This window comes from Hymenobacter arcticus (assembly GCF_054779975.1).
The window spans coordinates 403,268-460,938 of sequence record NZ_BAAGXF010000002.1 but is presented as its reverse complement, the minus strand read 5'-3'; the positions used below and the strand labels follow the sequence as shown (position 1 = coordinate 460,938).

Below are 57,671 nucleotides of genomic sequence, written 5' to 3'. Positions count from 1 at the left end.
GAGGCCGGCGCACAGGTCGGAGAGAATATCGCCAAACAGGTTGGTGGTCACAATTACATCAAACTGCTGGGGCTTGACTACCAGCTGCATGCACATGTTGTCGATGATGCGGTCGTCGTAAAACGTCACCTCTGGAAACTCGGCCGAGGCTTCCTTGCAGGCATCAATCATGAGCTTGCCGGCCTGCTTCAGGATGTTGCCCTTGTGGGCTAGCGTCACGTGCTTGCGGCCGTGCTTGGCGGCGTAGGCGAAGGCCGCGCGCGAAATTTTGCGGCAGCCCTCCACCGTATTGCGGCTGATGGAATCGGCAATACCCAGGCGCTCGTCCCACAGCTCTAGGCCCGAATACAGCCCTTCGGTATTCTCCCGAAACAGCACCAAATCAATGCCTTTAAACGGCGTGTTGATGCCCTCCGTGGTTTTGGCCGGGCGTACGTTCTGGTAGAGGTCGTACTTCTGGCGCAGGGTAATGTTTACGCTGCGAAAGCCCTTGCCTACCGGCGTGGTAATGGGGCCTTTGAGGCCCACGCGGGTACGCTCCAGCGAGTCAAACAGCGACTGGGGCAGCAAGGCACCCTCGCTTTCCAGCGTGGTGATGCCCGCGTTGTGCTCTTCCCATTGAACCGGCACCTGGGCAGCGGCGAAAATGTCGAGGACGGCGCGGGTGATTTCCGGGCCAATACCGTCGCCAGGCGTGAGGGTTACGAGGTGCATAGTGCAGAAAATTGATAAAGAAAACGATATTCGCAACTCAACGGCTTGTTATTTAGCATCTTACTAAATAACAAGCCGTTGGGCTCCAAGCCCTAGAGGGCTCGCCGCGAATTGATTTGACTAATAAGCTGGTCCACGTCGCCGAGCAGCTGCTCGGCTTTGCTCTTGGCGTCCTGAATAACGCGCTGACCTTCGCTCTTGGCCGAGGAGGGCGCGTTATCGCGGCCCGTCACGAGGCTTTCGGTGAGGTCGGCGAGCACGGAGCGGTATTTTTCCAGCTGGTAGCTGAGCCAGGAGCGGGTTTCGCGGCCGGTTTCGGGTGCGTAGAGCAAGGTAACGGCGGCCCCGGCGAGGGCACCGCCCGTGAAGCACAGCAGTCCGGTGGTTGTTTTGCTAGCCATGAGTGCAAGGATGTGAAAAAGAGAAGGTTAGGAAGAATGTAGGGTAAGCTTTAGCTTGCCAGACGTCTGGCAAGCTAAAGCTTACCCTACAGTACTACTGGTTGTCCAGCAGGCCGCGGCCCGACTTGCGGATATCGCCGCTGGCGGCCAGGTCCTGGGCCAGCTTGTCGAGCACCCCGTTTACGAATTGTTTGCTCTTGGGGGTGCTGTAAATCTTGCTGATTTCGATGTACTCGTTAATGGTAACCTTGACGGGGATGCCGCGGAAGAGCTGCATCTCGCATAGGGCCATCTTGAGGATGATTTTATCGAGCAAAGCTACCCGCTCCACGTCCCAATTGGGCGTCGAGTCGGAGATGAGCTTTTCCGATTTCGAGTCGTCGGTCAGGGTCTGGTTGTAGAGCGTTTCGGCAAAGTCGCGGTCGTCCTGCCAGTTGGCGCTCAGGTTCATCAACTCCTGCGTGGGCTCGGCACCGTGGGGCAGCATTTTCAGCGTTTTCAGCACCAGGTTGCGCACGATGGGCCGGTTTTCCTCCCAGTTCAGGTCGCTGCTTTCGAGCCAGCGCGGCAGGGCTTCACCCTTAAATACGAAGTCTTTGTAAAGGTGCCGCAGCAGCTCCATATCGGTTTCGTAGTCGGTTTCGACGAGGCCCGTGTTTTTGCCGGCCAGGTAGGCCTGCACGGTTGCGTCAGGCTTCATCTCCTTCTGCCAGGCCTCGCGCAGGGCGTCTATTTCCTCGCTATCATCCCACTGCAGCTTGTGCTTGATGGTGGTTTGCAGCAGTTGCTCGTTTTCCTTGAGCTTGACGAAAGCCGCATTCTCAAACAAGCGCGCTGTGTCGCTCACTTCGAAGCGCGGGCCGGTGAAGCGCCGGGTTTCGCGCTCGTTATCTTCCGTAATAATGGCCAGCAGCGCCTGCGGCATGTTGAGCAGGTGCAGGTACTGGTCGTGAATGCTCTCGGCTCCGTGCAGCAGCTGCCCGCCGTAGAAAGTGTTTTCCTTCTTCACCATTTGTTGGTAGTAGGCCACGGCGTTGCGCACGGCCTCGGCCACGTCCTGGTCGTCGGAGCCCGATTCGGGCATTTCGCCGGTGCGGTGCCACTCGCGCAGCTGGGCTTCGCCCATTTTGCGCTGGCCTTCGAGCAGGCGGCGGTCGGGCGTGACCTTGGCGCTGAGGTCGGGCTCAAAAGCCGCCGCAATGCGGTCCTGGGCCAGCAGCAAATCGGCGGCCACCGCTTGCTGGTAGGCATAAAGGGCCTGCATTACTTTAATACGGAGAAGACGGCGGTTGAGCATTTCGTTGGTTAGTGAGTATGTCTGCGTTATGAGCTAAGAAAACAGTTGTCATTGCGAGCACCGCGAAGCAATCGCATCGGCACGACACCCACCCGAATGGCGTAGGTGCGATTGCTTCGCGGTGCTCGCAATGACAACTGTTTTCTTACCTCATAATTTTAATAAGTCGATTTTACTTTGCCCACGGCTTCGATGCGCTCCTGGGCCTGGCGAATGGCAGCCGCCTGGGGGTGGCTGTTTTCCTGCTCGGCCCGGTCGAGCACTTGCAGGGTGTAGTCGTAGATTTTTTCGGTTTGGGCGAGGGCGCCCTGGCGGCTGGTACCCACTACTTCGGAATAAACATTGATGAGGCCACCCGCATTTATCAGAAAATCAGGGGCATACACAATGCCGCGGCGCACCAACTCGGGGCCGTGCTCGTTTTCGATGGCCAGCTGGTTGTTGGCGCAGCCCGCGATAACGCGGCACTTCAGGCGGCCGATGGTGTCGTCGTTGATGGTGGCCCCCAGCGCGCAGGGCGAGTAGATGTCCACATCCTGGTCATAAATCTCGTCCAGGCCCACGGCTACGGCGCCGAAGCGGCTGGCGGCTTCGTAAGCGCGCTCCTCGTAGTAGTCGGTGAGCACCAGCTGCGCACCCTCCTTCTGGAGGTATTCCAGCAGGTAGGTGCCCACGTGGCCCACGCCCTGCACGGCAATGCGCTTGCCAGCGAGGCTATCGGAGCCGAACGCTTTTTTGGCGGCGGCCTTCATACCCATGTAGGTACCGTAGGCGGTTACGGGCGAAGGGTCGCCGCTGCCGCCCATGCTCTCGGGCAGGCCGGCCACGTGCTTGGTTTCCATCCGGATGTATTCCATGTCCTTGGTGGTCATGTTCACATCTTCGGCCGTTATGTACTTGCCGTTCAGGTTGTTAACGAAGCGGCCAAACTTGCGCAGCAGGGCTTCGTTCTTCAGCTTCTTGGCGTCGCCGATGATGACGGCCTTGCCGCCGCCCAGGTTCAGGCCCGAAATAGCGGCTTTATAGGTCATGCCGCGGCTCAGGCGCAGCACGTCGTGCAGGGCCTCGGCCTCGTTGGCATAATGCCACATGCGAGTGCCCCCCAACGCCGGCCCGAGCACGGTGTTGTGGATGCCGATAATGGCCTTGAGGCCAGTTTCGTGGTCGTAGCAATGCACTACTTGCTCGTGCTGAAATTCGGCAACCTGCTCAAAAATGGGTGCGGGAGCCTGGGTGGGCGCGTCGAGTACCATAGGGGTAAAATGGGGAAATGGGTGGGAATGGGAGGGAAGAGTGGGGCGTAACTTTGTTTAAACAGCCGTAGCCAGCCTAAACAGCGTTGCGGCCACAAAAGTACCCGTTTTTTTTTGGTTGCGGGTCGGTTTTCCGGCCCTTGCCCCTCCCCCGCCCATGCCCACCCGCGCCTTAGCCGCCGTCAATCCGCATATTTTTCGCTACAAATGGCACTTCCTCGGCGGGGTGCTTTTTGTGATTCTGAGCACGCTGCTGACCATTTTTCCGGCCCAGCTGGTGCGTTACTCCTTCGACCTGGTAAATGAGGGCCTCGACCTCTACCACTTGTATGCGGGCACGCAGGCGCAAGTAGGCGTGTACCAGCTGTTTGGGCGCAACGTGCTGTTCTACGGCATGTTAATTATTGCGCTGGCGCTGCTGCGGGGCATTTTTCTGTTTTTCATGCGCCAGACGCTCATTGTGATGTCGCGGCTCGTCGAAAACGACCAGAAAAACCAGATTTACCAGCACTACCAGTCGCTGCCACTCAGCTTTTACCGCCGCCACAGCACCGGTGACCTCATGTCGCGCATTTCGGAAGACGTGGGCCGCGTGCGCATGTACCTGGGGCCGGGCATCATGTATTTCTTGCAGCTCGTGCTGCTGTTTGTACTCGTGGTGCCGCTCATGCTGCTGGTGAACGTGAAGCTGACGCTGCTCACGCTGCTGCCTCTGCCCATTTTGTCGGTTAGCATCTTCTTCGTCAACAACTTAATTGAGCGTAAGTCCGATGAAATCCAGAAGTCGCTGTCGGCCATGACCACCTTCACGCAGGAGGCCTTTTCGGGTATTCGGGTGCTCAAGTCGTTTGTGCGGCAGCAAGACTCGGCCGAGCAGTTTCAGGTAGCCACCAACGAGTACAAGGATAAATCCTTAAGCCTCAACTTTGTAAACTCGCTGTTCTTCCCGCTCATCATGTTTCTGGTGGGCATCAGCACCATCGTCACGGTTTGGATTGGCGGCCAGGAGGTTATCCGGGGCACCATTACCACGGGCAGCATCGCCGAGTTTATCATCTACGTCAACCTGCTGACCTGGCCCGTTACGGCGCTTGGCTGGACTTCCTCGCTGGTGCAGCGCGCCGAGGCGTCGCAGGCCCGCATCAACGAGTTTCTGGATGAGAAAACGGATATCGTTTCGCGCCAGAACATCAGCCAGGAAATCAGCGGCGACATCGTGTTCGACCACGTCACGTTCACGTACCCCGACACCGGTATCAAGGCCCTGCGCGACGTGAGCTTCCGCATCAGGCAGGGCCAAACGCTGGCCGTGATTGGCAACACCGGCTCGGGCAAAAGCACGATTGCCGCCCTGCTCTGCCGCCTCTACGACGTGACGAGCGGCGACATCAAAGTGGACGGCACCGACGTGCGCGACTACTCGCTGACCAGCCTGCGCGAGCAAATTGGCTACGTACCGCAGGACGTGTTCCTGTTTTCGGATAGCATCCGCAGTAACATCAACTTCGGCCTGGAAGAGCCCGACGAGGCCCGCATGACCCAAGCCGCCCGCGACGCCGATGTGTACGAGAACATCATCCGCTTTCCCGAGGGCTTCGATACCAAGGTGGGCGAGCGCGGCATCACGCTCTCGGGCGGCCAGAAGCAGCGCGTGAGCATGGCCCGCGCCCTGGTCAAAGAACCCAAAATCCTCATCCTCGACGACTCCCTCTCCGCCGTCGATACCAAGACGGAGAACGCCATCCTGGGCGCCCTCCAGCGCGTGATGGCCAACCGCACCAGCCTCATCATATCGCACCGCGTGAGCTCGGTGAAGCTGGCCGACGAAATCCTGGTGCTCGACGATGGCCAGATTGTGCAGCACGGCACCCACACCGCCCTCATGGCCCAGCCCGAGGGCCTCTACCGCGCCCTCTACGAGCGCCAGCTTCAGGTAGAAGCTACGGCTGAGTAACCGCCTTGCTTACCCATACTAGTAGAAAGACCCCGTGACGACTAGCGTCACGGGGTCTTTCTACTAGTATGGGTACTGGCTTTAGTTGCTGAGTTGCACGAGCCTAGTGCCGCGCTTTTCGCCGGCGGTGCAGCGTACCACGTAGGGGCCGGCGGGCAGCGAGGCCACGTTCATCACCACGGGCGTAGTACCTACCATCGACGTTTTGGTGAGCACGGGGCGGCCATCCTTGTCGTTGATTTCGAAGCGCGTGGGGCCGGGCGCGTCGCAGCGCACCGTGAGGGTGTGGGCAATGGGATTTTGGTCAGCCTTGATTTTCAGGGCATTAGGGTCGGGGGCGGGGGTTACAGGGGCCAGTGCCAGCGGCACCTGGGCAGCCTCTGCCTCAGCGGCCGGAGCCGGGGCTGGCGTGGCCGGCCGGGCGGCTGGCGTAGCAGTGCGGGCGGCCGGCGCAGCGGGCCGGCGAACGGTCGGCTTGGTAGTTTGGGCCAGCAGGCCGAGCGGGGCCAGCAGCAGGCCCGCCACTACGGTTCGTACTAATTTCATAAGTGCAATGCGAACTTGAGCATGTTGCTCAGCTGGTTTTACTTGGAATGGTAAAGGTACACTACCACGCAGCATGCCACTTCGCGGGGCCACCTACTATTTTTTAGGCGTTGCCTACTACACTGTTAGCTCTTTTTTCGGGCCAGATTACGAAATTATAGTGGGCCAGCGTTGCAGAAACCGCTTTTGTTTGCCTACCTTTGCAACTCCAAAAACCCTCGGGGTGTAGCGTAGCCTGGTATCGCGCCAGCATGGGGTGCTGGAGGTCGTAGGTTCGAATCCTGCCACTCCGACCGAGGGACAAGTTGCCCCCTAAAAAAAGCCCCCGACCTTCGGGTCGGGGGCTTTTTTTAGGGTATCTTTTTGAGTTTGGAAATTTCCGATAGCGGTGCCGTCCCCCCGGCCCCGCACTTTTCGGGGTGTAGCGCAGCCCGGTAGCGCGCTGTGTTCGGAACGCAGAGGTCGTAGGTTCGAATCCTGCCACCCCGACTGATTTTAAAAACTGGCTTCTCTGTATTGAGGAGCCGGTTTTTTTATGTTCTCTTAGGTAGCCGCGATACTATTTTTGCATCCTCAAGCGTATTGAGGCGCACATCTACTTCATTCTTCATGAAAATATTTTTTGCTACCGCAGCTCTTCTTGGGCTGGCGCAGGCAGGCTACGCCCAAACGGCCATCAAGGCCGGCACCATACAGCTTGGGGGCAACGTGGGCTACTTCCGCACCAGCCAGGACCGGCCCGCTTTTGGTAACGGCAACTTTCCTTTCAAGTCAACCTACACGCAAAGTCAGTTCTCGATAGCGCCCTCCGTGGGGTTTTTTGTAGCGGATAACCTGGCAGTTGGCATCAACGGAAGTTATCAGGTTAATCATCAGACTGATACGCAGTACGCGGGTAGCACAAATAAGACAAACCAATTACAAATTGGGGCTTTTGCGCAGTACTACCAGATGGTGAGCGACCAATTTGGCTTTACCGGCACCCTGGGGGCGGGGTATCAGCGGGCGCGCTCCCCCTACGGTTCCGATGACAACGCCAACGGCTTTTATGCCGGCTTGACACCAGGCCTCGTGTTCTTTCCCATCCCAAAGCTGGCGCTTGGTGCCTCTATCGGGGGACTCAACTACTCTTACCTCACGACGAAAATTACCGGCATTGGCAATGCGGATAAATACGAGTCGTCTACCTTTGGGGCCAATTTTGGCCTATCGCAGCTGCTTTTCAGTGGCACGTATTACTTTGGTCGCTAGCACGTTATACTAACAACACCCCAGAAAAAGCAAAACCCCAGCATCTGCCGGGGTTTTGCTTTTTCTGGGGCTCACCTACCCATGGCTCATCCGTTTCATTGAGGCTGAATTGCTTTAGGAAGAACGGCCGCTTACTCGGCGGCGGCCGGAAGCTCACGCCCGGCCCGCAAGCGGCCGCGTCTTGTTCAGGTAGGCCAACTATTTTTGAGAGAAACGGTGCCACTGCTAATCTGGTCGGCAGATAAGCTGAGCGTCATGGTCATGCCTACGTTCGAAGTCGAGCCATCAAAGTTTTTGTGGAGCCCCACGCAGTAAGCATCCTTGAATTTGATGGTTTTGCGGATGGCCCCCCGGTTGCTATCGGTGTACACCACGAGCTGCCCACCCAGCTTCTTGGTATCGTCGAGGGCCCAGTGGTGCAGCAGCTCGGTGGGGGCCGAGTCGAGCACTACTTCGAGCTGCCCGCCCTGCACCCGGGCCTCGGGGCGGCCAACGGCATCCGTACGCTGGCGCAGGCCCCAGCTAAAGCGGCGCACCGAATACGTGGATTCGTCGGCGAGAATGAGGTCGGCTTCAAACGACATAAAAGAGCAATTATCAGATTAACAGTATTTTACTCAGCTTACCAAGGCCGTTGCCTACGCTATCGCAGGGAGTTGTGAATGGGCGCTATTTCCTGCACGATGGCTTCGAGGGCGGCGTGCTGGCCCAGCAGCTGCGCCCGCTTAGCAGGGTCGGGGGTGGGCAGCTGCTGGTAGTCGGCCCAGTGGCCGTCGAGGTAGTGACCGATGGCTACCGTAACGGCGCTGGTATCCTCGGCGGTGAGGGGAGCGGGCGGCTGGGCCAGGCGCTCGGCCAGGCTTTGGCGCAGCTGCTGGGTTTGGCGTAGGGTGCGGGCGGCCCAGTCGTCGGGGGTGTGCTGGTCGGGGGCGTAGAGGCGCAGCAGCTCATCCAGCTCTGCAAGGGCGCGTTGCAGCAGGCGCAGGTAGGCGGGCAGGTACTCTACCATGACTTATGGGTGGCGCTAACGTCCTGAATATGGGTGGTAAAATCGGGGTGCCGGGTGAGATTATTCGGCAAAAAAAGCTGGGGTGCCCCACCGGGCAGCGAGTAGCCGTTGGCCTGCTTTTCAGGGTAGAGGCCCGATACGGGCTGGGCGGCCGTGGGGCCTTCCCAGGCGTGGAAAGCGGGCAGGCTGCCCGCCGTGGCGGGGTCGGGGGTGGGCACGGTCAGCTCATACACACGCTCAAAATTATTCCACTCCGGCATCACGGCGGTGCCGCCCACCACGTCGGCCAGGTGGGCCGGGGGCGTGCGCGTCCAGTAGCCGCCGGTTTGGCCGTAGGGGTCGGTGGCGGGGTCGCAGGCCACGCGGTATATTTTTTCGCCGGGTTGCAGCGCCGTCAGTTTGGCGCTGCCCGCAAAGGTGAGGGCGTTGCGGGCGGGCAGGTCGTAGGCCGCATCGGCCACCCCAAACGCGCTGGCCGGAATAGCGGCGTCGGGCAGCCCGTTTTGCTTATACAGCTGCGGGCTCACGCCCGGAATATTGGCGTAGTCATCGAGCACCACGCGCTGCTGGTAGAGGCCCTTATCGGCCAGCTGGAGGCGCTCTAACACCTGCTGGGGATTGGCAGAGGAGGTGAGGGCCTGCTGCAACTTACTGGCACTGAGGCCCGCCTGCACCCATTTGGCCAGCTGGGGGCGCACGGTGGCGGCGGCCCCCAGCGCGGGGGCCAGGCGGCTCATCCAGTCGGCGGCGGGGGTAGTGGCCGCCTTGGTGGCGCTGAAGGCGGCCTGGGCCGTGGCGGCAACTGCCGCTACGTTGCCCACCTGGGCGGGCAGGCCGTGGTCGCGGGCGGCGGGGGCCACGAAGGGCCGGTTGGGGCCACCCGCCGTGAGCACCAGCGCGGTGGTGGTGATGGTGAGGGCGCACTGGTAGGCCCCATCCTGGCCGCGGCCCGCCACAAAGGTTTCCTGGTAGCCCACGCACATACCGGCGGTGAAGCTCACCGTTTCCTGGGCCTGCTCGCCGGCAAAGAACGTGACGTGGCCGGCCAGCTCCTGGTGGGGCGTGTTGGCCCAGTTGAGCAGCTGGTCATCGTCGGGCACGTTGAGCACCAGGTGCAGCAGGCCGTGGCGCACGCGGGCCCGCACCCGGCCCCGCTCGTCGGCAGGCTGGTCGAAGCCATACTGGCACTGCGTAACCGGGTAGGTCTGGCCGGCCACTTCCAGCTCGGCGTAGAACGAAGACATGAAGACCTAAGGCTAAGGGAAAAGGAAAGACTGCTATACTACAAAGCTACACCCGGCCCGCCAGTTGGGGAAGCCGCGCACTTAACGCCATGCAACAGGTGACAGGCCCTGCCAACAGCCGGCCCAGCTTTACTAGTATATACTCAAGATAATCAGATACTTATGGTGCAAGCATCAAGTCGGAGCGCTGGCCGTGGCGCGTGACCTACAGGGTATCCGGATTGGCTTTTTTCTGCACAAAGTCGCCATCTTTCAGGTAGGGACCCAGCGAAATGTCCGGCCCAAGGGCAGCATTCTGAAAACCATCGAAGTCGAAGGTTTCGCGCCGGCCTTCGAGGGCGTAGAGGTATTTGCGCCGGTTGACGCTATACAGCGCAACCTGGCCCGCCAGCGCCGTCTGCTTTGCTACGGCCACGTAGGGCGGGCTCACGAGGTAACCGATTCCGCTAATCAACTTGGGCGCCAGCCACAGAAAAACCGCCGTTATGACCACGAGGGCGAGAAAGAATTTCCTACTTGCTAGTTGATTACCAAGCCACTAGCAGAATGATAGAACTTGGGTCTATCGGGAACTTCCGGATGACCTTTTAACGAAACCCCAGGCAGGTTTTACGCGTGGCCGCGGTTGCTCACTCAGCCGTGGGGCAGCGCCAGGCGCTGATTTAGGGCTTGTGCTGCACCGTGAGCACGTCGGAGTTGGCCGCTTTGCGCACGTAGTCGCTCTGCACTAATGCGCGCCCACTACCAACTCATTCTCCTCGCCCTGCGGCAGGCTGTCGCGGTCTACCGTGCTGGCGGCGGGCAAAAAACTGTGCGTAAATAAACGGGAGCTGGCTAGTAGTCATGCTGGTTGATGCCCCAGCCGTGGTACACGTGCCACTCGGGGTAGCGCGCGCCGCGGCCTCGCCCCGCGTGTGCCCAATAAAATTGATGCCGGCCGCCCCAAAGCCACTGCTGGCCCCCGCCGTTTCCAGGTCGAGGCCCACGGCATCGGGCAGCATGCCCGTCAGGTCAAACACGTAGTTACTGAGCCGGGGCACCCGGCCGGCGGGCAAGTGGTCGTGGAGGTTGAGCTGCTGCACCGGCCGGCCATCGCCAAAGGCAATGCCCAGGCGGGTACCCCTCTTACCCTGAATAACCCAGGTATTTTCGTGCACTACCGGCGGGGCAGGCACGGGCTACGGGTGGGCCACCCGGCCTAGCTTGGGCTTTGTTGCCGCTGGGCAGCGGCGCGGGCCACGGTTAATTAGGCGCTGGCGGTCAGTAGTTAAAGCAGCAGTAGCCGGCTGTTGCACGGGAAGACGAGTCAGCCTGGTGTACTTATGCATGGTGAATAGCGGAAGCCGTTGCCAGCGATGGGTTATCTTTGAATACTGTTTTACCTTTCTACCCAACTTTGTTGCCGATGGCCATTGCCGTAACCGCCCAAATCGCCATTGCCGGCGGCAAGCCCCTGGCCGACTACCACAGCATTTCCATTCAGCAAGAGCTATTTACCCACCACTCCTTCCAGGTGGTGGTGCCCTACGAAATGCTGGAAACGGCCCGCGGCGACGGCTTTTTTCACCAGGCCCACACTCAGTGCTGCGGCCAGCCGATTACCATCACGCTCACCCCAGTGGTGGTGAAAGACCCGCCGTTGCAGTTCAAAGGCATCATTACCAACATCGCCCTCTCCAACTCCGGCGATTTTGCCCACAGCTTCGTGCTCAGCGGCTACAGCCCCACCTATCTGCTCGAAGACGGCACCCAGCGCCGCACCTTCGTCAAGCAGGGGCTGAAGGATATTTTCACCCAGGTGCTCCAGCCCTACGCCCAGGACGTGCCCACCGCCCGCCCGCTGGCTCCCCAGCACCAGGAGGCCATCAAGTACGCCGTGCAGTACGGCGAGAGCCCCTTCGCCTTTCTGCGGCGGCTGGCCGACGAGTACGGCGAATGGTTTTACTACGACGGGCGCGGCCTGTGCCTGGGCCCGCCCCCCGAGCAGGCCGTGCTGCCCTTTGCCGTGCAGGGCACCGAGGGCTTTAGCCTGGCCTTCGACCTGCAGCCCACCCGCTTTACCCTGGCCCGCTACGACTACCTGGCCCACCAGCCCTACCAGGGCTCCTCTGAAAGCCAGCCCCTGAGCCAGCTCAACCCCCTGGCCGCCGCCGCCCTGCAGCAGTCCGAGCAGCTCTTCCGCCAGCCCGCGCGCCTGCTCGCCGGCCGCCACGTGCGCAGCCAGCAGCAGCTCGACACCACCATCAAGGAGTGGAAAGAAAACCAGCTCAGCAGCCTCGTCACCCTGCAGGGCACCGGCGAAAACCCCGCCTTCGCCGTGGGCCGCGTCATCGCCGTGCAGGGCGCCCAGGGCGGCCAGCCCCACGACTACGGCCGCTACCGCCTCACCCAGGTGCTGCACACCGTGCAGGCCGACCAGTACCAGAACAGCTTCGCGGCCCTGCCCGACGCCGCCAAGCACCCCCCCGCCAACCCCCAGGTGCTGGCCCCACCCGGCGTGCCCGAGCTGGCCGAAGTCCTCGACACGGCCGACCCCCAGCACCTGGGCCGCGTGCGCGTGCGCTACTACTGGCCCGTGCAGCAGCCCGCCGACGCCGAAACCGGCTGGCTGCGGGTGAGCACCCCCTACTCGGGCCACGGCAAGGGCCAGCTTTTCACCCCCGAGGTGGGCTCCCAGGTGCTGGTGGGCTACGAGCAGAGCCAGCCCGAGTTTCCCCTCGTGCTCGGCAACCTCTTCCACCCCCAAAACCCCCAGCAGGCCAAGTATTCCACCCCCCAAAACCACCTCAAGGGCCTGCAAACCGCCGGCGGCAACAAGGTGGTGCTCAACGACACCAAAGACGCGCAGACTATCCTGCTATCGAATTCCAACAACAAGGGTACGGCGGTGGAGGTCAGCTTCAAGGGCGATGGCAGCATCAGCATCAAGAGCAACGGGCCCGTGACTGTACTAGGGTCTACCATCACGCTGGAAGCCGGCGAGAAGGGCACTATCGACCTACATGCTAAGACTATCACGATGGTAGCCGAAGAGGAATTTTATATTAGCTCATCCTCCAAGAGCATTGCGTTAGCAGCACAGGAAGGCGTTAATCTGAAATCGAAAGCGCTGACTGGCGATTTTGGCAAAGAGATTATGATGACGGCAGGTAGTACAGTACGTATTGCTTCTCCCGATTCCGACGTTATCTGATATAGCCACTACCTATGGCCGAGCCCCTCGAATACGTTGTGAATGGTGCTTTACTGCAATGCAGTCAAGGCACCGTGCCTATGCCTTTCCAGACCTTACCCCGCACTACTAAGGTAGGGGGGCTGCTGGCCGGCAACGAGTTGGATGTTTTATCTATCATCAATGTCCCCTCTTTTATCATTTGCCAAAAGCTGACGCAGATGGCGGGCGGTACCCCTACCCCGTGCGTACCAGCCCCCACGCCCTGGCAGTATACCTACCCGGTGAGGGTGGGCGGGGGCAATGCGCTGCTGGTGCGCTCCTGCAGCACGTGCCCGACCGGGCAGGGCAAGATTGAGTTTTTAACTTCCGGGCAGCTGCCCATCCCACCGGGCGTCAGCCAGGATTTGGCCGACTTACAGGAGGCCTCGGAGGAAGCCCTGGCGGAGAGCAAGGAAGAACAAGCGCAGGCGGACCGCGAAAAGAATGCCGTGGGCGAAGCCGGCTTTTGGGAAGGCATGATTCCTATTTGGGGGTCAGGGCGCGACTTGATAAACGCGGTTCAGACCGGGGATAAGGTCGGCGTGGCGCTAAGTGCCGCTTTTTTGGTTTGGGATGTGGCTTCCGTAGTGGCGGGCGCGGTTAGCTTTGGTACGGCGACAGCCGCGATGATGGGTGCCAAAGCCGGCGTGCGCGCAGCTATAAAGGCCGGGGCCAAAGCGGCCCTGCGGGGGGGCGAAAAAAAGCTGGCTGCCGTGGTGGCCAGGTCTTCTGCACTGAAAACAGGCGTAAAAGCTGGCTTAAAATACTTTGGTGAAAATGGCCTCCGCAAGTGCGTTACCGCGTGCTTCGTGGCGGGCACTCCTATCGCGATGGAGCACGGCCTGAAGCCTATTGAAGAAGTATCTATTGGCGACGAGGTCTGGGCCTGGGATGAGCAAAGCGGCCGGCTGGCCTTAAAGCGTGTACTGCGCACAAAGCAGCAGGTGGCCGATGCTACTATCCGGTTACGAGTGGGTGCTGAGTACATTACGACCACTCCCGAGCATCCTTTTCGCACGGCCGATGGCTGGCAGCTAGCGGGCGATTTGCGAGTTGGCGACCAGGTGTTGCGTTCTGACAAGCAGCTTATGCCTGTGCTCGATATAACGCATCAACTTGACGAGGAATGTACTGTTTACAACTTTGAAGTAGCAGAATGGGCTACCTATTTAGTCAGCCGCTGGCTGCTGGTGGTGCACAATGCCCGCGTGTGCCTGCGGGGCCTCACCGACGAAGCCATAAAGGCCATTCGCGTAGGAATGCTGGAAGGGGGCTACCGGCCCAAATTTCGTAAGGGAGTAGTAGACGACGTATGGAAAAACGCCCAAGATGCAGATGGAAGGGTATTTTGCCCTAATTCCAAAAAGGAGTTATTCTGGGATAAAAGCAAGGTTGATGGTAAAGTAAAAAGTCGAACTGACCAGTGGCACATGGGCCACAAGACAGGTCATGAATACAAGGATTTAGCCAAGGACTACAAGAAGGGCAGAATATCATGGAAGAATCTACTGGATGAATATAACGACGTTAATCACTACCAGCCAGAGGACCCGATAGCAAACGTGAGTCACGCTTTCGAGGCTCACTGATAATAAACAACAAAATCAACTTGACTTCTATGGAACAAGACCTGTTTAATGCTGCATACAAAAACGATACAGCGGCAATTAAGACCTTAATTGAAAGGGGGAGTGACGTAAATCAAGCAGATGATGAGCATGTAACGGCCCTGTACGAAGCTGTAAGAAAGGGAAGCTATGAAGCGGCTGAATTACTGCTGCAAAACGGGGCAGACCCGGATAAGCACTACAACAAGGATGAATACACTGTCCTGCATATAGCCGTCGCCAACAACAGCAAGAGTTTAACAGCCTTGCTATTACGATATACAAAAAACGCAAATAGCCGTGACCGGTTCGGCAATCCGCCTTTATGGACTGCGATTCATCAAGCAAGTTTAGCTAGAAATAACGATAACGCTGAGGCTATTGAAATTGTAGAGCTACTCCTGCAAAACGGGGCAGACCCTTACAGTCCTAATAATATAGGGGAAATGGTAGTAGGGAAGAGCACTAACCCTATGGGTGAAAGCTTAAGCCCGTATGACAGTGCCCTCCGAAGCCACAAGTCTGACTTGGTAGCCCTCATTGAAAAGTACGTACCAAAACCCGCCTAATTCATGTACGACAACGCTGGTTACCGTCTGGAAACGTACCGAGAATACATCGAGAAAATCTTTTTACAGGAACCTGAACTTTATGCCTTACGTTCGATAGTTCCTGGATACCCTCGAATAGCCACATTTATTTATTATAATGTGCCTGAAAATAAGCATATTACGGGAATCACCTACGGCCTATCGGAGTACGATAATGCTGCTTGGATAGCAGGTAGACCTGAATTAATAATATCAGTGCGTTCTTCTGACGAAAGCTGGGGTCGAGCGGCAGGGCTTGCTGCCGCCCGTTTTCAAATGGATTCTGATTTCGCTTATGGGACTATCTTAGATTTTGAGCATCCCATCAGCTCTGATTCTGAAATGCAGGCATTCTTTCTTTTTGCACCATCCATCTTAGAGCCAGTTGATTACACAGAGGTAAAATTGGATTACTACACTGTAAATATTGTTGGATTATACCCGATTTATAAGGAGGAAATTTCTACGATACAAAAGATTGGCCTAGAGAGATTTATGAAGCACCCCGATTATAACATGTTCAGTGTTAACAGAAAGGTGATACGTGTATGAATGGCACTACAAGCACGTTAAGTCAGTGAAGTAGTAGGCTTGTTCGTCAGAGATACGCCGCGTAAGGCCCGCTGCTCAATATTCCTTCGTCATCTGCCAAAAGCAGACGTAGCTGGCGGGCGGCACGCCGGTGCCCTGCGTGCCCGCGCCCCTACTGTGGCAAGATGCATACCCCGCTAAGGTAGGCGGAGCCGATACGCTACTATTTCGCTCCTGTATCACTTGCCCGCTGGGCCAGGGCAAGATTGAGTTTATGACCTCGGGCCAGCTGCCCATCCCGCCCGAGCTGAGCCAGCAGCTAAAGGAAACCAAGCAAGAGGCCAACGAAACGCTCAAACAGGCCGAGCTGGAGAAGAACTCAGTGGGGGAAGCGGGCCTACTGGAAGGAGCTATTCCCATCTGGGGCTCGGGACGCGACCTGATTCACGCGGCGCAAACGGGCGACAAAGTGGGGGTGGCGCTAAACGCGGCGTTTCTGGTGTGGGACATCGTCTCGGTGGCAGCGGGAGTCGTGAGCTTCGGCGCGGCCACCGTGGCCATGGCCGGGGCCAAAGCCGGCGTGCGCGGCCTGCTCAAGGCCGGGGGCAAAGTGGCGGTAGGCCTGGCCAAAAAGCAGCTGGAGCGCTTGGCCGCCAAAAGCCTGGCCCTGAAAGCGGGCCTAAAAAACATTCGCCCGTTCCTGGCCAAGATTCCGCGCATCTGCGTAACGGCCTGCTTCCCGGCCGGCACGCCGGTAGCCGTGGCGGGCGGCTACAAGAACATTGAGGAGCTGCAAGTGGGCGAGCTGGTGTGGGCCTGGCACGAAGAAACGGGCGACCTGGCCCTCAAACCCGTGCTGCAAACCCTGCGCCGGGAGGCCGATGCCCTGGTGGAGCTTCAGGTGGGGGCCGACACCGTGCAGGCCACCCCCGAGCACCCCTTCTGGGCCAACGGGGGCTGGACCGACGCGGGCAACCTGGTCAAGGGCGACGAACTGCTGCGCTCGGACGGACTCACCATGCCCGTGGGGGCGGTCACCCACCGCACGCAGCAGCCTACGACGGTCTACAACGTGGAGGTCGCCGACTGGCACACCTACCTTGTCAGCTGGTGGATGTTCGTCGTCCATAATACCAAGATATGCTTTGCTGAATTAACAGCCTTGGCTAAAAAGGCCGCGCGCGAATGGATAGAGGCGAATAGAAAACAGTTAACTAACTCGGTAACTGAAGAAGTAGTAGGCCACTCTTTAGAAATGGCGGATGATGCACAAAAAATATCCAGCAAGGTCCGCCCTGGGGTTGCTGGTGCAATGGAATTGAAAGACGGTACCGTTATGGCCGCTCACAGTCAAACTGGTTTAACTAAAGGCGTGTTGCCCGAGAATTTGCATAAAAAAGTCAAAAAAGTTCTTAATGATATTCCGGAAAAGTTGCGCAGTGAAGGGCACGGAAAATGCGCAGAACCCCAAATCATCACACAGGCACTCAATGATGGAAAAGACTTAAAAGGAGCGAAATCCGTCGCTATGGAAGTAAGAGGCAAAGGCAATCTAAAACACGCACTTCCAAAATGTGCCTGTAACTCTTGCAAAATTTTATTAGAACACTTTGGCATCGAAGATGTCGTTAAATCTTTAGAGTAAAATGAATACTACTGTCTTTGGCCCAGAGGTCGTAATAATGCTGACAAAAGCAGGTTGGTTTCCAGGTAGGCATATAGATAAAGACCTTGAATTACCTAGTGATGTACAATACCCAGCTGCTATTCTTAAGCTATTACAAGAATATGGCGGATTAAAAGTGCGCTCAACTGGTGCTGGAATCACTGTTGGTAGAAATAGTATTGATTTCGACCCTACTTGGGCAGACCAAGAGAGTAGCGAAGATGGAAAACTATACTACTATTCTGGTTTAATCGGCACCACTCTTTATCCAATAGGACACGTACCCTTGGAAGCACTCTTATTATGCTTAGACAAAGATAATAGAGTATACATGGCGGGGGATAATTTATATTGGGTTGGAAACTCCTTTACAGAAGGAGTAAGTAACATCTTATTGGGAATTAGTGGGAAAGTACTGGATGAAGAAGAGATGAATTGGGAATAGTTTCTGCGGCGGCTGGCCGACGAGTACGGGGAGTGGTTTTACTACGATGGGCGCGCCCTGTGCCTGGGCCCGCCCCCCGAGCAGGCCGTGCTGCCCTTTGCCGTGCAGGGCGCCGAGGGCTTTAGCCTGGCCTTCGACCTGCAGCCCACCCGCTTTGCCCTGGCCCGCTACGACTACCTGGCCCACCAGCCCTACCAGGGCTCCTCTGAAAGCCAGCCCCTGAGCCAGCTCAACCCCCTGGCCGCCGCCGCCCTGCAGCAGTCCGAGCAGCTCTTCCGCCAGCCCGCGCGCCTGCTCGCCGGCCGCCACGTGCGCAGCCAGCAGCAGCTCGACACCACCATCAAGGAGTGGAAAGAAAACCAGCTCAGCAGCCTCGTCACCCTGCAGGGCACCGGCGAAAACCCCGCCTTCGCCGTGGGCCGCGTCATCGCCGTGCAGGGCGCCCAGGGCGGCCAGCCCCACGACTACGGCCGCTACCGCCTCACCCAGGTGCTGCACACCGTGCAGGCCGACCAGTACCAGAACAGCTTCGCGGCCCTGCCCGACGCCGCCAAGCACCCCCCCGCCAACCCCCAGGTGCTGGCCCCACCCGGCGTGCCCGAGCTGGCCGAAGTCCTCGACACGGCCGACCCCCAGCACCTGGGCCGCGTGCGCGTGCGCTACTACTGGCCCGTGCAGCAGCCCGCCGACGCCGAAACCGGCTGGCTGCGGGTGAGCACCCCCTACTCGGGCCACGGCAAGGGCCAGCTTTTCACCCCCGAGGTGGGCTCCCAGGTGCTGGTGGGCTACGAGCAGAGCCAGCCCGAGTTTCCCCTCGTGCTCGGCAACCTCTTCCACCCCCAAAACCCCCAGCAGGCCAAATACTCCACCCCTAGAACGCTCTGCAAAAAAGTTGAGGAAGGATAAGCACTAGCCGGGCTTTTTTTGGCTCAACTCACTTCACTCCTACCCGCAGCTCGTCCGTCTCATTAGCCCCGAACTGCTCCAGGTAGAACGGCTGCTTGGTGAGCTTTTGGTCTTTGATGGCCTGCTCGACGGCACTATAAAGCTTGCCCGGCGATAGCAGGAAACTTACGCCCTGCACGCGGGCGGCCAGCACGCGGCGGCCGGCCGGCACCACGCGGTAGCGCCAGCCAGTGGGCAGTTGGGCGGCCGTGTCGAGCACGAGTAGGCCCACGAAGGCGCGCACCGAGTCGTGGGCCGATTCGGGGTCGTTGTAGTAGAGGTTGGCCAGCGGCTGGGCGGGGTTAGCATCTTGCCGGGCTTTGGCGGCGCGAAACAGCTCGCCAAAGCGGCGGTCATCGACCTTGCCGTTGAAGGGCTGACCGGCCAGCAGCACCGGCGCGGCGGTGGTTTCGAGGGCTACTGAGGGGCTGCGCAGGCCGCCCAGGTAGGCGTATATACTAATACCGATAGCGGTGAGTAGCAGCACGATGGGAAAGAAGAAACGCATATCTTTCAGTTATCAGTTAACAATTATCAGTTATCACCTCTCCTGGCTGCCAAGCTTACGCCAGGGATTCATTTTCTAACTCAGCTGTCTCATTGCTAACTGGTAACTGCTGACTGATAACTGACTCATGGCCCTTGTACTGCATGCGGTAGAGCTGGGCGTAATAGCCGCCGAGGCGCAGCAGCTCGTCGTGGGTGCCGGTTTCCTTGATTTCGCCGCGGTCGAGCACGATGATGCGGTCGGCTTTCTGGATAGTGCTGAGGCGGTGGGCGATAACGAGCGCCGTGCGGCCTTCCATGAGCTTGTCGATGGCCCCCTGTATCATCTCCTCGGTTTCGGAATCGACGGAGGAGGTGGCCTCGTCGAGCACAATCACGCGGGGCTCATATACTAAAGCGCGCACGAAGCTGATGAGCTGGCGCTGGCCCACCGAGAGCGTGGCGCCGCGCTCCATCACCGGGTAGTCGAGGCCGCCGGGCAGGCGCTCGATAAAGCGCTGGGCTCCCACGAGGGCGGCGGCTTCCCAGATTTTGGCGTCGCTGATGTCGGGGTTGCCAAGCGTGATGTTGGCCCGGATAGAGCCGGCAAACAGGAACACGTCTTGCAACACCACCCCAATCTGGCGGCGCAGCTGGCCCAGGTCGTACTCGCGCAGGTCGGCCCCATCGACCTTGATGCTGCCTTGCTGAATATCGTAGAAACGACTCAACAAGTTGATAATACTGGTTTTACCCGCGCCAGTAGCGCCCACAAAGGCCACCGTTTGGCCCGGCTTCACGTGGAAGCTGATGTCTCTGAGTACCCACTCGGGCGCGGGGGCTTCGCCGGCCGGCTGGCTGGCATCAATGTCTTGCTGGTTGTAGGCAAACCACACGTGGTCGAACTCCACCTCCCCTTGCAGCTGCGGCACGGTGAGGGTGCCGGAAGTCGAAACCAAGTCCTTGCTGTCAAGCAGCTTAAGCAGGCGCTCGGTGCTTACCAGGCCCAATTGCAGGGTATTAAAACGGTCGGCTATCTGACGTATGGGCCTGAAAAACAACGCATTATACATAATAAACGCGATGAGCGCGCCCTTTGTGATGCTGCCCTCAATCTGGCCCTGGGCGGCGTACCACACCAGCAAACCCACGCCGATGGCGCCCAGCACCTCGGCCACCGGAAAGTAGATGCTGTAGTAGAGCACCGACTTGATATTAGCCTTGGTATGCTCTTGGTTGATGGCCTTGAACTTGCGGTATTCGCGGTCTTCGTTGTTGAAAATCTGCACCACGTTCATGCCCGTAAGGTGCTCTTGCACAAAGGAATTGAGCTTGGCCACGGCGTTGCGCACTTCCTGAAAGCTGCCTTTTACCTTCTCCTTAAACACGTAGGTGCTGAAGAGCAGCGGTGGGATAACGGACAGGCTGATGAGCGCCAGCTGCCAGTTGGTCCAGAACATGAAAATCATGAGGAAGACGATTTGCAGCAAGTCGCCCACCATGGCGGCCAGGCCCTCGCTGAACACGTCGGCCAGCGTTTCCACGTCCGAGATGTTGCGCGTGACCAGCACCCCGATGGGCGTGCGGTCAAAGAAGCTGAGCTTGAGGCTGAGCAGGTGCCGGAAGAGGTCGGTGCGGATATCGCGCACGATATATTGGCCCAGCCAGCCGCCGTAGTAGGTTTGGAGGTAGCTCACCAGCGTGTGCACCAGCAGCAAGCCCAGCAGCCACAGCGTGGAGCGGTTGAGGCCAGCCCAGTCGTTGTTGGTGATGTCCACGTCCACCATGCGCTGAATGAGGGCGGGGCGCACCGTGCCCAGCACGGCCGTGGCCACGGTGAGCGCGATAAGGCCGATAAAGACGCCCCGGTAGGGCTGCACGTAGGTGAGCAGGCGGCGCAGCACCAGCCAGTCGAATACCTGGCCGGTTTTGGTAGCAGAAGTTGGGTTCATAAGCAGTAGCTGGTAACAAAGGTCGGGCGAGGAAAGTCTTTGCAAGCCACGCAATAGCCCGGCCGGCCCGTGATATATTCGCGGCTCTAGCTTCTTCTCTGCTGTATGCCAAGATTTTACTTTTACTTGTTACCCCTGTTGGCCCTCCTGATTTGGGCTAGCCCAAGCCACGCCCAAACCATTGATACCGAGGGCGCCACCACTTATTGGCACCTCACGGACGCGCTGCGCCGCGACGAGCCGCTGACCGATGCGGCGTGGCAGGCCTTGCTGGCGGTGCCGGCCAACAAGGTGTACGTGCGCGCAGTATGGGGGTCCGACACGGCCAGCCTGCAGCGGTATCGGCGGGCCATTGAAGTTGTATATCGACCTAGCTATCAAGCACTTTTGCAAACCAAGCTCGCCGCCCAATCGTGGTACTACGTGCTCGTCAACGACTACAAGAAGCACGAGGCGGAGTATAAGACCTTTCTGGCCCAGACGGTGGAAAACCCCGCGTACCTGGAAAAGATGTACACCTACGCCTACGAGTATCTGCCGGCCCGCAACCACACGCGGGTAGCGGGGCTGAAGCTCGGCTACGTGGCGCTGGGCAACGACGCTACGTCGCAGCAGTCAGGCATTTTCTTCAGCCTGCGTAGCGCCCGCGACTACTCTTTGCAACCCGGTATTTTGGAAGCGCACGAAATGCACCACCAACTGCGCACCACCCTGAACACGGGCACCGAAGACCCGGCCGACGAAGGCCTGTTGTGGTCATTTTACTCAGCTCAAAATGAAGGGCTGGCCGACCTCACCGATAAGCGGGTGCTACTGGAGCAGTCGGCCGACTCCACTGAATTGCGCAGCTGGCTGCTCAAGCCCGCCCCCGCCGTGATTCAAAAAATCGACTCCACCATTCAGGTGCAGGCGGCGGGCGGCGCAGCCACGCCGCTCAAGTTTTACCGCCGCCTCACCAATGGCTCGAACGGCCACCTGCCGGGCTTCTACATGGCGTACGCCATTGTGAAGGGCGGCTACAAAAAGCAGCTGCTGGCCAGCGCCGACAACCCGTTTTCGTTTGTGCTGCTTTATCAGCAAGCGGCCAAAAAGAACCGGGCCTACCCACGTTTCTCGGCGGCATCGGAGCGCTACATCAAGCAACTGGCACGCAAGTATGCCAAGCCACGGCCGGCCCCAGCCGCCGCCAGCCCTGGTTCGGGAGCAGGCAAATAGGCCCGCAGTTTGAACTGCTTTGTACTGCTAAAAAAGGCCAGCTGAACTAAACAAGCTTTTTTGTACCTAAATCAGGCTCTTTCCGGCGGAGCTATTCCCGTTATAATTTCATCAGGATATTCTACCTTGCTCAAATACAGGCCTTTAGCTGGCGCGGCTGTGCTGGCCGCAATGCGCTGCTGCTTGAATAGGATTTGCTGGAAAGCCAGCGGCGTGAGCTTGCCCCGGCCCACATCGAGCAACGTACCCACCACCAGCCGTACCATGCCCCGCACAAAGCGGTTGGCCCGAATGCGGAACACCAGCCCGCCCGGCACCTCGTGCCAGCCCGCCGCGTAGAGGCAGCAGATGTAGTGCGTCTCGGCCCCCTTCACCTTAGAAAAAGCCGTGAAGTCGAACTGGCCCACGATGAAGGCGGCGGCCTCGTTCATGGCCGCCACGTCGGGGGCGCGGTCGAGGTACAGCACCTGGTCGCGCCGAAAGGGGTCGGGGTGCAAACTCACGAAGTACTCGTAGGTGCGGGCCTCGGCCGAAAACCGAGCGTTGGCGCGCTCATCAACCTCGTGGATGCGGAACACCTGCACATCGGGCGGCAGGGCGCGGTTGAGGCGGTAGCGCAGCAGGTCGAAGGTCATTTCGGGCGGAAAATCGGCTTCAAAATGCGCTACCTGGTGGCTGGCGTGCACGCCGGCATCGGTGCGCCCGCTGCCCTGGGTGCGAATAGGCTGGCGTAGCACCCGGCTCAGGGCAATGTTGAGGGCTTCCTGCACGGTGGGCACGCCGGGCTGCACCTGCCAGCCGCTGTAGGCTGTGCCGTCGTAGGCTAAGTGAATGAAATAACGCATGAGTGCGTCAAAAGTACCGCCCCCGGCACGCAAAAGCCCCCGCTACCAGTTGGCAGCGGGGGCTTTTCATAGCTCAGGAAGGGCGGGAAGAAACTGGGAAAGCTGCGCTACCAGGATAGCAGGGGCCGCTGCCGGGCCCGGGCCATCAGCTCGGCCTTGGAGTTGACTTGCAGCTTGCGATATACCTGCCGGATGTGCGAGCGCACCGTGTCGATGCTCAGGTGCAGGCGGTCGGCGATGCTTTTGTAGCTCAGCCCATCCTCAATGCCGCGCACGATGTCGCGCTCGCGGGCCGTAAGGGTATCGGCCATTGAGGCCGCCGGGCGCGGGGCAAAATACCGCGTGATGTGCCGGGCAACGCTCGGGCTCATGGGCGAGCCGCCGGCCGCCACTTGCAACAGGTGGTCCTTGAGCAGGGGCAGCGGGGTAGTTTTTTCGAGGTAGCCCACGGCGCCCGCGCGCAGAGCCTCAAATACGCGCTCGGCATCGGTATACACGCTCAGCATCAGCACTTCGGCCTGGGGTAGCACCTGCCGCAGCACGGCCAGCCCTTCAATGCCCGAGCGGCCGGGCAGGCCAATGTCGGAGAGCACCAGCGTGGGCAGCACCGGCAGGCTGGGCAGCGCCGCCATAAACTCCTCGTGCGAAGCGGCGCACAGCACACAGTTGAGCTCAGGCTGCGCGCCCAAGTACTCGCACAGCGCCTCCCGAATGGCGGCCTGGTCTTCGATTATACCGAGAGCAATCACCGCACAAAGGTCGGCGCGGCCAGCACACGGCGGTATAGCATGAACATGTGAATTTGCAGGCGTTAGCGCAGGGGCAAGTGTACCACTACCCGGGTGCCCGGTACGGCATTATCGAAGGCAATGGCCCCGCCCACGGCCTGGGCCCGCATACGCATATTGGACAGCCCCTGGCCTGCCGGCCGCCCGGCCGCCGGCAGGCCCAAGCCATCGTCGTGAACCAGCAGCTCCAGCTGCTGGCCCACCAGGCGCAGGCGCACGCGCACCTGCTGGGCCTGGGCGTGCTTTACCACGTTGTGCAGGGCCTCTTTGTAGATGTAATACAGGGCTTGGCGGGTAGCCAGCGGCAGCGGCACGGTGGCCACGGCGGGCTCGGCCACGAAGTCCAGCTCCAGGCCAGCGGGCGGCAGCACTTCGTGGGCGTGGTCGCGCAGGCGGTCGAGCAGGCTGGCGGCCGAGTCGTAGCGGGCGTCGATGCTCCACACGGCGTCGCTCATCTGGCGGGCGGCGCGGCGGCTGGCGTCGGCCATCTGGTCGAGGTAGGCCTGCTGCTGAGCCGGGGCGTAGCGGCCCTCACGCAGCAGCGTGCTTTGCATGGATATCTGGGTGAGCATGCTGCCCACTTCGTCGTGCAGGTCGGCGGCGATGCGGGTGCGCAGGGCTTCCTGGCGCAACGTTTCGCGGCGGCGGTAGCGCCACAGCCCGTAGCCAACGGCCGCCAGCACTACCAGCGCCACCCCCACCAATGCCGCCGCCCCCTGACGGTAACGCAGGTGCTGCAGCTCCTGCTGCTGAGTTTGGAGGCGCGCCTGCTGCCGCAGCAACTTTATCTGGGTCTGCTGCTGGCTACGGGCGGCCTGGGCTTGCAGGGCCGCCGCTCGGCGGCGGGTAGCCTCGCCATTGATGCTATCTGCGTAGGTGCTGGCCAGGGCCTGATAGTAGTAGGCCGCGTGGCCCTGGCCCAGCTGGTCGCTGGCCTGGGCTAGCACCCGGGCAGCATCGCGGATTTCGGGGCGCAGGTGGGCCGGGCGGGCCGCTACCAGGCTGCGGGCCGCGTAGTAGCGGGCGCTATCGGGGTGCGCGGTGGCCAGCCAGGTTTGGGCCAGCAGCAGGGTGGCGCGGGTGACCTGCTCAGGAGTGCCGGTAGCCTGGGCGCGGCTCAGCAGCCCATAAGCAGTGCGCTGGGCCGCCAGGTGGTCGCCCAGGCGGTCCGTCATTTCGGCCTTGCTTAGCTCGATGGGTAACAGACCCCGGGCGTTATACACCAGCCGCCAGTTAGTTTCAGCCCGCACGTAGTAGCGACGCGCCGCCAGCCAGTGGCCCTGTTCGCGGTTGATGTCGCCGAGGCCAAAGTATACGTAGCCGGTACCCAGGGGGTCGTGCGCCGCCGCTATCAGCCGGCTGGCCTCGGTTACGTGAGCATAGGCGGCGGCGTAGTCGCCCAGCGCCAACTCAATACGCCCCACCTGCACTAGCTGAAACAGCTCGGCCCGAGCATTGTGGATAGTGTGAGCCAGGGCCAGCCCATCGAGGCTAGGGCTGAGGGCGGCGGCGTAGTTGCCCTGCTCGGTGTAGATGCGGGCCAGGTTATAGTAAGCGCGCGTCTGGGTATAGCGGTTATTAGTTAATATACTAAATTTCAGCGCTTTATGTGAGTAGTAAATAGCTGAATCGTACTGATTGAGCGCCCGAAATGAATAACCCAGATTAAAGTGCGCCTCCACCAGCCCCCTGCCAAAATTCAGCCGCTGAGCCAGCGCCAGCGCCTGCCGGGCCAGTCGTTGCGACTGCGGAGCCTCATTGGTGCGCAGTATGAAGGATAAAGCGTTGAGACGCCCCACCCGCGTGGTATCAAGCCGGGGCTCGGCCGCCAACAGCCGCCTTATGCTGTCGCGCACGACTGCCACCTGGGCCAACGGCAGCGGCGGACCCTGCGCATGAGCTATCCCGGTGCCCAGTACCAGGCACCCAAACAGAATAAATAACCACCTAGCGTTGCAAAACACGTCAGCCTGTGTAGAATGAATCGCTTAACCCAGTAGCCCGCAAACAGTTTGGCAAACGCGCTTATTTATAGAATCTTATAATCCTTAAGCAGCAGCTTTGGCCAGGCATACAGTATGGTGGCCCACAATCGGGGCGCGACGAGCTATTGCCTGCTCTACCCCACAGCACAAAAAAGCGCCGGAACCCTAGGGATTCCGGCGCTTTTTTATATAATAAATCAGTATGCTAGCGGGTGGCTGCCAGTGCCTCAGCCCCACCCACGATTTCGAGAATCTCGGTGGTAATGGCCGCCTGGCGCGTGCGGTTATACGTCAGCTTCAGGGCCTTGAGCAACTCACCGGCGTTGTCGGTGGCTTTGTCCATGGCCGTCATGCGGGCACCGTGCTCCGAAGCGTTGCTTTCCAACACCGCTTTGTAGAGCTGAATTTTCAGGCTCTGCGGAATGAGGGTTTGGATAATCTCCTCCTTGCTGGGCTCGAAGATGTAGTCGATGCTGTTGTCAGGAGCCGTGGCGCTAGGCGTGCCGGCTGGTACCTCAGTGGGCACCAGTGGCAACAGCTGCTCGGTATTAATAACCTGCGTGGCTACGTTCTTGAACTCGTTGTACACCATAACTACCTCGTCATAGGTACCTTCTACGAAGCCCTGCATGGCTACTTCCGCCGCCACGCGCACCGTGTCGAACGATAGCTTGGCGAAGACGTGCGTGTAGTCGCCCACCTTCTTGGTGCCGCGGCGCGTGTAGTAGTCGTGCGCCTTCTTGCCAATGGCCAACATCGTGATGTTGTCCTTCGACAAATTAGCATAACGCTCGGCTATCAAGGCATTTACGCCCTTAAACACGTTGGCGTTGAAAGCACCCGCCAGGCCCCGGTCGGAGGTGATGGCGATGATGAGCACCCGGCGCACCTCCCGCACCTGGCCGTACTCGCTCACCACCTCATCGGTGGTGGTACGGGTCAGGTTGGCCAGGATGCTGGTTAGTCGCTGGGCATAGGGGCGCATCCGAATGATGTTGTCCTGGGCCCGGCGCAGCTTGGCCGCCGCCACCATTTTCATGGCTTTGGTAATCTGCTGCGTACTCGACACCGATTGGATGCGCGAGCGTACTTCTTTTAAGCTAGCCATAAACTTGATTATAAACTAAAATCGCCTGTCATTGCGAACAAAGGGAAGCAATCGCACCAGAACGTTGTCGTGCGGGTGCGATTGCTTCGCGTTGCTCGCAATGACAGGCGACTCTCTGCTAGTTACTTAACGGCGTAATTGGCAGCTACATCCTTAGCAGTCTGACGGATAGCACCCGTTACCGAGTCATCCAGCTTGCCGCCTTTCAGGGCCTTCAGCACCTCGGGGTGACGAGCATTCAGTACTTGGCGGAACTCCACTTCGAACTCGCGCACCCGGTTTACGGGCACGGTGTCGAGCAGGCCGTTGGTCGAAGCGTAGATGATAGCTACCTGGTCTTCCACCTTCACGGGCGAAAACTGGGGCTGCTTCAGAATCTCCAGGTTGCGGCGGCCGCGCTCAATGGTGAGCTTGGTCGAAGCATCGAGGTCAGAACCGAACTTGGCGAAGGCTTCCAGCTCGCGGAACTGGGCCTGGTCAAGCTTCAGCGTGCCCGATACCTTCTTCATGCTCTTAATCTGAGCGTTACCACCCACGCGGCTTACCGAGATACCCACGTTGATAGCGGGGCGTACGCCGGAGTTGAAGAGGTTGGTCTCGAGGAAAATCTGGCCGTCCGTAATCGAGATTACGTTGGTCGGAATGTAGGCCGATACGTCTCCAGCCTGCGTTTCAATGATGGGCAAGGCCGTGAGCGAGCCACCACCTTTCACCAGCGGCTTCAGGCTTTCGGGCAGGTCGTTCATGTTCTTGGCAATCTCGTCCGAGGCGTTGATTTTAGCGGCACGCTCCAGGAGGCGGCTGTGCAAGTAAAATACGTCGCCGGGGTAAGCCTCACGTCCGGGAGGACGACGCAGCAGCAGCGACACCTCGCGGTAAGCCACGGCCTGCTTCGACAAGTCGTCGTACACTACCAGCGCCGGGCGACCCGTATCACGGAAATATTCGCCGATGGCGGCACCCGTGAAAGGTGCATAGAACTGCATCGGCGCGGGGTCCGAGGCCGAGGCTGACACCACTACCGTGTAGTCCATGGCACCACCTTTGGTGAGGGCCTGCACTACCTGTGCTACCGTCGAAGCCTTCTGGCCGATGGCTACGTAGATGCAGAATACCGGCTCGCCGCGGTCGTAAAACTCGCGCTGGTTCAGGATAGCATCAAGCGCTACGGTCGACTTACCAGTCTGGCGGTCACCGATAATCAGCTCACGCTGGCCGCGGCCAATCGGAATCATGGCATCAATTGCCTTGATACCCGTTTGCAGCGGCTCGGTTACTGGCTGACGGAAGATTACGCCGGGAGCCTTGCGCTCCAAGGGCATCTCGTAGGTCTGGCCCACGATGGGGCCCCGGCCGTCGATGGGCTGGCCCAGCGTATTTACTACGCGGCCCACAATGCCCTCACCCACTTGGATGGCGGCAATTTTTTTGGTGCGGCGCACGGTAGCACCCTCGCGGATGTCGCCGTAGTCACCGAGCATTACGGCACCTACGTTGTCTTCTTCGAGGTTGAGCACCAGCGCTTGTAGACCGTTTTCGAACTCAATCAGCTCGCCCGACTGCGCGTGCGATAGCCCGTAGATGCGGGCCACACCGTCGCCAACTTGCAGCACCGTGCCGACTTCTTCCAGCTCGGCGGCCGATTTGAAATTGGACAGCTGCTGCCGCAGGATAGCGGATACTTCGTCCGGGCGTACTTCTGCCATGATATGGTTTATTAATTTAAGCTGGGTTGATACGTAGTGTCGGTGAGGGAAGCGCGCAAACGGCGCAGATTACCCTTCACCGAGTCGTCGACTTGCTGGTCGCCAACCCGCAGCACGAAGCCGCCAATCAACGAAGCATCGACTTTTTCGGTGAGCGAAACGTCGGTAAGGCCGGTTTGCTGCTTCACCAGCTGCTCGATTTCGGCGCGGGTAGCTGGCGTGAGCGGCGTGGCCGATGTCACTTCCGCTACCTGCACGCCCATCAGGGCGTTGTACTGCGACAAAAACTCGGTGCCAATGTGCTCCAAGGCTGACTCGCGGTTTTTGCTGGTCAGAATCTGGAAAAAGCGCATCAACATCTCCGACACTTTGCCGCCGAAGATGGCGGTGAGGATGCTGAGTTTCTTGTCGTGCTTCACAATCGGGTTGCGCAGCAGCAGGCGCAGGTCGCGGCTACCGGCCATGGTATTGGCCAGCAAGTCCATGTCCTGCTTAATGGTTGCCAGGGTGCCCATTTCCTGCGCCAAATCCAGCAAGGACTTGGCATAGCGGGCGGCTACTCGTTGGTCGGCCATGTGAGTTTATAGTTGTCAGTTGCGCGTTGTCAGTTGCTAAGCGCTGGCGGCTCGCTAAAAGCCTAGCAACTGACAACTCAACAACTAATTCAATTTTACGTCTTTCAGGTACTCGTCCACCAACTTCTGCTGGGCAGTGGGGTCGGCTAGCTCGCGGCGCAGAATGCGCTCGGCGATATCGAGGCTCAGCTGGGCAGCAGTGTTCTTCACCTCGGCCAGGGCCTGGTTCTTTTCCTGCTGAATGGCTTCGCGGGCCTGCTGAGTAATGCGGGCAGCTTCTTCCGAAGCGCTGGTTTTGGCCTGCTCCACAAACTGGGCTGCCATAGCCTGGCCTTCTTTCAGCATTTGGTCACGCTCGTGGCGAGCGTCGGCCAATAGCTTCTCGTTGCCAGCCTTCAGGCTCTGCATTTCCAGTTTAGCTTGCTGGGCCATTTTCAGGGCTTGGTCAATGCTGTCCTCGCGCTCCTTTAGCGAGCCCAGGATGGGCTTCCAAGCGAACTTGGCGAGCAAAAGGAGCAGGAGGAGAAAAATCAAAGTTTGCCAGAACAGCAAACCAAATTCGGGGGTGATAAGCGACATGAGTACGGCAATTATCGGGGGTGGCAGCGCAGCAACTAAGCCGCACTAGTAAACATTCAGCAGCGGCAAGGAAGTTGCCGAAACCGCTGATTTGACGGGCGTTGCCACGTAAACTCAGGCTTTGTGCCGAACGAAAACCCGGCACGGCCGGCTCCCAAAGCGGGAGCCAGCCGGCCGGGTTATACCGAAGCGATTACTTCAAGTTCAGCGCGATGAGCAGGCAGACTACGATGGCGAACAGCGTAGCACCTTCCAAGAGTGCCGCTACGATAAGCATGGCAGTCTGAATTTTGCCTGAAGCCTCGGGCTGACGACCGATAGCCTCCATAGCGCTACCGCCGATGCGGCCAATACCCAGGCCAGCGCCTAGGATAGCCAAACCAGCGCCGATACCGGCACCCATTACAGCCAGACCAACCGAATTAACAACTTGCAGCAACAACGAAAGAAGCATGGTAAAAAAGAAATGTGTGTAGGGAAAGAGAAACTTGGGAAATAAAACCTGGCTACCAATTAGGGCAGCTTGGCTAGGCTAGTGGGCCGCTACGTCGGACCGCGAAAGATGCGCGAGATTGGAGCCACCAGCCCGCTGCTCGGCGGTGCCGAAGTCGTTGTCGTGGCTGTGGTCTTCGTCGTGGTGGTGCTCCTCTACGGCGCTCCCGATGTACATGGCGGTCAGCAGCGTAAAAATGTAGGCTTGCAGCACGGCTACCAATAGCTCCAACATGCTGATAAACAGACCGAAGGGAACGGCGATGAAACCAGTAGCCGACGAGCGGAAGATGAAGATGAGGCTGATGAAGCTCAGGATGATGATGTGCCCGGCCGTGATATTGGCAAACAGACGAATCATCAGCGAGAAGGGCTTTACCAGTACGCCTACCAGCTCGACTGGTACCATGATGATGTAGAGCGGCCACGGCACGCCGGGAGGCGCGAAGATGTGACCCCAATAGTTTTTGTTGGCGCTGAAGAGCGTGATGAGCAGCGTAATTAGAGCTAGGGCCATCGTAACGGCGATGTTGCCGGAGAGGTTGGCCGCGCCGGGCGTGAGGCCCAGCAGGTTATTGAACCAGATGAAGAAGAACACCGTGAGCAGGTATGGCATGTAGCGCTCGTACTTGGGGCCGATGCTTTTCTTGCCAACTTCGTCGCGGATGAAGATAACGAAGGGCTCCAGCAGCGATTGCAGACCCGAGGGAGCCTGGCCCACGCGCTTGTGGTACGACTTGGCTACCGAGGCGAAAATGAACACCAGCAGCAGGCTGCTCATGGCCAGCGCGGCCACGTTCTTGGTAATGGAGAAGTCATAAACCTTGCCGCCGTCGAGCGTCACTAGTTTTTCATCTTCTAGTTTGAAATTGCCGTAAGTTTTACCTTCAGCAAGCTTCTCAGATGAAAAAGTGGAGAGCCCTTTGCCCGGCTCGTAGGCGAACATGGGTAGGTAGGTGACAAAGTTGCCGTTGTCGGTGCTGAACCAGTGCCACTCGTGCGAGTCGGCTACGTGATGCAAAATAACTTCGCCCGGGTTGAAAGCCTTCCCTTTTTCACCCGTCTCGGTGGGTTCGGCGGCAAAACCGGCGAACGTGCACAAGCAAAGAAAGAGGGTTAGTAAACGCTTCATTCAATAGTAGTTAAAATCAAGTCCGTTGGTAAATTCCTATTCTTTTGGGACTTGCTTCGCTGAAAACGGGCGCAAGTTACTAAAAATAGCCCAGATTTCAAAGCCGGCACACAGAAAATACCCAAGGAAGAAGGCCCCGAGGAATGTGAGCATCGCGTGATTGTCACTCAAACCACCCCCAAAAAAGTAGGACAGGATGATGCCGATACCCAGAACCAACCGCAGCCCCACACCGCCGAAATAGGCCACCAGAAAATTATCGGGTGAGCGCTGCGTTACCCGCGCTGTGAACCAGTAAGTGAGCAGGGTGAGAACCAGTAATACTGCCAATACGGCAGGGGCTGACGGGTGCACTACCGCCGTGCCGAAACTCGCACGCAGCCCAAATAGCACGGCAAAAATGGCCAGTGCAAAAGCCGCAAAATGAGTAAGAAAACGAGCGTTCATAAAAGGAAAAGCCGAAGCCGGGGGGCAAAGGTCGGTATGAACTGGCTAATAACCACGCAAAAGCCCCGCTGACCAGGGTCAACGGGGCTACAGGAGGCCTGACTGAAGTAAAAAAGCTACAGCGAGCGGTATTCAAACCGGACGCGACCCGTGCCGCCGTTGGTGCTGGCCCGCAGGGACAATATGCGGAGCAGCATGACCTCGGTGGTGCCGCGCAGGCGCACGGCGTACACATCGCCCACAGCTGACGTACCTAGGTCGGCAGTAGCGGTATTTTGGTAGAGCAGCGTGCCAATGGCGTTGGCCGTGGTGGTGGCGTAGGGGTTAGCAGTCAGTTGGGCGGTGGTCAGCTTATAGTAACGCGTAGTATTAGCGGTGTTCAGGGTGAGGTTACCGGTGCTAGCTAAGCCACTCACCTGCAAGTCCTTAGCCGTAATAGCATTAGCGGCGGGCTCATTGAGGCCGCTTACCAGGTTAAAGGCCAGCGAATCGGGGGTGACGCCCCCGCCGAAGCTGAGGCGGCCCTGGCGCGTGGTGCGGAAGGGCGTGGCCGCCGCTACTGCCAGTACCGGCGTACTTATGGACGTGGCCACGTACTGGGCATAGGCTGTGAATATGAAAGAGGCCCCACCCCCACTGGCTGCGCCGCTGGGCACACGCAAGTCAATGGTGCGCTTGTTTTCGACGCCGGCGGTGGGCGTTCTGACTACGCCCTGGCGCAGCAGCGGGCCGGTGGCCCCCACGCGAGCGTAGTACACGAGGCTATCGACACTCTTGAACAGGTTGGCCACGGGCGTGGTCGAGGTGGAGATACCTCCGGCATTAATAGTCAGAGCGTAGCCAATGAGGTCACCCTCGGCCTGGGCACTGGCGCTGAGGCCATTGCGGTAGGTAGCGGCCGGGCTGCCAAAGGCCAGCGTGGGAGCATTGGCCACCTGATAGGTGAAGCGCCGCAGCCGCTGGCCGCCATTGGGGAACGTGAGGGTGAGGTCCACGCGCACCGAGGTGCCTACCGGGTAGGTGGTGGGCACTTTGTAGGACACGGTTTGGGTAGTAAGCTGCGCGCTTTGCAGGTAAGTGCCACTAACGGGGTAGCTGCCTACTTGCATAGAGTCGGTTTTGGTAGCCTGAAAAACCGTGATGGTTGAGGGGTTATCGGGCAGGTTGTAGCCCGCGATAATGGGAATGGTTTCGCCGGGCGCGTACTTGGCCCCGAAGGCAGTGGTGGAGGTGGTGCTGAGCGTGGTATTGGGCAGGCCCACCACGAAGTAGCCGGTCGCATTGACGGGCGCGTAGTAGTCATCAAGCTCCTTTTTGCAGCCGGCCAGCAGGCTTAGCCCAGCCAGCAGCGGCAGCATATTTTTATATAAAGGCTTCATAATCAATTACTAGAAAAAGTGAACGCCTTATTTCTGGTCAAACCACAGGGGCTTGGTCACGTAGTCGTCGTTGGTGGTAGCCCCGGCGTCGCTGAAGAGCTTGGCCACCGCGTTGGGGTTGTAGAGCACCTCGGTAGCGCCCGGCAGCAGGCGGCGCGGATAGCGGCGCAGGGGGTCGGTTTGGCCCGCCACCAGGGGGTTGACGGTGCGGGTGGGGTACACGAAATTGACGTAGATGGCCGGGTCAAAATCCAGGCGCCGCAGGTCCGACCACGAGTCGGGGTTGAGGAACATGGCGATGTACTTCTGCTCCATAATCGGGCGTAGGGTGGTGAGGGCACCCTCCGTTTGGGGTACGGCGGCCGAGGCTAAGTAGGTGTTAATCTGGGCCGTGGAGATGGTGGGGAAGGTTACGGCGGGCAGGGCGTTGCTGCCCCCCGCGCCTACTTTGGCCATGTGCGCCCGAATGCCGTCGCGCAGGGCGCGCAGGGCGCGGGTTTTGTCGCCGGCCCGGTAGGCGGCCTCGGCCTCAATAAACTTCACCTCGTGGTAGGTGATGGCCTCAAAGTAGCCCAGGTCGCGGGCGTACCAGCTGCCGTAGAAGTCGGTGAGCGTAGAGCCCGGCGTGAGGTTGGTAGTCGTGGTGGTGCCCGCGCCGGGGTCGGCCCCCACGCTGGTGGTGGGCGTCAGGATGCCAAACCGCGGGTCGGTTACGCCCGGGAACGTAGTGCCATTCAGGTACTTAATGATATTGGTCGAGAACGTAGCCGTGCCGAAGTTGGACCGCGTGGGCCCGAAGATATTCGTCGTATTGGTGAGCGGCGACACGGCCACCTGGAAATTGATTTGCGCGTCGTCGGCGCTGGAAGTAAAGGCTTTGTCCACGAGCGCCAGCACGGCGGTGGGGGCGTAGCTGGCCTTTTTGGTGAGGTGCTGAGCCTGGCGCGCCTTGAGGGCGTAGGCCAGGCGCACCCATTTGCTCACATCGCCTTTATACAGAATGTCGCCACTTTCGCTGGGCGTGGTGCTGTAGAGCGGCCGGAAATTGGCGGTGGCGGGCTTCGACATTTCGACCACACCTTCATCGCAGAGCTGGTTGATGACGCCGTAGAGCGACTCCTGCGAGTCGTACTTGGGCGTGTAGTTGGCCCCGCCCTGGTAGGCTTCGGTGTAGGGCACATCGCCGAGCATATCGGTAACGTGCGCTAGAATAAGGGCTTGCATAATTTTGCCCGCCCCCACGTAGTACACCGACCCCTCGGCCTGGGCCACCTGCATCATCTGCGGAATATTGCCGCCCGAGTAAAAGTAGGAGTAGTTGAACGTGTTGGTACTCTGCGCGTTGGTGAAGTAGTACTGGTCGATGCCGATGCTGTTGGTGGTGCGGCTCACCACGTACTGCGTGACGTAGGGCGTGCGCAGGGCCGTAAACATCTGCGTTTGCAGGCCATTGGCAATTACGTTGGGCAGCAGGAAGTTGGGCGTCGAAACAACGGGGTTGTTGGGGTTCGTGTTCACGTCGAGGAACTTCTCGCACGCGGTCAGGCTCAGAGAGGCACTGACTAACCCGAAGAACAGAAGATATTTTTTCATTGGATAAGGCTTGATACAGTTGTCATTGCGAGGAGGAACGACGAAGCAATCGCATCAAAACGAGTTGTTACCGAGTTACGCAAGCCCCGTTCGGGTGCGATTGCTTCGTCGTTCCTCCTCGCAATGACAGGCGTTTTTCCTACGCGACTGACTAGTTAAAAATTGACGCGCAGGCCCATGTCCACGCCGCGGGTGGCGGGTATGTTGCCGAAGTCGATGCCACCCGAGCCGCCGCCGCGCACGCCCGCACCGGAGGCGGCCGTTTCGGGGTCGGCCCCGCTGTACTTGGTGAGCAGCACGAGGTTGCGGCCGGTCACGTTCAGCTCCACGCCCTTCAGGAAGGAGCTGGCGCCGCCGAGCCAGCGCTGGGGCAGCGCGTAGCTGAGGGCCACGTAGCGCAGGCGGGCCCACGAGCCGTCTTCGATGAAGGCGGTGCCCACGCGCGACAGCACCGTAGTGTAGTAGTTTTGGGTGAGCTCCACGGGCCGGGTGTTGGGCACGTAGGTGGTGGCGCCGCTGGCATCGCGCTGGGCCACCACGCCGTCAAACACCACCGTGTTGTAGCGGTCGAGGGTGCGGGTGGAGGTGCCCACGCCGGTTTGGTACCAGTCGTTGCCATTCACCACCACACCGCCCACCCGGAAGTCGAGCAACGACGTCAAGGACAACCCCTTATAGGTAAAGGTGTTAGTAATCTGCGTAGTGAAGCGAGGGGCCCGGTTGCCGGCGTAAATGAACGTCGGGTTGGCCGAGGGGTAGCCGGTAGCCCCTACTATCACCTGCCCAAAGTAGGGCGAGGCGGGGTCGGTGACGCGGGTGAAATCGCTGGCCGCAAGGCCCGAAATCGGGTGATTGGGAAACGCCCCGCCCTCGTGTACATCGGTCACAAAGGCGTCGGACTGGTACACCACGGTGAGGGGCGAGGGCAGGCTCTCCACATTATTGGTGTTGTGGTAGAAGTTGGCCCCCACGTCCCAGGTGAAGCCGGTGGCCGTGCGAATGGGCGTGCCGTTGAGGCTGATTTCCTGGCCTTCGTTGGTAACTACGCCACCATTAATGTATTGCAGAATGAAACCCGTGGCCTGGCTCACGCGCGGGGCAATGAGCTGGTCCACCGTGCGCGAGCGGTAGTAGTTGACGTCCAGGGTCAGGCGGTTTTTGAAGAATTGCAGGGCCACGCCGGCCTCGTAGGTGCGGGTGCGCTCGGGCTTGAGATTTAAGTTGGAGCCGTAGAAGTCGTTGCGCAGGCCGCCCCCGATATAGGTATTGAAGGTGAGCGGGGCCTGCACCCGGTAGGGGCCCGTGTCGCGGCCCACCTCGGCCACCGAGGCGCGCAGCTTGCCGTAGTTCAGGATGGGGTTTTGGTCGAGGCCCAGGATTTTGGTGAACTCGTAGCCCGCCGCGGCCGAGCCGTAGAGAAAGCCCTTGCCAAAAATCTTGCCCTCATCGGGCCGTGGCAGCGTCGATGACTGGTCGTAGCGCGCTTGAAGCTCCACAATCAGCTGGTCGAAAATGGTGGTCGAGAGCCGCGCAAAGTTGCCGATAAGGTGGCGCGTCTGGTCGCGCTGCAAAGCCCCACGATTCACCGTATTGTTGAGGCCCACAAAGTCGGGGTTCTGAAAAATCAGGCCGATGTAGTCCACCGCCTCGTCGCGGTTTTCCTCAATGGTATTGCCCAGCAGGAACGTACCGCGCAGCTTTTCACCAAAGAAATTTTGGTTGTAAGTAGCTAGCGTAGTAGCTGTTATGAGGCGGTTCTGGTCCACGGTTTGGGCAATGCCGCCAAACTGGTTGCTGACCTGCGAGGTGCCCACTGCCCGCACCGACTGGCTGCGCGAAGTGTACACGTCGGTGCCGATGTTGTGGCTCAGCGTCAGGTTTTTAATGGGCGAAAACGACACTTGCACGTTGCCCACGAAGCGGTTGGTGCGGTCGCTCTGCGGGTTTTTATCCACCGTCCAGTACGGGTTGTCGGCGTCGAGGTCAGCGCCCGCGCCCAGCGGCAGCAGGCGGCGGCGCGAGCCGTCGGGGTTGAGGTAGTTGCGGGCATCGTCGCCGCGCGGCCAGTTGAGCAAGCTCAGCATAAAGCCGCCCGAGCTACCAAACAGCCCCGGCCCCTGCAAAGGCCGCAGCGCGCCCGAATTCAGGTACTGCGCTGAGCCCGTTACGCTGAGTTTGGGCGAAATCTGGGCGGTGCCCGAAATGCGCACCGTCGTCTTGTCGTAGTCGCTGCCGGGCGTCACGCCGTTCTGCTTCAGGTTGGAGGCCGAGGCGAAGAAGCTGGCCTTCTCCGAACCACCCGACATGTTCACAAAGTTTTGCAGCGTATTGCCTTTGCGAAAGAAATTGCCGAGGTTGTCGTACACCGCCTGGCCCGGCTGGAAGCGCGGCCCGAACGACACGCGCGTGCTGGCATCGTACAAGCCGCCCGAGCCCTGGCCGTACTGGTCCTGCATCTGGGGCAGGCGGTTGACTTCATCTACCGAGTACTGGGTGCGGAAGTTGAGCTGGGTGCGACCGGCCGCGCCTTTTTTGGTGGTGATAACTACCGCGCCGTTGGCGGCGCGCAGGCCGTAGAGGGCGGCGGCGGCCGGGCCCTTCAGCACCGTCATGGAGGCGATGTCCTCGGGGTTGAGGTCGCCGGCGCGGTTGGCCGCGCCCACCGAGCGGCCCAGCAAGCCGTTAAAGGCCGAGCCGCCGCCCGGCGAAGTGCTTTCCTGAAAGGATGAGTTGTCCATTATCATCCCGTCGATGACGAACAGCGGCTGGTTATCGCCATCGAGCGAGGTGCCACCCCGAATCACGATGCTGGCCCCCTCCCCTGCCCCGCCGCCCGAGGAAGTGATGTTGACACCCGCCACCTTGCCCTGCAAGGCATTGACAATGTTGGTTTGGCGCGAGTCAATAATGTCCTTGCTGGTGACCTCCTGCACGGCCGTCACAATATCGCGGCGGTCCTGCTTGATGCCGTAGGCCAGCACCACCACCTCGTCGAGGTCGCGGTTGCTGGCGGTGAGGGTAATGTCGAGCGGGCCGCTATCGGCGCGGCGCTCCGTGGGCTCGTAGCCCACAAAGCTGAACACCAGCGTGGCCCCGGCCGGCACCCCCGTGAGGGTGTAGCGCCCATCGGCGTTGGTAGAGGTGCCGTTGCTGGTGCCCTTCACAATTACGTTCACGCCCGGCAGCGGGGTGCGGTCGGAGGCCTGCCGCACCACCCCCGTAACGGAGCCGGTAGCCGCGGCAGCCGCCGGGGCAGTTTGGGCCCGGCCCAGCGTGGGCATACCCAGCGCTGGCAACAAAGCCACTGGTAGCCAGTAGATTTTTCTCATAGAAAAGGAATAAAAGAGGGGAAGGGAAGGAGAATAAATACCCGCTCAGCCCGCAAACAGCAGCCTGAAAAGAGAAACAGTAATTATTTGCAAATCAATAAATTATAAATACTCGCCAACAGTATTCACAATTTATTCATGGCTAAAGGTGCAGAAAATTCCCGGATTTCTGGTAAATCCCCGCGGATTAGCCAAAACAATTTGGCCCGTGGGCGGTGGGCGGCTAGGGCAGCGCGCCCTCAATGGCGAGCTGGAGCAGCGCCGAGCGCACGCCCAATTCGCCGAGCTTGCCGTTGCGGCGCGTGGGGTTCACGCGGTTGGTGAGCAGAATCACGAACAAGTCGAGGTCGGGCTCGACCCAGAAGTAGGTACCCGTGAAGCCGGTGTGGCCGTAGCTGCGCGGGCTGGCGCTACGGGCCGCATTGAGGGCCGGGTTGCGCGGGTCGGGCTTGTCGAAGCCCAGCGCCCGGCGGTTGTCGGGGCAATATTGGCAGCTGGTGTACTCGGCTATCGTCGCCGCCTTAATGAGTTGCTGGCCACCGTAGCGCCCTTGCCAGAGGTACAGCTGCACCAGCTTGGCCAGGTCGTTGGCGTTGCCAAAGAGGCCGGCGTGGCCGCTCACGCCGCCAAACATGGCCGCGTTTTCGTCGTGCACCGTGCCCCGCACCAGCGCTTTCCGGAATAGCGAGTCGTACTCGGTAGGCGCAATGCGTTGCAGCGGGTAACGCCACGCGGGGTTGAAGCCCAGGGTGGTGGCGCCCAGCGGCCGGTATATTTCGGCATCCACAAACTGGTCAAATGGCTTACCCGTAGTCTGTTGCACGTAGTACGGGTAGAGCATGAAGGAGAAGTCGGAGTACACATAGCCGGGCTGGGCATTGAGCGGCGAGGCGGCGATGCCCTGGTACATGCGCGCCGGCAGGTCGCGGCTGCCCCATACGCCGGCCGCCACCGGCAGCGGAAACGCGGCTGAGGAGTCGGGCCGGAAAAACCGCGCCTGCCGGCTACCATCGGGGTTCATGTAGCCCTGCCAGAAGGGGATAAACGCCTTGAGCCGCGCCTGATGCGTGAGCACGTCGCGCAGGCGCAGGTCCTGCTTGTTGGTACCCTTCAGGAAATCGAACATCGACCCCATGGTGAGGTCAGCGCTGAACTTGCCTTGGTCCTGCAAGCGCATGAGGGCGGGCAGAGCGGCCGTCACTTTGGTGAGCGAGGCAAAGTCGTAGAGCGTGCCGTTGGTCACGGGTGCCGCGGGGCCGGCCGCCGTTACCACACCGTAGCTGCGGTGCAGCGCCACTACGCCGTGCCGCACCACCACCACCTGCGCGCCAGGGAAAGCGCCGGCATCCAGCGCCTTACGCATGATGGAGTCGACCAGCACCGGCAAGTTAGCGCGCAGGCCGGCCGCGGCCGGGGTGGCGTAGCTCAAGCGCAGGCCGCCGGGCAAAGCCAGATTATTTGCGAAGCCGGGGCCAGCCGTGGCGGGCGCGAGCCGCCCGGCGGCCCCCATGCCCCCAAAAACCACCTGCACCGCCTGGTTGCACGCCTGGCCGGTGCGCTGCACCAGCAGCACGGCGGCAGCTTGGCGCAGCTCGGGCAGCGCCAGCGCGGCGCTATCGAATACTAACACTACCAGCTTCTTATGCAGCGCCAATGCCCGTTGCAAGGCCACCCGGCTACCCGACGTAGCTTCGGGCAGTGCTAGCAGCAGCAGGTTGCTGGCGCGCAGCTGCGCAGCGTCGGCGGGCCGGGGCCCTACTGCAAAAGTAGCCGGCGCATAATCGGCTACATCTTGCTGAAGATGCGCCATAAAATCAACAAAATCAACTACTTCGGTGCCAACCACGGGGCGCGCTTTCACCGTGGCGAGCCGCAGCGTGTCGAGGCGCTGCAAGGGCAGCAGGCGGCCTTCGTTGCGCAGCACCACCACATCGGGCGCGGTGGGGGCCGGGCCGCCGGGCCGCGGCGACTGGGCCAGGCTGGCCAACGAAGCGAGCAGCCCCAACAGCAGCAGGCAGGGCTTAAAAACGACGGGCTGAGGGAGCAAATACCGGAGCATACGCTCGCAAGGTATTGTGCCTCAGCCCGTCATGGCTAAACTCCAGAAAAACTAGGCAGCCGGGAAGTTGGTGGCCAGCCAAGCCACGGCCCCGTCGAGGTCGGCCTGCACGAGGTTGTGGCCGGCGGGCATATCGCGGCGCGTGAGCACGTAGCCGGCCTGGGTGAGCAGGGCGGCGTAGGCATCGGTGGCGGCGGGGCGCACGGTGGGGTCTTGCTGGCCAGGGGTGAAAAACACCGGCACCGGGCCCGGCGCGGCAAACGCCGGCACCTGCTGCACCAGCGGCTGCATGGGCCGCCACAGCACCGCACCCGCCAGCAGGCCGGGGTACAGCATCAGCAGGCTGCCTGCAATGTTAGCCCCGTTGGAGTAGCCCACGGCAATGAGTTTTTTAACATCAAAGCCATCTTTAACAGCCACTTTACCCAGAAAATCGGCCAGCTCGTGGGTACGGAAGATGACGTCGGGCTCGTCGAACACGCCCATGCCCAAGCGGCGGAAGAAGCGGGGCATGCCGCCCTCCTGCACGTTGCCGCGTAGGCTAAGCACGTTGAGGCCGGGGCCAAAGCGGGCGGCCATCGGCAGCAGGTCGCGCTCGTCGCCACCGGTGCCGTGCAGCAGGAGCAGCGTGGCCCGCGCCGGAACAGGCGCGGGTTGGTAGATATAGGTCAGGGGCTGAAAAGCCGCCGTATTCGGGCTCATAGCACTCATAACTAAGCTAATACGGGCAGGTGGGCCTCGATAGCGGCGCGCTTGCTTTCGTGCTGGGGCGGCAGCATGAGGTGGGTACCCAGCTCGGCCAGCGGCTCATCGACCATGAAGCCGGGGTTGTCGGTGGCTACTTCAAACAGCACTCCGCCCGGCTCGCGGAAGTACATGGCGTTAAAGTACTGGCGGTCAATCTGGGGGGTCACTTGTAACCCCTTTTTAATGAGCAAGTTGCGGAAATACATCTGGCTAGCGTCATCCTTCACCCGGAAGGCTACGTGGTGCACCGAGCCGCCAGCTACGTGGCCGCGCGCCTCGCCGGGGGCCGCTATCAGCTCCACAATATTGGCGGTGTCCAGGGCATCGGTGGCGTAGCGGAAGCGGTTAACGTGCTGGGCCACCAGCTTGTAGCCAAACACCTCGGTAAGCACGGCCGCCGTACCTTTTATATCGCTCAGGGTAAGCGTAATGTGATGGAAGCCGCGGGTGGCTACTTCGGCCGATACCTCGGCGGTGGTCCAGGGCGTGCGGGGGTCGTCGGCCACCTCGGTTAGCTCCAGCTTGAGGCCGTCGGGGTCGAGGAAGGTGAGGTAGCGCTGACCAAACTTCTCGGCCGGCTTGTTATAGGTAATGCCGTTAGCCTCAAAGCGTTTCATCCAGAAATCGAGGCTGCCCACGGGCACGGCGTAGCCGGTTTCGGTGGCCTGGCCGGGGCCGCGACGACCAGCCGCCAGGTGCCCCCAGGGAAAAAACGTGAGGATGGTACCGGCCGAGCCGCGCTCATCGCCATAGTACAGGTGGTAGGTACCGGGGTCGTCGAAGTTGACGGTTTTCTTCAAAAAGCGCAGCCCCAGCACTTTGGTGTAGAAGTTGAAATTGCGCTGGGCATCGCCCGCGATGGCCGTGATGTGGTGCAGGCCTAAGATTTTGTTGTCCATGATAATTAGTGAGTTAAATGGTTATAAACGAACAAAAACCCTACCCCCGGCCCCTCCCCTTCGGGAGAGGGGAGCCCCGGCGGCGCTATTGTATTCGTTAGGCTCCCCTCTCCCGAAGGGGAGGGACCGGGGGTGGGGTTTTTGTTAGTGATTGATAGGCGCTTCAATCAGCAGGAAGCGCGTGTCGGCGGCGCAGTCGAGGTGCACGTTGCCGGTGCCTTCCCAAATGCCCAGCGCGTCGCGGGTGCCGAGCACCTCGTCGCCCACCCGCACGGTGCCGCTGATGACGAACACGTAGAGCATTTTATTGGCCGGAGCGAAGTGGTAGTCCACGCCCTGCGTTTCGGTGTAGTAGCCCAGCGAGAGCTTGGCGTTCTGGTTTATCCAGCAGTGGGCGGTGCCTTCCTCATTGCTCACAATGGTGGTGAGGCGGTTGGCGCGCTTGTCTTCCGGAAACTGGCGGCGCTGGTAGCGCGGCGTCACGTTTTGAAGCTTGGGCTCAATCCAGATTTGCAGGAAGTTGACCTCGTCATCGCCCACGTTGTATTCCTCGTGCCGGATGCCGCTGCCGGCGCTCATAATCTGCACGCCGCCGGCCGGAATCACCTCCGAGTAGCCCAGCGAGTCCTTGTGGTTCATGGTGCCGGCCAGCAGCACCGAAATGATTTCCATGTTGGCGTGGGCGTGCAAGCCAAAGCCTTTCTCGGGGGCCACGTAGTCATCGTTGAACACCTTGAGCAAGCCAAAGCCATTGCGCTCCGGATTGGCGTAGGGGCCAAAGCTGAAGGTGAGGTGGCTTTTCAGCCAACCAATGTCCTTGAGGCCGCGGTCGGTGGCGGGGAAAAAATGCGTGCGCATGGCGTAAAGGGAAGAAGTAAAACCGATGACGCATCAAAGCTACGATGCAATTAATGTACCTACATCAATTGTGGGGGAAAAGTTTTCCTGCTCCCCATTTTCCCTAAAGAATCAAGGGCAAGAACTCTCGCATTCAATAACACAACTCATTGTTAATCAACTAGAAGCTATTAACCAGCTGCTAAAAGCTAACAGCTCACCTACCGGTCGCTGCTCACGCTGCGGATGACCTGGTACAGCGCCAGAAAGATGCCGCCCAGCGTGAAGCCGATGGTGTACCAGGGCGTTTTGGGCTGAAAGTGGCCGTCGAGCCACACGCCGGCCCAGGTGCTGAGGCCGATGATGGCGAGCATTTGGATGGCGATGCCCGAGTACTTGGCCAGGGCCGAGCGGTCGGAGGTGGGTTCGCTGGGGGTGGGCGGGGGCGAATTGGTGGCCATGTGGGGCGGCGAGCAGGGAGGTGAAAGCGCGGTGAGGCCGGGCCGGGTTTCGGCCGGGCCGGGCGTAATTTTACGAGTTGCCGCCCGTTAGGGCCGGGCGGACCGAACATTTTGGGTTGGGCCCGGCGTTGCGCTAGCCACTTATCGTTCTTACCAGACCAGCTTTCGACGTTGAAAATCGCTATTCCTCTGAGCTATTACCGGTTGTGGCTACTGGCCTGGCTGGGGCTGAGCGCCGCCGGCTGCGCCTCCGACAAGTCGCTGGTGAGCCACGCGCTCAACAACGTGGCCGCCCGCGACAACGGCTTTTTCCTGGCCCGCGAAAAGCTGTGGGCCGTGGAGGAAGGCCTGTACAAGGCCCGCAACAATGACTACAACCGCCTGCTGCCCCTCTACCCTACCCTAGACAGCGGCACGGTGCGGGCCACCCGGCCCGACCTGAACGACATTATCAAGAAGGCGTCGCTGCCCATTCAGCACCGCGCGGGCTCCGACTGGACCGACGATGCCTACCTGCTGGTGGGCTGGTCGCGGTTCTACAAGATGGAGTTTGACGACGCCATCCTCACGTTTAAGTACGTGAACAGCACCAGCCGCGACCCCATCGCCAAGCAAGAAGCACTTATTGGCCTGATGCGCAGCTTCTTGGTAACCAAGCAGTTGGATAATGCGAAAGCGGTGTCCGATTTGCTCGACAAAGAAGTGGGCCTGCCCAAAGATGCGCGCGAGCTATTCCTGGCGCGCGCCGACTACTACCTCCAGACCGAGGAGCCTGCCAAGGCCATTGAGCAACTGGAGCGCGCCGTGCCGCTGATTCCGGCCAAAAACGAGCGGTCACGCACGCGCTTCCTGCTGGCGCAGCTTTACCAGGCGCAGGGCCAGGACAAGGAAGCCACCGCGCAGCTCAACAATATTCTCAAGCACAACCCACCCTATGAGCTTGATTTTCAGTCAAAACTGCTCTTAGGCCAGGTATCGGAGCTGGATAAGCAGAGCAAGGAACGGCTGGACAAGTACTTCGCCGCGCTGCTCAAAGACCCCAAGAACAAGGAGTACCAGGACAAGATTTACTACGAGATGGGGCGGCTGGCCTACCGCCAGCAGAAGTACAGCGACGCGCTGGGGCTGCTGCGCACTGCTGCCAAGGTGCCCACCGTCAGCAAGTCGCAGAAGGGCTACACCTACCTGTTGGCCGGCCGCATTTACTACGAAAACCTGCACCGCTACCGCTTGGCCGCCGCCTACTACGACAGCACCGTGCAGGCCATGCCCAAGGAAAACCCGCTGTTCCTGGCCACTCAGGAGCGGGCAGGCATCTTGCAGGAATTTGCCAAGCAGTACACTATCATCGAAACCCAGGATAGCCTGCAAGCCCTGGCCAAACTGCCTGACACCGAGCTGGATAAGCGCCTGACCACCTATGCCGCTGCCGAGCTGGAAGCCAAGCGCGTAGCCGCCGCCAAGGCGCTGGCCGCTCAAAAAGTACTGGCCCAAAAGCAACAGGCCGACGCCAGCCGCATCAGCTCGTCGCCGAGCGCGCTCAGCGGCAACCAGCGCGACATCAGCAACCCCAACTCGTTTGATGCTACCACGGCGGTGGCCTCGGGCGCGGGCTGGTACTTCGACAACGCTACCTCGCTGGGCACGGCGCGCAGCGACTTTTTGCGGCTCTGGGGCGACCGCAAGCTGCAAGACAACTGGCGCACCACCCTCACGCCCAGCTCTTCGCCTAATGCCCCGCAAAATGGCGGCGCGCCGTTGAGCGTGACCGGCAACGACCAAACCCAGGTGAATGGCACGGCCGCCGGCACCAACCCGGCCACCGCGCCCGTGGTAGACCCGCTGGCCGAACAAAACGCGCTCGTGGCTACCTACCGCCAGGCTATTCCGAGCACGCCCGCCCAGCTCCAGGCATCTGACAAGCAGGTGGAAGGGGCTATGTATGAGTTGGGTGGCATTTATAAAGAGCTATTGAAGGAGAAGCAGCGGGGCTACGAAACCTACGCCGGCGAAGTCACCCGCTACCCCCGCGGCGAGCACGCCCCCGACGCCGACTACCTACTCTACCTCTACTACAAGGACCTGCCCGACCCGGCCAAAGCGGCCGAGTACGCCGCCACCTTGCAGCGCGAGTTTCCCACCTCCACCTACGCCAAGCTCATCGCCGACCCGCTGTACCGCGAGCACGAGCGCGCCCTGCACAACGCCGTGGCCGCCCGCCTCGACTCGACCTTTACTTTATATAAAGACCAGTACTTCACCCGCGCCAAGGCAGCCGTGACGCGCCTCGAAAAGCAGTACCCCAAGAGCGACCTCACCGACCGCGTGGCGTATTTGAAGCTGCTGCTGGCCATTCGCACCCAGGCCCCGGCCGCCGTGCGGGCCTCGGTGGGACAGTTTGCTAAGGAATACCCCGATAGCCCCCTGGTACCCCAAGCGCTGGCGTTGGCCGGGGCCTACAAAAAGGCTGAGGATGGCCAATTGACTGGGGCCCTGGCTTCTACCGAAAAGCCAGTGGTGTCGGTGTTCCGGCCGGGCGAGGTTGACAACCGCATCCGCATTCTCTACGCTCCCGATGAGTCGCCAGCCGCGCCGCTGGCTACGCCCGCGGTAGTCCCCAGCGCAACGCGTAACGTGCCGGCCACTAGCCTCAATACGGCCACCGCACCCGCCGCACTCGACGCCCCAGCCAAAGCAACTAAACCCGGCAAAGCCTCCCCTGGTACGCCCAAGGCAGGCACCCCGGCTCCTACTACCACACCGGTGCCCAGTGCTACCCCGACTATTGCCCCGGCCACGAGTATCCCCACGCCCACTGGCACTGCGCCCGCTGCCCCGGCTCCCGCAGAGCCTGCGCCTACCGCCCCAGCTGCCCCCGCCGTAGCCTACGCCACGCAGCTGAGTGCCGCCCACGCCGTAGTGCTCGTGTACCCCAAGGGCACTGCCCCGGCTGCCGACCTGGCTGCGCAGCTCACGGCGTATAACAACAAATTTTTCCGGGCTAATAACCTTACCGTGCAGGCAGCCCAGCCGCTCGGCACCGACCAGGAAATGGTGGTGGTCCGGTCTTTGCCGGGCTCCAAGGTGGCCCAGAGTTACGCCACTAAGCTGCGAGGGCCGCAGTCGCCGCTGGCCCGCCTGCGCGGCCAAGGTTACCAGACGCTCACCATCAGCCTGGCCAACCTGACGCTGCTGCAAGAAACGGGCGGCGACCTCGCCGACTACCAACAATTCTACCAGAAGGTTTACCAATAAGGAAATTTGGGATTAATAATTAGGAAAGAGGAATTACCCATTGCCTTTAGCTAATTTCTCATTCTAAATTCTTCATTACCAATTACTTAAAAATGCCTAGTTCTTCTTCCTCTCCGGTTCGCCCTACTTCTACTGTGCGCCGGGGCCCACCGCCGGTGCGCAAGGGGCGCTTCCAGGCGTTTACGCGCACTATGTGGGTACTGTTTGGGAGCGGGCTGGTGGCGCTGATGCTCTACCTGGGGGCGGTGAGCGTCAATTTCATGAACCTGTTTGGGCGCATGCCCAACCTGCACGCCCTCGAAAACCCAAAGAGCGAGCTGGCCTCCGAAATCTACTCAGCCGATGGCGTGCTACTGGGCAAGTACTTCCGCGAGAACCGCACGCCCGTTGATTATAAAGACCTGCCGCAGAACGTAATAGATGCCCTCATTGCCACCGAAGACGTGCGCTTCGAGCAGCATTCGGGCATTGACTTTAAGAGCATTATGCGGGCCGTAGCCGGGCTGGGCCGCAGCGGCGGCGGCTCTACCCTGAGCCAGCAGGTAGCCAAGGTGCTCTTCAAAACCCGCCCCGGCGAGGAAAGCAACCTCAACGATGGCACCCTCAACGGCCCCGGCAAGCTGGGCCTGCTCATCACCAAAACCAAGGAGTGGCTGCTGGCCATCAAGCTGGAGCGCAATTACACGAAGCGCGAAATCATGCGGATGTACCTCAACACCGTCGATTACGGCTCCAATGCCTTCGGTATCAACACGGCCGCCAAAACGTTTTTCAACAAGAAGCCAAAGCTGCTCACCACCGCGGAGGCGGCCACGCTGGTGGGCATCGTGAATGCGCCCTCGCGCTTTAGCCCGGTGTTGCACCCAGTACGCTCCAAACGCCGCCGCAACTGGGTGCTACAACAGATGGTGAAAGCTAATTACCTTAGCGCTAGCGAGATGCAGACCGATACAGCCAAGGCCATCGTGCTGCACTACAGCGTCGAGAGCTCGGTGCAGGGCCTGGCGCCCTACTTCCGCACCGAGGTGGCTAAATATTTACAAACCTGGGCCCGCGAAACTGACCACGACCTTTACGCCGACGGCCTGAAAATCTACACCACCCTCGACTCGCGCATGCAGACCTACGCCGAGAAGGCCGTGGCCGAGCACCTGGCCTTGCAACAAAAGTGGTTTTCGGCCCACTGGCAGGGCCAGCTACCCTGGCGCGATGAGAACGGCAAAATCATTCCGCGCTTCCTGGAAACGGCCATGCGCCGCACCCAGCGCTACAAGTCGCTGGTGACGCGCTTCGAGGGCAACAAGGATTCGGTCAACTACTACCTGCATCACAAGTACCACATGCAGGTATTTTCGTGGCAGGGCGAGCGCGACATGCTCATGTCGCCGATGGATTCACTGGCCTACTACAAGCGCTACCTGCGCGCTGGCTTCATGGCCGTAAACCCCCTCAACGGCTACGTAAAGGCCTGGGTGGGTGGGCCCAACTACAAGTTCTTCAAGTTTGACCACGTGCGGCAGGGCAAGCGCCAGCCGGGCTCCACGTTTAAGCCCATCGTGTACACGGCGGCTATCGACCAGGGCTACTCACCCTGCTACCCGCGGCCCGATATTGCCACTACCTTCCCCGGCGCGGCGGGCCGGCCGCCCTACACGCCCCACAACTTTGAGGGCAGCTTTTCGGGGCGCACCTTCACGTTACGGCAGGCGCTGGCCCGCTCTATGAACTCCATCACGGCGTGGCTGGTGTTCAAGCTGGGCCCCGAAACGGTGGTGGCCTACGCCAAGCGCCTGGGCATCACCTCACCCATCGACCCCGTGCCCGCCGTGGGCTTCGGGGCTTCCGATTGCAGCATCTTTGAGCTGTGTGGCGCCTACGGCACCTTCGTAAACAAGGGCGTCTGGACCGGCCCCATCCTGGTGACGCGCATCGATGACAAGAATGGCAACGAGTTGCGCCGCTTCGTGGCCCAAACCAAGGAGGCCCTCAGCGAGGAAACGGCCTACGTGATGACTAATATGCTGCAAGCAAGCACTACCGAGCCGGGCGGCACCAGCACCATCCTGCACACCGGCTTCAAGTTCAACACATCCATCGGGGCCAAAACCGGCACCACCTCCAACTACTCCGACGCCTGGTTTATGGGCATCACGCCTAACCTCGTCTGCGGCATGTGGATTGGCGGTGAAGACCGCAGCATCCACTTCCGCACCGGCGCTTATGGCCAGGGCGCTCGCCTGGCGCTGCCGCTCTACGGCATCTTCATGAAGAAGGTGTACGCCGATAAGTCGCTCGACGTGGATACCGGCCCTTTCCCGCTGCCAGCCGCGCCGCTCACCATCGAACTCGACTGCAACAAGTACTACGGCGGCCAGCGCGATACCATCCCGAGCGACCAGAAAATGGCCCAGCCCAACCTGGACGACCTCGACGACAAGGACATCTAAAAATCGCGGATTTAGACAGATTGCGCTGATTTCGCTGATTCGGGCGTCAGCAAACAGCTCTCTGTTCATCAATTACTTATCCGATTCGCAGATGGCCGGCTACTTTTGCCGGCCATTTTGTGTTTTATTCCCGTACCTATTCATTCTAGCCAAGAAAGGGCAAACCCGCAGTCGTCCGAATCTGCGAAATCTGCTCAATCTGTGTAATCTGCGATTTATGGCGGCCAGTGCTCCTCTTCAAGCTCAAATCAACCACCTGCCCCACCAGCCCGGCGTGTACCGCTACTACGATGATGAGGGCATTATCTACGTGGGCAAAGCCGTGGACCTGCGCAAGCGCGTGAGCAGTTACTTCACCAAGCAAGACCACAACAAGAAAACCCAGCAACTGGTCAAGAACATCAAGCGCATCGAATTCACCATCGTGAACTCGGAGTCGGATGCGTTTTTGCTGGAGAATAACCTCATCAAGCAGCACCAGCCCAAGTACAACATCCTGCTCAAGGATGGCAAAACGTACCCGTACCTGCTGCTGACCAACGAGCGTTTTCCGCGCCTTATCCCCACGCGCAACAAGCAACCCGGCGACGGCTATTACTTTGGCCCCTACGCCCACCAGGGCTCGCTCAACGTGCTGCTGGAGCTCATCCGGGCGCTGTATCCGCTGCGCACCTGCACGTACAACCTGAGCCCCGAAAACGTGGCCGCTGGCAAGTTCAAAGTGTGCTTGGAATATCACATCGGCAACTGCAAAGCACCTTGCATAGCCAATGAGGACGAAGCGACTTACAACCAATACATTCAGCAAATCCGCCAAATTTTGGGCGGCGACCTGCGCCTGCCCAAGCAATACTTCCGCGATAAGATGACGGCCGCCGCCCAGGATATGCAGTACGAGCTGGCCCATCAGTTCAAGCAGAAGCTGGACAAGCTGGACGACTTTCAGGCTAAAAGCACCATCGTGAGCGCCACGCTCACCAACATCGACGTGTTCAGCATCGCCTCCAACGAAAAGGCCGCTTTCGTCAACTACTTCAAGGTGATGAATGGTAGCATCATCCTCACCCAAAATCTGGAGCTTACCAAAAAGCTCGATGAAACCGACGCCGAAATCCTAGAGCCGCTTATCATGCAGTTGCGCCAGGAATTCGAGAGCGAGGCCAGGGAAATCCTCACCAACGTGCCCGTAGGTGACTTGCCCCTACCTGGCGTGAGCGTGGCCCAGCCCCAAATCGGCGACAAGCGCAAGCTCTTGGAACTCAGCATCAAAAATGTGCTCTACGCCCGCAAGGAGAAGGAGAGCATGAATGAGAAGAGTAAGGACGTGAACGAGGTGCGCATTATGGAGCAAATCAAGAAAGACCTGCGCCTCAAGGAGTTACCTAAGCATATCGAATGCTTTGATAACTCTAACTTTCAGGGCGATAACCCCGTGGCGGCCATGGTGTGCTTCCGCAACGCCCGCCCCAGCAAGAAGGACTACCGCCACTATCATATTAAAACGGTAGTGGGGCCCGACGACTTCAAATCTATGTACGAGGTGGTGACACGCCGCTACCGCCGCCTGGTAGACGAGGGCGCCAGCCTCCCCCAGCTTATTATAGTAGACGGCGGCAAGGGCCAGCTCAGCATGGCCGTGAAGGCCATCAAAGACCTCAACCTGTGGGGCCAGATGTCCATCATCGGTATCGCCAAGCGCCTCGAAGAAATCTACGTTCCCAACGACCCCCTGCCCCTCTACATCGACAAAAAAAGCGAGAGCCTGCGCCTCTTCCAACGCATGCGCGATGAGGTGCACCGCTTCGGCATCACCTTCCACCGCAAGCTGCGCGATGAGGCCACCCTCAAAACCGAGCTCACCGATGTCAAGGGCCTCGGCCCCATTACTGCCGATAAGCTCTTAAGCAAGTTTAAATCAGTTAAGAAAATACGAGAACTAACTGAAAGCGAACTGATTGCCGAAATAGGTAAGGCCAAAACTAAGGTACTGCTGAGTTACTTCGACCAGCAGGAAAGTAGTGTAGAATAAGCTTTAGCTTGTTCCTAATAAACGCAATAGGCCAAAGCTTACTATAACTAACCTAAAAGCAAAACGGCCCGGGCTACAAAGCACGGGCCGTTTAGTTGTTAAATCCGGTAAATCAGTCTGAATCTACAGTTTAGAAAGACCACAGGCTATACTCGTATTCTACCAAGTCAGCCGCAGTTTGCTGCGCAGCTAACAGGCCCTCGCGCTCGCTGCCATACTGAGTAGCCAGGTCATCGCCCGAAGGATTCGAAACCTTCACGATATACGAGTTGAACAACCACAGTTCAAAGGCATCAGCCAGGTTCTTGTGCTGGGCATCGTTCTGCGCATTGAACCAGATGGCCGTCTGCGGATTGTTGCGGAATACTTTAACCAAGTCCGAGTACTTAAATGAAGCGACGTTCTTCTCCAGGCCCGACGTGTTGGTAGCCAACGTAGAAGGCAACTTCAGCGACACCGTTTTAATCTGGTGGTACATCCGCGAGCGCTTCTTATCAAATATCATCTCTTCCGTCAATTCCATCTGGTAGATGTCCTTGGCGCGATAAGGAGCCGTGGTAGCGGGCGGGGGCGGCGGTGCAACGGCAACGGCCGAAGTTCTCACGGTCCTGTACACATACTGGCCATTCCTCCTTACTGGCCTGCCTCTACTATCTAGTACTCGCTCACGCCGGGTGTTCGAAGCTGCTTGGCGAGCAGGAGTAACAGGCGCGCCCCAACCATCGTTGGCAGGTGCTGGGGTGCGTCTAGCGCCTGGCGCTGGCGTAGCACCCCAGTCACCACCATCAGCGTCGGGGCTAATGGGGGCTTCAATGGCATACGACATGTTCTCTGTCATCTCTTTAGGAGAGAACGTCGACGTAACAGAGTCGTTCCGGTAAGCCTGTAGCTCGCCACGGTTTACAGCATCTATAATGACCCGGCTGATTTCTTTGCCGTCCGAAAACATCGGGCGGTTCTGCTTCTCACGCAGGTCAATGGCGCGCCAGATGGTTTTGCGAAACATCTGGTCGGAAGCCGGAATCTGCCGGATGGCTCCCGTCGTTGCCGTCGAGGTAGCCTGCTCCTGCGCCCGGCCCACCAGCGTAACCAGCAGGGCCGCAGCGGTGAAAGGCAATGCTTTGAAATAGCGGGTCATAATAGAATTTTTAAAGCTAACGAATTACGTAATTACCTTATTGCAGCGGGATGTTAAACGTACGAGTCATGCTCACATCTTCCGTTTGGTTTTGGAAGTTCATGCGCTGCACACCCTGTACCTCCAGAAACAAGCGGTCACCTTCTTTATAGGCATTCACCATGTCGCTGAAATCACCCTGCGGGCCATTGATGGTTTTTGGACCAATAACCGGACGCTTACCACGAGCCAAAACGGCCGTGAAGCGCGACACGCGGTAGCGCGCATCCTCGGGAAGGAAAGTGGCGAAGCCTGGGTCCGGAATAGCACGCATGGTGATAGACCGAATAGAGGTGCCAGCAGTTCCCTGCTTCTCATTTGCTTCGCTGCCGCCAGCGTAGCACTTGATGGTAGGGTTAGGAATCGGACGCACTTTGAAGGTTTGCGAGCCGATGGCGTTGCCACCACTGCTCACGTTCAGAGTTACTTCGCGGGCGTTGGGCACTAGCGTCACATCACCTTTCTGGCCCGTGATAACCGAAGCACCCGAGGCCGAGAAGCTAGGCTGGTACTGGGCGCCAAGGGCCGGCACTTGCACGCTTAGCTTGTTGCCACACTTGTAGTATAGCGCCTGCACAGAAGCCGACTGAATCTGCATCACGGGCTTGGTAATGGTATAGGGTACCGTTACTTTAAACGTCGTGTCGCGGCCGTTCTGGTTGATGCGGATGCTACCAGTCCAGTTAGCCTTGGCATTACCAGCAGCATCGAAGCTGCCGGGGCGAGCCGTGAACTCGATTTTACCGTGGTTGGTCTTGGGGTCAACGGCCAGCGCACTACCGTTATAGGTCATGTTCTGCTTTAGGCCACTGGCAGCAGCCGTCAGGAATAACTCAGCTTTATACTTAGTACCAGCGGCTACCGTGTTTGACTCAGCCGAGGCGAAAGCGCCCAGTTTGTCAAATACGATGGTTTTAGCACCAACTTTCTCAGCCTGCTTCTGCAAAGCATCAGCCTGGTATTTTAGCACTTCCGTTTCCTTCTGGCTCAGCACGGCCAAAGCGGCTACTACCGGCGTGTTTTCGAAGTTCAACTCAGCGAAGTTTTTGTTCTTCTGCTCCGAGTTGGCTGCGATACGAGGGTCGGATTTAGCATCCATTGCCAAAGGCATTGCGTCGGGCACAAACTGCTTGATGTACTCCGAGTAGTCATTCAAGCGCTTCTGCACCGTGTAAGCCTCACCGTTCTGCTTGCCGCCGAGCATGGTGATGGCCACCTTGTCTTCAGCACTCATATTTTTGTAGTCGGTCTGCCCCTTTACGTTCTCGGTGGAAGCGTAAAGCTTGTCGCGCACTTGGCTGAGGTAGTCTAGTACTTTTTTCGTCTCGTCGCGAATTTCTTCGCTTTTCTTGAGCACTGCCACGTCGGCCGCTTGGTTGCGGTTTTTGGCTACAGCTGCTTCGATGCCTTTCACAGTGCCATCAGCAGCCTGTTCGGTCTTGCCATTAACATCCGTGAGGCTGTCGTCAATAAACTTGAATTTCAGCAAAATTGCTGAGTTAACCTGGAGCGCCAGCAGAGCGGTCAGCACGAGATACATCATGCCAATCATCTTCTGCCGCGGGGTTTCTTTTCCGCCTGCCATCTGCTAGATATCTTACTAAATTGTTATAGAATAAGCGATTAAAAATTAATTTAGTCGCTTAGGCAGCGGGGTTACGCATGGCGTTCAGCATGTTGCCGTACACGCGGTTGAGCGACGTGAGGTTGCCGGTGAGGGCAGCCACCTGGCCCTGCATATTCTCGGTGTCTTTGCCGGCCTGCACCATGTTCTCCATGGCTTTGCCCAGCGTACCGTAAAACTGGTTCATCGACTTGAGGTGCGTGTTAGCATCCTGCAACTCCATTTCGTACACCGCGTTCAGCGCACCCAAGTTCTTGGTTACGTTCTGCACTTGCAGGTGGTACTCTTTGGCATCGCCCGTAGCGTTAGAAAGCGACGTGATAGCCTCTACCGTGTTCGAGTAAGCCTTGTTGATGCCGTCGAGCGACTGCGCAGCAGTGCGCACTTTAGCGGTATACTCGTCAGTAGCATTAGTGGCGTCGCCGAGTTTGCCAAGCTGCGCGGTAGTAGCGCTGAGGCGGTTCAGGCCTTGGCCCAAGTTGGTGAGGGCTTCGGGGGTAACGTTGGCGTTTTTCAGCATATCGTCCAGCTTGCCTGTCAAGCCGTTGGGCGCGGGCGTCTTCTCACGGAAGCGGTTATCGTTGGTCGAAGGGTCGTAGCCTTCGCTCAGTTCAGGGTAAACCAAGGCCCAGTCGTGGTCAGCCTGGTGGGGCTGAAAAGCACTCAGGAAGAAAATAACTGCTTCGGTACCAAGGCCGACCATCAGCATAGTGTCAGCACCTTTCCAATGAAGGATTTTGAAGAGTGCGCCGATGATAACTACTGCTGCACCAATGCCATACACCTTTGGCATTACGTCGTCGTAGAGGAAGTTTTTCTTAACAGCCATTTTGAGTAGAAAGCTTTAGCAGCTCAGTTTTAGAGAAAGAGAAAAAGGATGAATTGGACTACAAAATAATATTAGTTCAGGCGACGGTTGGTACCCATGCCAATCTGAATCATGGAGCAGCGGAAACCGATGTAAGAGCGGGCCGAATCTTGGTATTCAAAGTTGCGGGTACCAGTTTCGAGGAAGTACTGGATGTCTTTCCACGAACCACCGCGCACTACTTTGCGGGGCTCGTTGTCGTCGGGGTTGGTAGGGTTCAAGTCCCACACTACAGGCACCGAAGCTTCCATGTAAGCATCATCGCACCACTCGCTCACATTGCCGGCCATGTCATACAGGCCGAAGTCGTTGGGGAAATACGAGCCTACTTCTGAAGTGTAAGCGTAGCCATCGGAAGCGTAGTCACCGCGGCCGGGCTTAAAGTTGGCTAGCATACAGCCCTTGGTATTGCGCATGTAAGGACCGCCCCAGGGAAAAGTTGCGCCTTCGCGCCCACCACGAGCAGCGTACTCCCACTCAGCCTCCGAAGGCAAGCGGAAGTTGGGGTAAGGAGCCTCACCCGTTTCTTCGCTCACTACACTTTTGAGCTTGGTACGCCAAGTGCAGAAATAGCGAGCGGCAAACCAATCGACGCCCACTACTGGGTAGTCGTCGAAGGCTGGGTGTGAATAGTAATATTCCAAGAGCGGGTCACCCATGTGGTAGGTGAAGTCGCGCACCCAAACCGTAGTGTCGGGGTATAATTCAGTTTTAATGTAATCCTCACCAAGGGCCTCCACTGAGTCCTGCATGATGGCATTCACGAACTGACGGTATTCGTTGTTCGTGATTTCGGTTTCGTCCATGTAGAAGCCGGCGATGGTCACCTGCTTGTTCATATTCACCATCGAAGCCGCGATATCCTGGTCAGTCTGGCCCATATGGAAGGTTCCACCGGGGCAGGGCACCATTCCAAAGGGTACTTCCTGCGGGTTGAAGATGGGCCGGTCGTCGGTACCAACTAGGTCGCCCTGGAAGTTTTTCGTAAAACAGCCACCCAGAAATACCCCCGATAAGGCTAATAGAGGTAATACCAGAAATTTTTTCATAATAGGAAGAAAAGAACTAATTTATAAGCCGGGGGCAATTGATTCAAATTGTGTATTTACTGGCAAATCTACGTTGCTACTAGTGGCTGCGCAATACGGCATTGGCACGTAAAGCGCCTTATTCGCTCAGCGGGCAAAAAAACTCGCTAAATGGCCCTAAAATCCTATAAATTCCTGAATTAGACCCCAACAACTTTACACTTGCACAACCTGAATGTGAGACGCCTTCTGGGTTTGTGGGTTAAAAGCTATACCGGGGGGTACGAATAGGTGGCCGGGTGAGTAACACGGCTTTGGGTAACCGGAGCGAAAGCATTATTTCGTGAGAACTGAAAGCACGGGCAGCCTGGTTGAAGGCAATGAAGTCGAAGGCATAACCAAGGCGGTAGCGATTATCGGGGCCGAAGCCGTAGCCAAGCAGGCCAGAGATAGACTCGTCGTAGCGGTAATTTAGACCAGCCCAAAACTGGTCGTTGAGTGTGGCCCGCACACCTCCCTCCACGGAATAGTTATGCTGGTTGTCGTACTTGCTTTTGGTATCGTAGCGGCCTGGTAATACGGCCTTTACCAATACCATTGGCGTAACCGTAACGCTGGAGGATGCTTCGATATTGTAGCCGGTAGTGAAGTAGGCGTGGTTCTCGCCCAAGTACTGGCTGGCTATGCCAGTGGTGCCATTGCTCTTGAAGGTATACTCGGAGCGCAGCAGATTATTTACGCTCAAGCCAGCGTAGAATTTGGGGGCCTCGTACCAGATACCCGCCCCGGCATCAAACTTCTGGTCCGACGAGTTGGCGGGGATATTGACGTCGGTGGGGTCAATGGCCCGGTACGTACCCTTGCCGATGTAGGTGTAAATACCTTGAATGCCAATGCCCAGCTTGCCACTACCCAGCTTGATGTGCTGCGAGTAGGAAAGCGCCGCATTAGTCATCTTCGTTACCCCGGCTTGGTCGTAATAGACCACTAACCCCACCCCACCACCGAGGGGCAGCACCGGAATGGAAGCCGACACCATGCCGGTGCGCGGCGAGCCGTTATCGTCGCCCAGCGAGTTGTTCAGGTTGAGGTATTGGTAGCGGCCAATAATGTTTACCTCCGTTTGCCCCTTAATGCCTGCGTAGGCTGGGTTCAGGTACATGCCATTGAGGCCGTAGTGCGTGAACTGCGGCTGCTGCTGCGCAAGGGTGGGAACAGCGGCCGATACCAGCAGCGCGGCAAGTACAATTCCTTTCATGGGAGAGACGAAGAAAGGGGACGAAAGATAAGGTTGGAGGGCAGCAGGCAGCACGAGCAGCCTACGTTCAAATGTAACTACGAATACGGGCGTACCCACTACCCACCACCAAAAAGAAACGACCGTCTAAATCGTTCACTCACCCGTTGTCAATTACCGCTCTCGTGCTAGCTCGCCGACTTGTCTTTGCCCACTGCTAAGCCCGTTTTGGCGGCGTGTTGCCGGATGTAGGCTTCAATGGCACCCGTCATCGACGGCGCATTGGGCATGGGGGCCTCAATGTCGAGAATGAGGTTGGCATCGCGAACGGCCTTGGCAGTGGTGGGGCCGAAAGCGGCGATGCGCGTACCGCCCTGCGTAAAAGCGGGGAAGTTGACGAACAGCGAGCTGATGCCGGAGGGGCTGAAGAAAGCCAGGCAGTCGTACTTAACTTCCGCCAAATCAGAGAGGTCGCTGGCTACCGTGCGGTAAATAACAGCCTCCGTAAACTTGAGGTTGTTGGCGCGCATGAACTCCGGCAGGTCGTCTTTGCGGATATCGGAGCAGGGGTAGAGAAACTTTTCGCCCTTGTGCTTTTTGATAACCTCAAACAGGTCGGTGGCCGTACGCAGGCCCACGAAGAGCTTGCGCTTACGCAGCACAATGTACTTCTGCAAGTAATTGGCCGTTTGCTCGGAGATGCAGAAATACTTCATTTCGGCGGG

General features: G+C 59.2%; 49 protein-coding genes and 2 tRNA genes (2 of these 51 running past the window's edge). 15 read left to right on the top strand and 36 right to left on the bottom strand.

Translation table 11 applies throughout. The annotated features are described in order from the left end of the window. From ACYVGC_RS05540 to ACYVGC_RS05525, 4 genes are all read right to left on the bottom strand, one after another. Positions 1-714 carry the 5' portion of an isocitrate/isopropylmalate dehydrogenase family protein gene (locus tag ACYVGC_RS05540; RefSeq protein ID WP_460582793.1) on the bottom strand. The gene continues 291 nt to the left of window position 1, outside the view, so 714 of the gene's 1,005 nt are visible here — the first part of the coding sequence; its start codon is at positions 712-714; the stop codon falls past the left edge of the window. 92 nt (positions 715-806) lie between these two features. Beyond that, a complete protein-coding gene (locus ACYVGC_RS05535; RefSeq protein WP_283565101.1) occupies positions 807-1,115 on the bottom strand; it encodes a YtxH domain-containing protein in 309 nt (102 codons plus the stop codon). Between the two features lie 94 nt (positions 1,116-1,209). Continuing rightward, positions 1,210-2,379 carry a transcription antitermination factor NusB gene (gene nusB, locus ACYVGC_RS05530; protein ID WP_460582792.1) on the bottom strand — a complete coding sequence of 390 codons (1,170 nt, stop codon included), beginning with the start codon at positions 2,377-2,379 and terminating at the stop codon, positions 1,210-1,212. 191 nt (positions 2,380-2,570) lie between these two features. After that, positions 2,571-3,665 carry a Glu/Leu/Phe/Val family dehydrogenase gene (locus tag ACYVGC_RS05525; RefSeq protein ID WP_460582791.1) on the bottom strand — a complete coding sequence of 365 codons (1,095 nt, stop codon included), beginning with the start codon at positions 3,663-3,665 and terminating at the stop codon, positions 2,571-2,573. 157 nt (positions 3,666-3,822) lie between these two features. On the opposite strand from ACYVGC_RS05525, the gene ACYVGC_RS05520 reads away from it, so the two are divergent. Then, the gene (locus tag ACYVGC_RS05520) at positions 3,823-5,619 is read left to right on the top strand and encodes an ABC transporter ATP-binding protein (protein ID WP_460582790.1); all 1,797 of its coding nucleotides are present in this window, start codon (positions 3,823-3,825) and stop codon (positions 5,617-5,619) included. A gap of 81 nt (positions 5,620-5,700) precedes the next feature. Here the strand turns inward: ACYVGC_RS05520 and ACYVGC_RS05515 are convergent, their stop codons facing one another. Beyond that, complete coding sequence (locus ACYVGC_RS05515; RefSeq protein WP_460582789.1) at positions 5,701-6,165, bottom strand: hypothetical protein; 465 nt, start codon at positions 6,163-6,165, stop codon at positions 5,701-5,703. 219 nt (positions 6,166-6,384) lie between these two features. Between ACYVGC_RS05515 and ACYVGC_RS05510 the strand changes: the two genes are divergently transcribed. The 3 genes from ACYVGC_RS05510 to ACYVGC_RS05500 all read left to right on the top strand — a co-directional run bounded on the left by ACYVGC_RS05510 (position 6,385) and on the right by ACYVGC_RS05500 (position 7,416). Beyond that, positions 6,385-6,458 (top strand) — tRNA-Pro (locus ACYVGC_RS05510). Between the two features lie 122 nt (positions 6,459-6,580). Further along, positions 6,581-6,654: transfer RNA gene (locus ACYVGC_RS05505), tRNA-Pro, on the top strand. A 120-nt stretch (positions 6,655-6,774) separates the two neighbouring features. Then, entirely contained in the window at positions 6,775-7,416 is a 642-nt protein-coding gene (locus tag ACYVGC_RS05500) for a hypothetical protein (protein ID WP_460582788.1), read from the top strand. 185 nt (positions 7,417-7,601) lie between these two features. Here ACYVGC_RS05500 and tssD (ACYVGC_RS05495) read toward each other — a convergent pair whose 3' ends face one another. The 5 genes from tssD (ACYVGC_RS05495) to ACYVGC_RS05475 all read right to left on the bottom strand — a co-directional run bounded on the left by tssD (ACYVGC_RS05495) (position 7,602) and on the right by ACYVGC_RS05475 (position 10,844). After that, on the bottom strand, positions 7,602-8,000 hold the full coding sequence (gene tssD / locus ACYVGC_RS05495; RefSeq protein WP_460582787.1) for a type VI secretion system tube protein TssD: 399 nt from the start codon (positions 7,998-8,000) through the stop codon (positions 7,602-7,604). A gap of 59 nt (positions 8,001-8,059) precedes the next feature. Then, positions 8,060-8,425 (bottom strand): hypothetical protein, encoded by a 366-nt coding sequence (locus ACYVGC_RS05490; protein ID WP_460582786.1) that lies wholly within the window; start codon positions 8,423-8,425, stop codon positions 8,060-8,062. Then, a complete protein-coding gene (gene tssD, locus ACYVGC_RS05485) occupies positions 8,419-9,669 on the bottom strand; it encodes a type VI secretion system tube protein TssD (protein WP_460582785.1) in 1,251 nt (416 codons plus the stop codon). Before tssD (ACYVGC_RS05485) ends, ACYVGC_RS05490 begins: the two co-directional genes overlap by 7 nt. 205 nt (positions 9,670-9,874) lie before the next feature. Then, positions 9,875-10,099 carry a hypothetical protein gene (locus ACYVGC_RS05480; RefSeq protein WP_460582784.1) on the bottom strand — a complete coding sequence of 75 codons (225 nt, stop codon included), beginning with the start codon at positions 10,097-10,099 and terminating at the stop codon, positions 9,875-9,877. A 319-nt stretch (positions 10,100-10,418) separates the two neighbouring features. Next, positions 10,419-10,844: a hypothetical protein gene (locus ACYVGC_RS05475; RefSeq protein WP_460582783.1), complete on the bottom strand. Its 426-nt coding sequence runs from the start codon at positions 10,842-10,844 to the stop codon at positions 10,419-10,421. A gap of 230 nt (positions 10,845-11,074) precedes the next feature. Here ACYVGC_RS05475 and ACYVGC_RS05470 point away from each other — a divergent pair, with 230 nt between their 5' ends. From ACYVGC_RS05470 to ACYVGC_RS05440, 7 genes are all read left to right on the top strand, one after another. Continuing rightward, positions 11,075-12,862 carry a type VI secretion system Vgr family protein gene (locus ACYVGC_RS05470; protein ID WP_460582782.1) on the top strand — a complete coding sequence of 596 codons (1,788 nt, stop codon included), beginning with the start codon at positions 11,075-11,077 and terminating at the stop codon, positions 12,860-12,862. A 14-nt stretch (positions 12,863-12,876) separates the two neighbouring features. Then, the gene (locus tag ACYVGC_RS05465) at positions 12,877-14,472 is read left to right on the top strand and encodes a GH-E family nuclease (protein WP_460582781.1); all 1,596 of its coding nucleotides are present in this window, start codon (positions 12,877-12,879) and stop codon (positions 14,470-14,472) included. A gap of 29 nt (positions 14,473-14,501) precedes the next feature. Continuing rightward, on the top strand, positions 14,502-15,059 hold the full coding sequence (locus tag ACYVGC_RS05460) for an ankyrin repeat domain-containing protein (RefSeq protein ID WP_460582780.1): 558 nt from the start codon (positions 14,502-14,504) through the stop codon (positions 15,057-15,059). Between the two features lie 3 nt (positions 15,060-15,062). Next, positions 15,063-15,632 (top strand): suppressor of fused domain protein, encoded by a 570-nt coding sequence (locus tag ACYVGC_RS05455; RefSeq protein ID WP_460582779.1) that lies wholly within the window; start codon positions 15,063-15,065, stop codon positions 15,630-15,632. A 139-nt stretch (positions 15,633-15,771) separates the two neighbouring features. Then, positions 15,772-17,256 (top strand): polymorphic toxin-type HINT domain-containing protein, encoded by a 1,485-nt coding sequence (locus tag ACYVGC_RS05450; protein ID WP_460582778.1) that lies wholly within the window; start codon positions 15,772-15,774, stop codon positions 17,254-17,256. Position 17,257: 1 nt separating this feature from the next. After that, positions 17,258-17,722 (top strand): SUKH-3 domain-containing protein, encoded by a 465-nt coding sequence (locus ACYVGC_RS05445; RefSeq protein ID WP_460582777.1) that lies wholly within the window; start codon positions 17,258-17,260, stop codon positions 17,720-17,722. Between the two features lie 87 nt (positions 17,723-17,809). Beyond that, the gene (locus tag ACYVGC_RS05440; protein WP_460582776.1) at positions 17,810-18,628 is read left to right on the top strand and encodes a phage baseplate assembly protein V; all 819 of its coding nucleotides are present in this window, start codon (positions 17,810-17,812) and stop codon (positions 18,626-18,628) included. A gap of 28 nt (positions 18,629-18,656) precedes the next feature. Here ACYVGC_RS05440 and ACYVGC_RS05435 read toward each other — a convergent pair whose 3' ends face one another. Both ACYVGC_RS05435 and ACYVGC_RS05430 read right to left on the bottom strand, forming a co-directional pair. Beyond that, entirely contained in the window at positions 18,657-19,175 is a 519-nt protein-coding gene (locus ACYVGC_RS05435; RefSeq protein ID WP_460582775.1) for a hypothetical protein, read from the bottom strand. A 55-nt stretch (positions 19,176-19,230) separates the two neighbouring features. Beyond that, positions 19,231-21,105, bottom strand: a complete 1,875-nt coding sequence (locus ACYVGC_RS05430) for an ABC transporter ATP-binding protein (protein ID WP_460582774.1) — start codon at positions 21,103-21,105, stop codon at positions 19,231-19,233. A 138-nt stretch (positions 21,106-21,243) separates the two neighbouring features. On the opposite strand from ACYVGC_RS05430, the gene ACYVGC_RS05425 reads away from it, so the two are divergent. After that, on the top strand, positions 21,244-22,320 hold the full coding sequence (locus ACYVGC_RS05425) for a DUF5700 domain-containing putative Zn-dependent protease (protein WP_460582773.1): 1,077 nt from the start codon (positions 21,244-21,246) through the stop codon (positions 22,318-22,320). A gap of 71 nt (positions 22,321-22,391) precedes the next feature. Here ACYVGC_RS05425 and truA read toward each other — a convergent pair whose 3' ends face one another. The 18 genes from truA to ACYVGC_RS05335 all read right to left on the bottom strand — a co-directional run bounded on the left by truA (position 22,392) and on the right by ACYVGC_RS05335 (position 43,281). After that, on the bottom strand, positions 22,392-23,165 hold the full coding sequence (gene truA / locus ACYVGC_RS05420) for a tRNA pseudouridine synthase A (RefSeq protein ID WP_460582772.1): 774 nt from the start codon (positions 23,163-23,165) through the stop codon (positions 22,392-22,394). 107 nt (positions 23,166-23,272) lie between these two features. Continuing rightward, complete coding sequence (locus tag ACYVGC_RS05415; RefSeq protein ID WP_460582771.1) at positions 23,273-23,914, bottom strand: transcriptional regulator; 642 nt, start codon at positions 23,912-23,914, stop codon at positions 23,273-23,275. Between the two features lie 62 nt (positions 23,915-23,976). Beyond that, positions 23,977-25,917 carry an ATP-binding protein gene (locus ACYVGC_RS05410; RefSeq protein ID WP_460582770.1) on the bottom strand — a complete coding sequence of 647 codons (1,941 nt, stop codon included), beginning with the start codon at positions 25,915-25,917 and terminating at the stop codon, positions 23,977-23,979. 226 nt (positions 25,918-26,143) lie between these two features. Beyond that, entirely contained in the window at positions 26,144-27,046 is a 903-nt protein-coding gene (gene atpG, locus ACYVGC_RS05405; RefSeq protein ID WP_460582769.1) for a F0F1 ATP synthase subunit gamma, read from the bottom strand. A gap of 122 nt (positions 27,047-27,168) precedes the next feature. After that, positions 27,169-28,752: a F0F1 ATP synthase subunit alpha gene (atpA, locus tag ACYVGC_RS05400; protein ID WP_460582768.1), complete on the bottom strand. Its 1,584-nt coding sequence runs from the start codon at positions 28,750-28,752 to the stop codon at positions 27,169-27,171. An 11-nt stretch (positions 28,753-28,763) separates the two neighbouring features. After that, complete coding sequence (gene atpH, locus ACYVGC_RS05395) at positions 28,764-29,327, bottom strand: F0F1 ATP synthase subunit delta (protein ID WP_460582767.1); 564 nt, start codon at positions 29,325-29,327, stop codon at positions 28,764-28,766. Positions 29,328-29,411: 84 nt separating this feature from the next. After that, entirely contained in the window at positions 29,412-29,906 is a 495-nt protein-coding gene (locus ACYVGC_RS05390) for an ATP synthase subunit B family protein (RefSeq protein ID WP_460582766.1), read from the bottom strand. Positions 29,907-30,099: 193 nt separating this feature from the next. Then, on the bottom strand, positions 30,100-30,360 hold the full coding sequence (gene atpE / locus ACYVGC_RS05385; RefSeq protein WP_283565122.1) for an ATP synthase F0 subunit C: 261 nt from the start codon (positions 30,358-30,360) through the stop codon (positions 30,100-30,102). Between the two features lie 78 nt (positions 30,361-30,438). Then, on the bottom strand, positions 30,439-31,500 hold the full coding sequence (gene atpB, locus ACYVGC_RS05380; RefSeq protein ID WP_460582765.1) for a F0F1 ATP synthase subunit A: 1,062 nt from the start codon (positions 31,498-31,500) through the stop codon (positions 30,439-30,441). 66 nt (positions 31,501-31,566) lie between these two features. Next, positions 31,567-31,977, bottom strand: coding sequence for a hypothetical protein (locus ACYVGC_RS05375; RefSeq protein WP_460582764.1), 411 nt, complete (start codon positions 31,975-31,977; stop codon positions 31,567-31,569). Between the two features lie 116 nt (positions 31,978-32,093). Continuing rightward, positions 32,094-33,356, bottom strand: a complete 1,263-nt coding sequence (locus ACYVGC_RS05370; protein ID WP_460582763.1) for a hypothetical protein — start codon at positions 33,354-33,356, stop codon at positions 32,094-32,096. A gap of 27 nt (positions 33,357-33,383) precedes the next feature. Continuing rightward, the gene (locus ACYVGC_RS05365; RefSeq protein ID WP_460582762.1) at positions 33,384-34,949 is read right to left on the bottom strand and encodes a RagB/SusD family nutrient uptake outer membrane protein; all 1,566 of its coding nucleotides are present in this window, start codon (positions 34,947-34,949) and stop codon (positions 33,384-33,386) included. A 155-nt stretch (positions 34,950-35,104) separates the two neighbouring features. Continuing rightward, the gene (locus ACYVGC_RS05360; protein WP_460582761.1) at positions 35,105-38,278 is read right to left on the bottom strand and encodes a SusC/RagA family TonB-linked outer membrane protein; all 3,174 of its coding nucleotides are present in this window, start codon (positions 38,276-38,278) and stop codon (positions 35,105-35,107) included. 223 nt (positions 38,279-38,501) lie between these two features. Further along, a complete protein-coding gene (locus ACYVGC_RS05355) occupies positions 38,502-40,337 on the bottom strand; it encodes a serine hydrolase domain-containing protein (RefSeq protein WP_460582760.1) in 1,836 nt (611 codons plus the stop codon). A gap of 51 nt (positions 40,338-40,388) precedes the next feature. Continuing rightward, positions 40,389-41,039: an alpha/beta hydrolase gene (locus tag ACYVGC_RS05350; RefSeq protein WP_460582759.1), complete on the bottom strand. Its 651-nt coding sequence runs from the start codon at positions 41,037-41,039 to the stop codon at positions 40,389-40,391. An 11-nt stretch (positions 41,040-41,050) separates the two neighbouring features. Then, positions 41,051-41,983 carry a ring-cleaving dioxygenase gene (locus ACYVGC_RS05345; RefSeq protein ID WP_460582758.1) on the bottom strand — a complete coding sequence of 311 codons (933 nt, stop codon included), beginning with the start codon at positions 41,981-41,983 and terminating at the stop codon, positions 41,051-41,053. A gap of 144 nt (positions 41,984-42,127) precedes the next feature. Further along, positions 42,128-42,841, bottom strand: coding sequence for a pirin family protein (locus ACYVGC_RS05340; protein ID WP_460582757.1), 714 nt, complete (start codon positions 42,839-42,841; stop codon positions 42,128-42,130). A 200-nt stretch (positions 42,842-43,041) separates the two neighbouring features. Further along, positions 43,042-43,281 carry an AtpZ/AtpI family protein gene (locus ACYVGC_RS05335; RefSeq protein WP_460582756.1) on the bottom strand — a complete coding sequence of 80 codons (240 nt, stop codon included), beginning with the start codon at positions 43,279-43,281 and terminating at the stop codon, positions 43,042-43,044. 171 nt (positions 43,282-43,452) lie between these two features. On the opposite strand from ACYVGC_RS05335, the gene porW reads away from it, so the two are divergent. From porW to uvrC, 3 genes are all read left to right on the top strand, one after another. Further along, a complete protein-coding gene (porW, locus tag ACYVGC_RS05330; RefSeq protein WP_460582755.1) occupies positions 43,453-46,536 on the top strand; it encodes a type IX secretion system periplasmic lipoprotein PorW/SprE in 3,084 nt (1,027 codons plus the stop codon). A 92-nt stretch (positions 46,537-46,628) separates the two neighbouring features. After that, a complete protein-coding gene (locus ACYVGC_RS05325; protein WP_460582754.1) occupies positions 46,629-48,983 on the top strand; it encodes a transglycosylase domain-containing protein in 2,355 nt (784 codons plus the stop codon). A 217-nt stretch (positions 48,984-49,200) separates the two neighbouring features. Further along, positions 49,201-51,012, top strand: a complete 1,812-nt coding sequence (uvrC, locus tag ACYVGC_RS05320) for an excinuclease ABC subunit UvrC (protein WP_460582753.1) — start codon at positions 49,201-49,203, stop codon at positions 51,010-51,012. A gap of 130 nt (positions 51,013-51,142) precedes the next feature. Here the strand turns inward: uvrC and porN are convergent, their stop codons facing one another. From porN to ACYVGC_RS05290, 6 genes are all read right to left on the bottom strand, one after another. Then, positions 51,143-52,129 carry a type IX secretion system ring subunit PorN/GldN gene (porN, locus tag ACYVGC_RS05315; RefSeq protein ID WP_460582752.1) on the bottom strand — a complete coding sequence of 329 codons (987 nt, stop codon included), beginning with the start codon at positions 52,127-52,129 and terminating at the stop codon, positions 51,143-51,145. 58 nt (positions 52,130-52,187) lie between these two features. After that, entirely contained in the window at positions 52,188-53,774 is a 1,587-nt protein-coding gene (gene porM, locus ACYVGC_RS05310) for a type IX secretion system motor protein PorM/GldM (RefSeq protein ID WP_460582751.1), read from the bottom strand. A 58-nt stretch (positions 53,775-53,832) separates the two neighbouring features. Beyond that, a complete protein-coding gene (gene porL, locus ACYVGC_RS05305) occupies positions 53,833-54,642 on the bottom strand; it encodes a type IX secretion system motor protein PorL/GldL (protein WP_460582750.1) in 810 nt (269 codons plus the stop codon). A 71-nt stretch (positions 54,643-54,713) separates the two neighbouring features. Further along, complete coding sequence (porK, locus tag ACYVGC_RS05300; protein ID WP_460582749.1) at positions 54,714-55,730, bottom strand: T9SS ring complex lipoprotein PorK/GldK; 1,017 nt, start codon at positions 55,728-55,730, stop codon at positions 54,714-54,716. Between the two features lie 241 nt (positions 55,731-55,971). Next, positions 55,972-56,967, bottom strand: coding sequence for a PorP/SprF family type IX secretion system membrane protein (locus ACYVGC_RS05295; protein ID WP_460582748.1), 996 nt, complete (start codon positions 56,965-56,967; stop codon positions 55,972-55,974). A 167-nt stretch (positions 56,968-57,134) separates the two neighbouring features. Continuing rightward, a protein-coding gene (locus tag ACYVGC_RS05290) for a uroporphyrinogen-III synthase (protein ID WP_460582747.1) crosses the window boundary here: on the bottom strand, positions 57,135-57,671 show its 3' portion. It continues 288 nt past the right edge of the window; only the last 537 of its 825 coding nucleotides appear in the window; its start codon lies off the right edge, out of view — the gene reads right to left on this strand; it ends in the stop codon at positions 57,135-57,137.

Coding starts and splice junctions, on each gene's coding strand:
- truA (WP_460582772.1), bottom strand. CDS start 23,165: ATGCGTTATTTCATTCACTTAGCCTACGACGGCACAGCCTACAGCGGC.
- uvrC (WP_460582753.1), top strand. CDS start 49,201: ATGGCGGCCAGTGCTCCTCTTCAAGCTCAAATCAACCACCTGCCCCAC.
- ACYVGC_RS05520 (WP_460582790.1), top strand. CDS start 3,823: ATGCCCACCCGCGCCTTAGCCGCCGTCAATCCGCATATTTTTCGCTAC.
- atpA (WP_460582768.1), bottom strand. CDS start 28,752: ATGGCAGAAGTACGCCCGGACGAAGTATCCGCTATCCTGCGGCAGCAG.
- tssD (WP_460582787.1), bottom strand. CDS start 8,000: ATGTCGTTTGAAGCCGACCTCATTCTCGCCGACGAATCCACGTATTCG.
- ACYVGC_RS05455 (WP_460582779.1), top strand. CDS start 15,063: ATGTACGACAACGCTGGTTACCGTCTGGAAACGTACCGAGAATACATC.
- atpG (WP_460582769.1), bottom strand. CDS start 27,046: ATGGCTAGCTTAAAAGAAGTACGCTCGCGCATCCAATCGGTGTCGAGT.
- porM (WP_460582751.1), bottom strand. CDS start 53,774: ATGGCAGGCGGAAAAGAAACCCCGCGGCAGAAGATGATTGGCATGATG.
- ACYVGC_RS05335 (WP_460582756.1), bottom strand. CDS start 43,281: ATGGCCACCAATTCGCCCCCGCCCACCCCCAGCGAACCCACCTCCGAC.
- atpH (WP_460582767.1), bottom strand. CDS start 29,327: ATGGCCGACCAACGAGTAGCCGCCCGCTATGCCAAGTCCTTGCTGGAT.
- ACYVGC_RS05465 (WP_460582781.1), top strand. CDS start 12,877: ATGGCCGAGCCCCTCGAATACGTTGTGAATGGTGCTTTACTGCAATGC.
- ACYVGC_RS05370 (WP_460582763.1), bottom strand. CDS start 33,356: ATGAAGCCTTTATATAAAAATATGCTGCCGCTGCTGGCTGGGCTAAGC.
- ACYVGC_RS05350 (WP_460582759.1), bottom strand. CDS start 41,039: ATGAGCCCGAATACGGCGGCTTTTCAGCCCCTGACCTATATCTACCAA.
- ACYVGC_RS05535 (WP_283565101.1), bottom strand. CDS start 1,115: ATGGCTAGCAAAACAACCACCGGACTGCTGTGCTTCACGGGCGGTGCC.
- ACYVGC_RS05430 (WP_460582774.1), bottom strand. CDS start 21,105: ATGAACCCAACTTCTGCTACCAAAACCGGCCAGGTATTCGACTGGCTG.
- porK (WP_460582749.1), bottom strand. CDS start 55,730: ATGAAAAAATTTCTGGTATTACCTCTATTAGCCTTATCGGGGGTATTT.
- ACYVGC_RS05295 (WP_460582748.1), bottom strand. CDS start 56,967: ATGAAAGGAATTGTACTTGCCGCGCTGCTGGTATCGGCCGCTGTTCCC.
- ACYVGC_RS05325 (WP_460582754.1), top strand. CDS start 46,629: ATGCCTAGTTCTTCTTCCTCTCCGGTTCGCCCTACTTCTACTGTGCGC.
- porL (WP_460582750.1), bottom strand. CDS start 54,642: ATGGCTGTTAAGAAAAACTTCCTCTACGACGACGTAATGCCAAAGGTG.
- nusB (WP_460582792.1), bottom strand. CDS start 2,379: ATGCAGGCCCTTTATGCCTACCAGCAAGCGGTGGCCGCCGATTTGCTG.
- ACYVGC_RS05445 (WP_460582777.1), top strand. CDS start 17,258: ATGAATACTACTGTCTTTGGCCCAGAGGTCGTAATAATGCTGACAAAA.
- ACYVGC_RS05500 (WP_460582788.1), top strand. CDS start 6,775: ATGAAAATATTTTTTGCTACCGCAGCTCTTCTTGGGCTGGCGCAGGCA.
- ACYVGC_RS05355 (WP_460582760.1), bottom strand. CDS start 40,337: ATGCTCCGGTATTTGCTCCCTCAGCCCGTCGTTTTTAAGCCCTGCCTG.
- ACYVGC_RS05490 (WP_460582786.1), bottom strand. CDS start 8,425: ATGGTAGAGTACCTGCCCGCCTACCTGCGCCTGCTGCAACGCGCCCTT.
- ACYVGC_RS05345 (WP_460582758.1), bottom strand. CDS start 41,983: ATGGACAACAAAATCTTAGGCCTGCACCACATCACGGCCATCGCGGGC.
- ACYVGC_RS05460 (WP_460582780.1), top strand. CDS start 14,502: ATGGAACAAGACCTGTTTAATGCTGCATACAAAAACGATACAGCGGCA.
- ACYVGC_RS05365 (WP_460582762.1), bottom strand. CDS start 34,949: ATGAAAAAATATCTTCTGTTCTTCGGGTTAGTCAGTGCCTCTCTGAGC.
- ACYVGC_RS05525 (WP_460582791.1), bottom strand. CDS start 3,665: ATGGTACTCGACGCGCCCACCCAGGCTCCCGCACCCATTTTTGAGCAG.
- ACYVGC_RS05470 (WP_460582782.1), top strand. CDS start 11,075: ATGGCCATTGCCGTAACCGCCCAAATCGCCATTGCCGGCGGCAAGCCC.
- ACYVGC_RS05340 (WP_460582757.1), bottom strand. CDS start 42,841: ATGCGCACGCATTTTTTCCCCGCCACCGACCGCGGCCTCAAGGACATT.
- ACYVGC_RS05515 (WP_460582789.1), bottom strand. CDS start 6,165: ATGAAATTAGTACGAACCGTAGTGGCGGGCCTGCTGCTGGCCCCGCTC.
- tssD (WP_460582785.1), bottom strand. CDS start 9,669: ATGTCTTCGTTCTACGCCGAGCTGGAAGTGGCCGGCCAGACCTACCCG.
- ACYVGC_RS05390 (WP_460582766.1), bottom strand. CDS start 29,906: ATGTCGCTTATCACCCCCGAATTTGGTTTGCTGTTCTGGCAAACTTTG.
- ACYVGC_RS05375 (WP_460582764.1), bottom strand. CDS start 31,977: ATGAACGCTCGTTTTCTTACTCATTTTGCGGCTTTTGCACTGGCCATT.
- atpE (WP_283565122.1), bottom strand. CDS start 30,360: ATGCTTCTTTCGTTGTTGCTGCAAGTTGTTAATTCGGTTGGTCTGGCT.
- ACYVGC_RS05435 (WP_460582775.1), bottom strand. CDS start 19,175: ATGCGTTTCTTCTTTCCCATCGTGCTGCTACTCACCGCTATCGGTATT.
- ACYVGC_RS05360 (WP_460582761.1), bottom strand. CDS start 38,278: ATGAGAAAAATCTACTGGCTACCAGTGGCTTTGTTGCCAGCGCTGGGT.